Below are 50,970 nucleotides of genomic sequence, written 5' to 3'. Positions count from 1 at the left end.
TTGGATGATGAGCATGCTTCGTTCAACAAAGTATTTATACGATACAAGCAACGTAACGTATAAATACTAAGACGTTATGCGCCTTTCCTACTATTGAGTTTTAAATGAATATTACCGTTACGACTGACAATTGCGCTTTTGACAAACACTATCTAATTAGGGAGTCTGCCAGCGCAGAAATATCTATTGAATTAGAATTTGAAAAGATTGTGAGTATGCAGTCTCAGAATCAAAGGCAAAAAGATCTTATTACTCTAATACATGCTGAATTAAAGAAATTCGAATGGGTCATTTCTGAAACAGTGAATATAGAGTTCACTTGGTATTTGGATGCAGTAGAAAGACAAGAGACAGATAAGGTAGGGGATTTAGATAATATAACTAAACCAATCCTAGACGCATTTACAGGCGAAAATGGGGTGTTAATTGATGATGCACAAATAGGCTCTATCCATACATATTGGCAATCAAGAAATGAGCTTAAAGCAGATAATATAGTTAAAATTAAATTATCATTTAATAACGATTATTGCTTTAATAAAAGTGACCTCATTTTTATTCAGTATGAAGGTGCCATTTGTACTCCAATGAATGTCGATTTTAATTCTCATAAATCAATGTATGGAGCTTTAGCGGTAATTAAAGCGAGAAAAAATCATAGGGCAGCAGCTAAAAAGATTAAAAGCTTAGGTAGTAATGCCGACAGATTTTTAGTCGTATCATCTTATGATATTCACCGCACTCGTTTAAGTGGTTTTGATAAATCGAATATTTATACTTTAAAAAACTTTAAAAATAAATGTGAAGCACAAGGCTTTACTTTTAAAGCATTAATTAAGTTATTGAAGTGTTTGCGTTTAAGCGCCTAACAACACGCCCTGAGATGCACGACTAGTAAAATTTGGCTATTAATTGCAAATTTTAAAACTTGTGAATCTTTTGCTTCTGATAACTCAGCTTTTACAATTGAATTTGAAACTAGCAGTGGGCAAGAGTTGAAGATACTTTCCCTGTAGTATCTAATTCTTATATAGGTTTATTACCCATACAAGAGATTAATGTTGCACCGTCTGAAAATAGCACTTTCCAGCCATTCGATACTATAAAATGCTGATAATAATTGCCAAGACATTTTACTGTGTCGGATGGCGCTTCGCTTATCCGACCTACATTTGCTAATCGATAATACATAACGCTAATGTTAATTGAGGTTGCCTTTTTTCGTTGGGTTTCGCTGCGCTCAAACCAACCCAAGTAAAAACACCTTAAAATAATAAAATAAGGTGTTTTTACTTTGTGATTTTGACTGTTTACTTGCTACTTTTTACTTGCTAATAGCGAGCTAACTTAGTTTGTACTTAGCTTTGCGGTGGCTCGGGCGTGGGTACTATTTTTGATACCAGTAACTGCTCAACCCGAATGCCTTCAACATCGACCACTTCAAATTTAAAGCCGGCGTATTGAATATACTCTGCACGTTTTGGAATACGCTTCATGGTATAAATTAAATATCCGGCCACGGTTTCGTAATGACTTTGATGAGGAAACTCATCAATATCAAGTACTTTAGCCAACTCAACTATGGGGGTTAAACCATCAACTAACCAGGAGTTTTGGTCGCGCTCAACAATTAACTCATCATCGCTGTGAGTAATTAAGTCGCCCATAAAGCCTTTCATTAAATCTTTTACCGTTACTATGCCTACCACTAATGCGTATTCGTTAACTACCACAGCAAAAGGCTGTACGGCTGTTTTAAACGCATTTAATGCCTCTGATAAACTGAGGGTTTCGGGCAGATAAAAAATATCTTTTTCGAGCATTTCGCTATTAATATTCGCTGCATCGCCTTTAAGTACTTGGCGTAAAATATCTTTTGATTCAACAGAGCCGATTAATTTATCTAAATTATCGTTACACACTAAAAAGTGATTATGTGGATGCTCTATTATTTTGTTAGCAATATCATGGCTCGACTCATTAATATCAAAATAAACTATTTGGTCGCGCGGCGACATCACACTCGATATAAAGCGCGCTTCTAGGTCAAATACGTTACCGATTAAATCGTATTCTTGTTGCTGTAGGCTGCCGTATTCTGCACCAGCATCCATCATGGCAACAATGTCTTCTGTGGTTACAATATCTTCGCGCTCGCTTGGTACTTTAAAAATACGCAAAATAATATTTGTTAAACCATTAAAAAATAATACCAAGGGCGTTAAGGCATAGGTAACCCAGCGCATTATTGTTACCACGCGCACAGCAACGGCCTCTGGCAAAATCATTGCCAAACGTTTAGGTAGTAAATCTGCAAATAAAATAAACAGTGAAGTAATGGTTAAAAACGACAGTAAAAAACTAATTTGTGCCAGTAATGGGCCTTGATAAAAAAACTGCAAAACATTTTGCACATAAGGCGAAAGTGCTTGCTCACCCACAATGCCGCCTAATATAGCAATAGCATTAAGGGTTATTTGGATCATGGCAAAAAATGCCCCAGGTTGTTCTTGTAGCTTTAATACTGCAGCTGCTTGAACATTGCCCTCATCAGCCATTACTCTTAATTTTATTTTACGCGATGCTGCAATCGCAATTTCCGACATTGCAAACAACGCACTGATCAAGATTAATAAGCCAATCCCGACTAAATCACCCATTTATAGCTCCAATAAAATACGCTTTTATAGCAAAAGCAGCTGGATTATAGTCGCTTTTTTAAACGGGGCAATTTAAATTTAATATTTATTAAAAGGCTTTTATTATCAATACAATAAGCAGGCCTTTCGACCTGCTTTAAGATTACTTGTTCATCGCACTAATCAAAAACGCCGAAATTTTAGCGCCTTCTCGTAAGGTGGTTTCTGAACTTGACTGCCCTACTAGCGAGCTGTCGGTAAAAGGCGCAATTTCCATCATATCGGCACCGGTGATCGGAAATTCATCGGCTATGGCTGATAAAATATCCAGTGCGTGCTGCGGCGTTAAGCCGTTTGCCTCTGGTGTGCCTGTTGCAGAGGCATATTTTTCATCAAGGGCGTCAATATCAAAGCTAACATACACTTCGTCAACGTTGTCGGCTTTAAGCTGGGCAATGGCATCTGCGGCAACGGCTGCTGCACCGCGCTCTATAATTTCATGCGCCCAATGTTGTTTAACACCAAAGGTGCTTTCCCAATGCTCTTTCGGTTTACCGCTTGAACGAATACCAAATTGAATTAAATGATGTGGCGCAGGTAAAAACTCTAAAATATGCGTACACCAAGAGCCAAAACATAAATCAATACCTAAGCGCTCAACCAATAAGTCGGTATGGGCATCAAAGTGAATAATTGCGGTACGCTTGCCTTGTGCGCGCTTAGCTTTTAAATACGCTTTTGTTAATGGGTAACTAATTGAATGATCGCCGCCAATACCAAAAATGCCTTTATTTTCAAATGTTGCATAAAAGCTGTCGCACACATCTTCAGTGATCGACAGTGGGCTAACGTAATAGTCGTTATTTTCGTTGCCGTATAATGCTTTTTGGCAATTGGTTATAGTGGCTTTGTTTAAGTATTTATCATGTAATAAATGAGGAATAACGCGTACGTCGCCTAAATCGAATGAGCGGCACTGAGGTTGCTGATCGAGTAACGCTGAGCGTAAAAATAACGGCCCCCAGTTTGCGCCACGTAAAATACCGCCGCCACAATCTGAGCTAATACCTAGCATAACCGCTTTATGCGGCGAATTGGGTAATTCGTTAAGCGACTCACGCCATAATGGGCCAATATTTTCGGTTTGCCCATAAAGCTTATTTCTTAATGCAGCTTTGCGCTCTTTTGCAGTGTTAACTGTATATACACCATCACCTGGTGCGCACAAACAATGCTCAATTTTGCTTTTAAATTCCTGAAATTCGGTGCTCATGGTAAACCCTTATAAATCTATATGTTTTGCGTGGTACTGATTAGTTATGCAAAATTGCTAATATTTAAATACTAACAATAACATTAGTACTGCTTGCTAAAAGCAAACTAACGTTAAATTAGCCTTGCTTCACTAATGTATATACCATCCAAAAAATAACAACTAACCATATGAATAAAAACAACTTAGTGTAAATGTGCCTGTTGTTTATGATAATTTACTCATTACTTTAGACGATCAATATAATGTCTGCCTATACAAGTCAACCGCCTCATTTTACGGGTAATTTTAATATATGCTTGAATATTCAATGTGGGTGAATAAATCAAAACAAATCAACACGGACATACGTCCTGTACTAAACAAACAATTATAGTAATGATGCTAAATTGATAGTAATTTTATAAAGGCTTAGTTATGGAAAAGGTATTTCACTTAGGGTTATGTATTGACGATCTTAAAGGTGCAAAACTGGCTATTGTTCCGGGCGATCCGGATCGTGCTGCACGTATTTCGCAATTTTTAGATAACCCAACTTGCCTGGCTAAAACGCGTGAATTTCATGTTTATTTAGGTGAGCTTAATGGCCATTCTGTGGTTATATGCTCTACCGGTATTGGCGGTCCATCGACGTCGATTGCCGTTGAAGAATTAGCCCAACTTGGCGTGCACAGCTTTTTGCGTATTGGTACTACTGGTGCAATTCAACCACACATTAACGAAGGCGATATTTTAATTAGCCAAGCCTCTGTGCGTTTAGATGGTGCAAGCCAGCATTTTGCGCCGCTTAGCTACCCTGCGGTATCTGACTTTTTTGCTACCCAAGCTATGGTTAAAGCCTGTGAAAACCTTAATATCGATTTTCATATTGGTATTACTGCATCAAGCGACACATTTTACCCAGGGCAAGAGCGTTACGATACGCACTCTGGTTATGTACCAAAGTCGTTACAAGGCAGCTGTGAAGAGTGGCAAAAATTGGGTGTGATGAACTACGAAATGGAATCGGCAACCTTATTTACTATGTGTGCGGCACTTGGTTTACAAGCAGCGTGCGTAGCCGGTGTATTAGTTAATCGTACTCGCCAAGAAATTCCTAATGTTGACCACGGCGAAATTGAAAGAAAATCAGTTGCGGTAGTATTAGAAGCCGCTAAAGTACTGCTCGCTAAGTAACAGTACTTTTTAGTGTGTCAGTTTGCCAAGTTACTCACTTAATGGCGCACTAATTAGCTCAAGTGGTGGCAAGTTTACAAAGCTTGCTAGCACTGCTTGAGCCACTCCTGCTTGGTTTTCATGACCAGCGGTTTCTAACAGTGTTATTCCCTTTACGGTATGTTGATCAAAACTCAAACCGGCTAAAAACAACTGACTTAATGCACTTTGCAATGGCGATAAGCTAGGGCTGTATGCAGCGTTTTCTGCGTAACTGCCATAAAAGTCACCGTTGTTAAACGTAGTGATTTTTACTGCGCTGTAGTTTTGGCTATACGGTACATAAGCTGCTAACGCATAGGCTGCCAGCTGTTGCTCTACTTCTGTATTGTTAAATGAGCGAGCCTGCGGGGCTGGATTAAATAAGCTGTACTGATTGCCTAAATCGGTGGGGCCAAACGAATGCGGTAACAAGTCTGCAAGTTTAAATTGCTGCTCGGGCAGTAAAATATCAAATTCACGCGCATCAGCTAATTCGTTCATAAATTGGCGGCAATAACCACAAGGTGCGTCACTAATCGCTATTTTTAGTATTTTTTTCGCGCCATTTAACCAAGCATTATTAATTGCAGACTGCTCTGCGTGCACCACTAAACTAAGTGCTTGGCGGTTAAACTCGGCATTAGCACCAAAGTAAAAATTAACCTCGCCGCTTTCATCAAGTGCTTTAACGATTGCACCCACATGAAAGTTCGATACGGGTGCTACCGCAAACTCAGACGCTAAAGGCACTAAACCTTGTAATAAGGCGTCGTTTGTTACATTAAGTTGCGCGCATAGTTGGTTAATATTATTTGCGTTTAAAATACCGCGCTGGGTTTTTAATTGGCTACGTAAAGCCTGTGTTTGCGCTACGCTTAAAGAGATGTGGGTATTACTAAGTGCGGTGTTTGCTTGTACTAAAAAGGTTGCAGAAGCCATAATATAATTTTTGTTATTCAATGGCTAAGTAGTTTAAAAGGTTAGCGCATAAAATGCCAGCGCATATGCACAAAATAAGGGGTTACGGCGCTGCGCAACCCCCTTGTTTTTATTTAGCTATTAACCAGTATTGCGCATACCTGCTGCTATGCCGGTCATGGTGATCATTAACGCGTTATCTATATCGCCTTCACTGCCGTTGTCGCTTGAGCGCGCACGGCGAAGTAACTCTACCTGCAACACATTAAGCGGATCGGTATAAGGGTTACGCAGCGCAATTGACTCTTTGATCCATGGCTGATCGGCCAATAAGCTTTTTTGCGGGCTAAGCGACTGTACTAAACTAATCGCTTCAGCGAGCTCTTTGCGCAAGGTAACACCAAGTGGTTTGTACATATCTTCCACCAGCGCATTATCGTAATGCTCACTTAACCAGCTGTCGGCCTTACTAAATACCATTTCGAGCATTTCTAGGCGCGATCTAAAAAATGGCCATTGTAAGCTCATTTCTTGCAAGGTTTCAACGCCGTATTTTGCCAAGGCCGCTTGTAATCCTGTTAATGCGCCTAACCATGCTGGCAGCATTAAACGGTTTTGGCTCCATGCAAAAATCCACGGTATTGCCCGCAAGCTTTCGACCCCACCTGTAGGGTTGCGTTTTGCAGGGCGCGAGCCAAGCGGCAGTTTAGAAAGCTCAAGTTCTGGGGTTGCCATTCTAAAGTAAGGTACAAAATTTTCATCGTGGCGTACCACGTTACGATAATGCTCGCACGACTCTTCGCTGATCAAAGCCATTACTTCGCGCCATTGTGGTTTAGGCTCTGGCGGTGGTAATAAATTACTTTGCAGTACAGCGCCGGCGTAAATATTTAAGCTTTGTAGCGCAACATCGGGTAAACCAAATTTAAAGCGGATCATCTCGCCTTGCTCGGTTACTCGCAGTCCGCCTTTTAATGACCCCGGTGGTTGTGAATGTAGGGCTTGTGCAGCGGGTGCGCCGCCTCGCCCTACCGTACCTCCACGGCCATGAAATAACACCAGCTCTATGCCGCGTTTGTCGGCTAATTGTACTAGCTTATCCATTGCTTCGTACTGCGCCCAACCAGCTGCCATCATACCGGCGTCTTTTGCTGAGTCTGAGTAACCTATCATAACGTTTTGGGTGTTGTTAATTTGGCCTCTGTACCAGTCATTATCCAACAAAGTAGTAATAACATTGTGGCCATCATTTAAATCATCTAAGGTTTCAAATAACGGCGCAACCGGTAATTTAAAGCTACAACCACTTTCTTTTAACAGCAATTGTACCGCTAAAATATCGGAGGCTGTGCGCGCCATCGAAATAATATATAAGCCAAATGTTTGCTCGTCTTGCTGTGCAATCACGTCAAAGGTGTCGAGTACTTCTTGCACCTCTGGGCTTGGCTGCCAACGCTTAGGTATTAGCGGCCTGCGAGAGTTAAGCTCAGTGAGTAAAAAGGCTTGTTTGTCTTGCTCTTGCCATTGGTTGTAATCGCCTAAACCTAAGTAACGCGTAAGCTCTGAAAACACATCACCATGGCGCGATGAATCTTGGCGTACATCTAATTTAGCTAACCGCAAACCAAAACTATTAAGACGATGTAATACATCCAGTAATAGGCCATCAGCAACTACTTTCATATTGCATTTTAATAGCGAGCGATAGCACACCTCAATTGGATGTTTTATTTGGTTTATATCGGTAATTAAGTCTTGGGCTTCGCTGCGCTGATTTTTTATTTTTGCGCCTAAATGCATTACGGTTTCTAACACTTGGTTTTTAAGTGTTTTAATCACGCAGCGATAAGGTTCAAATTCTTGCCCCGCAAGGGCTATTAGCTCATCACTGGCATCAGACATCGACAGCTCTGTACTTAGCGTTTCTAGATCGCGGCCATATAAGTCCAGTGCCATCCAACGACCATGATCAAGCACCTCTTTGGTTACTTGTGCGGTTACATAAGGGTTGCCGTCACGATCTCCGCCCATCCACGAGGTAAACTCTATTGGGCTGTAGTTTATTGGTAACTCTAAGCTTAAATGCTCTTTTACATGCTGGCTAAACTCACGTAAAAAACGCGGCACTGCATGCCACAAGCTATTTTCAATCACCGCGTAGCCCCACTTTGCTTCATCAACAGGGGTGGGTCGCGAGCGACGAATATCGTCGGTGTGCCATGCTTGGCTAATTAACTGCGCAATACGGTTTAAAATAGCCTCGCGCTCTTGTGCTAAGTTATCAGTTCGCTCCAATGAAGCTAAGCAATCACTTAACTCAACGTGCTTATTAATAATTGTGCGGCGTGTTACTTCTGTAGGGTGCGCGGTTAGCACCAAGTTTATGTGGAGTTTTGAGAGTGTGTCGGCCAAATGATTGTGATTAAGTTGGCCATTATTTGCTTTTGTTGCTAACGTTTTTAATGTTTGAGTGAGAGGATTTAGCTGGCAAAAACCAACATCATTAAAACGCGAAACGGTATGAAACTGCTCGGCAACATTGGCAAGGTTTAAAAAATGATTAAATGAACGGGCAACCGGTAACAGCTCTTCATCGCTGAGCGCATGTAATACTTTTATTAGTGTTTTACGGTCGTTTTCGTTGCCACTGCGAGATGACTTTGATAAAGCTCTTATTTCTTCTACTTTATCTAAAATTGCTTGGCCTTGGGCATCTTTAATTGTTTGCCCTAATAATTGGCCTAGTAAATTTACATTGCCTCGCAAGGCGGCATATTGTTCACTCATTTCTCAGTCTCCTTTGTTTCATGGAGCACTATTAATATCACTATGCGCGGTTATTTAATAGATCCATTTGCAATGGTGTGTCGTAAAAAAGCATATGTAAAATAATTACAAAGCAATAACATGATCATTTTTTACGATGCTAACTGCCCATTGTGTAACGCCGAAATGCAACATTTAAAGCGTGCTGACATTAATAATAAAATAATATTAGAGGACCTCAATGCCACTGACTTTAATACGCGTTTTCCTAAGGTAGATAAAAGTATAGCTATGGCGTTATTACACGCAAGAATGCCATCAGGAATAATGATCTATGGCCTTGATGTAACCTACCAAGCATGGAAAACAGTAGGTAAATATCCTTGGTTGAAGATTATTCGCTTGCCCATAATTCGATTTTTTGCTGATTGCACATACACTTTTTTTGCTAAGTATCGCCAGCCTATAAGTCGTTTCTTAATGCCAAACTCACAGTGTAAAAATAATCAATGTAAAACCAAAAGTGCAGGTGATAAATGAAAACTATTGTTTTATTTGGCGCAAGTAGCGCAATTGCACAAGCTTATATAGCGCATTTAAATAACCAAGTAACCCAGTACCATATTGTTTGCGTAAGCGCGGGCTCGCGCAATGCACAGTACAATAACCTAAATAATATAACGCAACTGCAAAGCGATTATTCAAAGCAAAGCTTAAACAATGTTACCACTACACTACAAAACCAGCAGGCTGATTTACATCAGGTAATTATTTTTAATGGCCTTTTACATAATCAGCAACACATGCCAGAAAAAAAACTAGAGGACATTAACAGCGATTATTTTAATCAACTATTGCAAGTTAATGCGCTTACACCCCTGCTATGCCTGCAAAGTGTATTACCATTATTAACACCTAAAACCCACTGCACTATTACCGCATTAAGCGCCCGGGTTGGCAGCATAAACGACAATAAACTTGGCGGCTGGTATACCTATCGTGCATCAAAAGCGGCGCTTAATATGTTATTTAAAACTGCCGCCGTGGAGCTGGCAAGGCGCGCTAAAAACACTAAGCTCATTTTATTTCATCCCGGTACTACCGACACTGAGCTGTCTAAGCCTTTTCAAAAAAATGTACCACCAAACAAGCTTTTTACTCCTGCGTTTGTAGCGCAGCAATTATTTGAACTGACTAACAATAACCCTAATTTAGAACTTAACGGTGAACCCGCCTACCTAGATTGGCAAGGCATCACTATTTCATGGTAGGTATTTCATGGGAGGTATTCCATGGTAAGTATTTCATAGTAAGGATTTTTTAATGCATTTTACTAAAGCGCGCATTGCAGCACTTGAAAAACACACGCGTACCCACTTTATAAACTCGTTGTCGGGCTTTAAAAGCGCTAACTTAATTGGCACTCAAGACAGCCAAGGCAATACTAACTTATCGATTGTTAGCTCTGTTATTCATTTAGGTGCGCACCCGCCATTAATTGGTATGATAATGCGCCCCCATAGCGTACCCCGTCACACTTTCGAAAATATTTTAGCAACCGGTGTTTATACTATTAATCATGTTAATAGTGCTATTTATCAGCAAGCACATCAAACCTCGGCGCGTTATGATAAAAACGAATCAGAGTTTGCTGCCACTGGTTTAACAGCTGAGTATTTAAATGAATTTACTGCCCCATTTGTACAACAAAGCCGCTTAAAATATGCGGTAAAATACATTGAACATCAGCATTTAGCAGTCAATGGTACTGAGCTTGTGATTGGCGAAATAATGGACGTATATTTAGATGAAGCGGCACTGCAAAGCGATGGCTTTTTAGACTTACAGGCCATAGATACGGTAGCCATAAGCGGGCTCGATAGCTACCACAGCACTAACAAACTAATGCGCCTGCCTTATGCTAAAAAGTAACCAGGCTGCAAATACATTATTTGCAGCTTTTAATCCACTGCAGAGTAATCATGATTGATAAACTGCAATTAATCCCAATATACTCATTATATTCGCTTTACCGCTTTGCCCTAAGGGAAAATAATGAAAACGCTTAAAATTGATATTGTATCGGATGTAATGTGCCCATGGTGCATTATTGGTTATAAAAACCTTGAAAAAGCACTCAGTGAATTACACGGTGAAATAAACGCAGAAATTAGCTGGAAACCGTTTGAGCTTAACCCAAATATGCCGCCTGAAGGCCAAGATCTAAATGAACATTTAACGCAAAAGTACGGCTTAACACCAGAGCAAAGCAAAGATAACCGCCAACGTTTAATAGACGCCGGAAAAGACGCCGACTTCACGTTTAACTTTGACGATAAGCGAATGATAATAAATAGCTTCGATTGCCATCGTTTATTAGCATGGGCTGCCACTTCAAATAAGCAGACCGAGCTAAAACTGGCTTTATTTAAAGCCCACTTTTCTGACTTAGTGAATTTAAACGAGCAACCCGCTTTGCTTGATATTGTTGCAAGTGTTGGCCTTGATACAGACCGTGCTCAAGAAATTTTAGCCGGTGGTGAGTTTTTTCAAGAAGTACGCAGCCAGCAAAGTGACATACAGCAAATGGGTATTACCACAGTGCCTACTTTTATCATAAATGAGCAATACGCCCTTACCGGCGGACAACCTAGCGCTGCATTTGTGCAAGCCTTTAAGCAAATAACTGAAGAAGAAGCACAGCAAAACGCTGAGTAATTAAACTCTGAATTAAAGAATTTAAAAAGGCTGCAATGTGCAGCCTTTTCTTTTAATTTAATTTAATTTAATTTAATTTAATTTAATTTAAAGTATTAAGCCTGTTAAACTGCATTTAATACATGCACTTAATACATGCACTTAATACATGCACTTAATACATGCACTTAAAGAATATTAAGTACGGTAAAGCACTTTGATCACATGCCAGCCAAATTTAGTTTTAACTAAATGCGGCTCTAAAATAGCGCCATTAAACGCAATTTTGTCGAACTGTGGCACCATTTGTCCACGTCTAAATTCACCTAAATCGCCACCTTTTTTACCCGACGGACACGACGAATACTTTTTAGCTAAGGTTTGAAATTTTGCACCTTTACCTAATTGCGTAATAATATCTTCTGCAATTTCTTTATGTTTTACCAGTATATGCAGTGCGTGCGCTGTATTTGCCATGTGAAAGCCTTGTAATATCGGTTAAATTTAAACGCCGCGATTTTAGCACAGCTAATTATATTCAACATAAATAATACTAACCATCGTTTAGCAGATTAGCCGCAGCCATACTTTTTACGCATAACCAGCCCATAGACCCACGGATAACATCATTGACGTTAAATATTAGCTGCATTTTAGTATAACGAGAGCCTGTAAACTTTGTACTGTACAGTTAAAAATAATAACCAAAATTAATATTTATACGCTTATTTGTTGCATCACTATCACCACCCATACTGCCGCCAAGGAAAGGCTGATTTTTCCCAACAGCATAATCAATGAGCGTATACAAATTTCCTGATGTAACCATTACACCGGTTACGTTCATCATTGTATCTTCTTTTAAATCACCCGATTTATCGGTCATTAAATTATAATCGTTGTAAAAAGTTAGATTGCTAATTGGGCCAAAATCCACTGGTAATGAATAGGAAAGGTTTAAATTATAAATTGTAGCTGATGCTGGGATCGTATCGTAAAAGGCGTAGGCACCCACAGCAACAAAATCTGCCTGTTCATTTAAATCATATTCATAATCTGTGTATTGAAACATTATACCCAAATTATCCACATTCCCTTTTGCATGGAATGCATACGCATTGTGCTCACCCGCATTCCCCTCCTCACCTTCAATCCCCCCTAATAATAATGATGCGCCGAGCTCAAAGTTATCAAATTTGTAGGCATAACGCAGGTTTAAGGTGCTGTCATCGGCAAGACCTTGTTGAGGAGTATCATAAAGGCCCTCTCCTGGGGGGCGTGTCCCCACAATATCGTAAGAATAACGGTCGGTTCTATCACTTACATAACCATCAATTCCCCCTAGCTCATCGGTTTTAAAAAATGCGATACGAATATCATGTTTATCATAATTACCTATAAAAGATAAACCCGCATCGTAATCGTCTTCAAGTCCAACATAGAAATTGCTGCTAAAAAAGAAGCTGTTGGAATTGTAGGTAAGATTTCCAAAAGGCACCTGTGTAATACCCACCTGCCCTTGCCAGTTTTCATTAAACTGATAAGCAACATAGGCGTGATGTACTGCCTCCATATATTGATACCACCGGTATTGCGCTGATAACGTTACATCACCAATTGTGCCATTAAAATCTAAACGAAAAACATCAAAATCGAAGTCGCCCCCGCGCTCTTTATCATCAGTATCATAATCTTTAACGCCATATTGAAAGCGGACCGCGCCACCTATTTTAATTGCACTATCTTTAGCTTCGCGGTCTTTTTCCAATTGTTGTTTAATTTCTTTAAGTTCTTGTTTAACCTCAGCCAACTCAGCTGATTCAGCTGCGTTCCCCATAAACGGCAATGCAGTAGAGGCTAAAATAGCCATCGCAATCGATGAAATTTTCATATTATTATCCTGTGATTTTATATTTTTATTTTAAGGTATCAGGTAACTTTAGAGATGGTGTATCGACGACACAATCGTCGTCGATACTGTTGATTATTATTGCAGTTGTTAATACGTTAGCTAGGCAGGAACTCTTTACCCCACCCGGTGCCCGCTTCTTTATTGTCAATCATTGATTGAATTTTTTCGTCGCTATAACCAACACTGGCTAGTACTGCTTGCGTTGAATTACCATAGCGTTCAGTTTCAGGCTGTGCGAAAATAGACGCTTCCGTCGGGCGAATTGAATAATGATCAATCAAGGTAACACGATGACCACTCGGGTGATTACTATACGTTGAGAAAGCATAACTGCCGCGATCTATACCCATAGTTCCATCAGCCTCTCGTGAGTATTGAGCACGTAACTCTTCAATACTCATTGGTTGTACTGCAGCAATCCCCGCCTGACGTAATTTTTTTGCCCAGCTCTCAGCCGAATCATTATTAAACGCCTCACTAAGGAAATCACTGACGCTGTCAGCTTGAGTGATCCCTGATAAGCCATTGACTGTTTCAAGTACTGATAATTCATTACTGTCAGAATCAAGGAACAGCCAACCGTCATTCGCCTTATAAAAATGTGATAACGGATGGTTACCGAGCACTTCACGACCTGATGCTTCATTAAATGGCCCTCGATTTTTATAATCAAATGCAAATTTAATTTGCGCCAGATTTGTCACGGCTGAAAGTGAGGTTCTTGATCTTGATGCTTGCCCCGTTTTTTGTCTGTGATAGAGCGATAGCGCCATACCTAAGCCACCAGCAAAACCACAGTTAACGTCTAATGTCCCTAGGTGAGCGTGCTCTTCTGGTGTTTCATTGCCACCAAAACGACTCATAATCCCGCTATTTGCCTGAATAATATCGTCGTAGCCTATATAGTCAGTTTTCGGGCCTCTCTTCGGGCCACCTAAGCAATCTAAACGGCAAAATAAAACACCAGGATTAATCGCTTGCAAACTGTCATGGTCTAAACCAAGTGGCTTCATTTGACGCTCCGGTGCATTAATAACAACAATATCAACGGATTTAACTAAACGTTCAAAAGCGTGCCGCCCTTCGTCAGTATTAATATTAACTAATGCGCTTTTTTTACCAATATTGGTTTGAAAGGTAAAGAGTGTACCAATCAAGGGATCATAAAGTGGAGTAACAGGGTCAAGCTTTATCACTTCGGCACCAAAGCGGCCTAAAAATGCAGTAGCATGCGGCCCGGCAATAACATTGGTTAAATCTAAAATTTTCACACCATCTAACCAACCGTGTTGAGATACCGGAGCAATATTTTTCCCGGTAGGCCTCACTACCACTTCATCATTGGCAACAGCAGCTAACTGCGACATTGCTTGATCAAAATCAACGTCCTGACGCGGTTTTGGCGTTAACATTTGGCTCACCGACTCTTCAAGCCACGCAATTGGCCCAGGTTGTTTCATTACACCATATTGCGAGTCTGTTACTTCTACAATCAGACCCGATGCATTGCAATGCTCGCTGTTAACCCACTCTTGTGTAGTTCGATGCGGAGCACCTGGAATTTGTCCTTCTCCGAATACAACCCCCCATTCTTCTGATGTTTTAGTTAAAAATACTTTTTTCATTTTGGCTGATATTATATCAGCCCACTTTTTAGGCAGTGGGTAAACACCAATTGATGTTTCACCATCCCACTCGTTTATTGGCAAATGCAGGTCTGCAACCTCTGGTAAGCCCTCAGCTCTAAGCTCATCATAAATACCCATTGCTTTTAAACAGCGGCTAGCATGGTTACGGTGCGACGGACATACCACATAAAAGAATCGGCCATCGCTACATTGGTAGGTACGATAAAATGGGTCTAAGTATTCTTGTAATTGTTGATAACTCAGATCCATCGCAATGTTATTTTCTTTACGATAAGCAATTTCATGCTCACGCATTGTTAGATAACGATCTGGCATATTCTCAATAACGACCGAGTTGTACGACAACCCTTCCATTAAGGCCGCCACAATCGGTACTTCAATGCTATCTCCTCGCCCTGATTTTTCACGTGACAGCAAGGCCATAATCACCGAACTGGCTGCTAAAGTGGTTGCATAAGATGAACCCAGTGCTAAAGGTGAAAAGCTCGGATTTAAACCCATTAGTACGCGATTGAATCCCATATCGGTAAACGCACCCGATGATGCAGCAACGATTGCTTCGGTTGCTTTCCATTCGCTGCGAAGCTGATCGTTACTAGCAAAACCAGGTAATGATAAGGTAATTAACTCGGGACGATTTTCACGTAACTTTTTAAAGTTGATACCTAAGCGATTCATTACATTTGGAGTAAAACTTTCAAGTACAACATCCGCATTTTCAATTAACATTAACGCTTTATCAAGCCCGCTTTGTGATTTCAAATCCAATCGTAAACAGCTTTTATTACGATTTAAAATAGCATTAGCGGGATGGTCCCATTGCGGACCCTCTGGTGGATCGATATGGATAACGGTTGCACCTAAATCGGCGAGGATCATCGCGACAGCGGGCCCAGCGATTTGTTGGCCAAAATCAATTACACGCACTCCGACTAACGGTAAATTCTGTTTCATATTAAATTGTCCTTAGGCTATTTTCACTAATTAACACCCATACTATTGGACTTGACATTTTTCCAATCTGTTACGGGATATCATTTAACCAACTCCAAGTTAAAACTTAGAATATTATTATTTATTAAAGCGTTAACTGAAAATACATGGCAGCTATAGCGCGTCACGTGGTTCAGTGAGTTGATAATAGGGGGTCTTTAGAAAGTGAACCAGCAATAAAAAACACCCCAAAGGTATAAGTTTATTTATGCTTAAATCAGGTGCTGTCAATACGCAACAGTACAACAGTCGAGTGAGAATATATTCGCCGTGGGGAATTTTAAATATGTGAGTGAACTAGCAAAAGAGGCAATACATCCATGTATTGCTTGCTAAAATGGTAGAAGTTATTGTTGCGCCACCTCCGCTAATAACCAGTTTCTAAAGATTTCGGCGTGCGGATGCTTTGCCTGTGAACGGGTATAAACCAAATAAAATGCTTCATCAGTTACTATTTTTTGCTCAAATGGCACAACTAAGTGACCCGCTTTTATCATATCTTCTACTAAGCTGGTGCGTCCAAGTGCCAGTCCTTGTCCAAGTGCTGCCATTTCTAATGCGGTAACTAAAGTATCAAATTGAAAGCCTTGACTCGGCTTTATATGCTCATGATTGGTTTGTTTTAACCAATGTCCCCAGCCTTCTTCATAGCCAATTACATGTAACAAACTATGCTGAGACAAATCTTCAGGGGTTTTTAATGATTTGTTTTTTATCAAAAAATCGGGACTGCAAACCGGAAACAACTCATCCCATGTAAGGCGGTCTGATTTTAATGATTGCCACTTTCCTTTGCCATAACGGATCTCAAAATCGTTATCGGCAGACGTTTCTCTTTCATCAATCCAGATGTTACTCGTGAGCTGTAAATTTATATGGGGATGTAGCTCCCTAAAACCACTTATTTTTGGCGCAAGCCATTTTAAAAAAAACACCAAGTTAACTTTAACATTAAGCAAATCTGTCCGGCTATGGCCAAAAATTTCTTCGGTGGCAATACTCAATCGTTCAACCGATTCGTGTACGGCAGGCAAATAAGCGGATCCCGCACTAGTAAGCTCTAATCCCCGGGGTAAGCGCTTGAATAATACCGCCCCTACTTGACTTTCAAGACCTTTAATTTGTTGGCTAACCGCTGCTTGAGTGAGATTTAATTCGAGGGCAGCATGCGTGAAACTTAAATGCCGCGCGGCAGCCTCAAATGAGCGGATCCAATTAAGGGGGGGTAATCTTCTTTTCATGCTTTGTTCTCATTATTGTTATTGTCTATAAATTTTCAGCAAGGCACATCTGCTGTGGCTATTCCCTTACATGGGCTTGGCCAAGATGCGGCTCGTTGCTCGTATTTTTACTATTTCTACATGGAGCAAGAACAGTAGACTAATGCCGCAGTCGTAATCAAAAATGATTATGCTACAGTCCTCGCGTCGCAAATTAAAGCGGATTTGTTTGCGTAAATTACAATCCAAAAGGATCGACAGCCCTAGCTGCAGTCATCTTGGCCTTAATTGCGAATAATATTTCATAAATACTGAATTATATTCATAAATATTTTTATACCTTTGGGGTCGTTTTTATTGGTTGTGAATATTTCGACTCTTCCACAGAATGAGGCTCGTGTCACTTTCGGTCATATTTATATGCGGTATCTATATACAATCATTAAATCACTGATACTTCATAGCGAACCGATGAATATAACTAAAACTAGAACAGCATATTTAAGACACTTAACTTTGTACATGATAATTCATGGCAAAACAAACCGACAATACTGGTGATTAATGCCAACCAGTAGTTAATACAGGAGACACTGCATGAATAATATTTCAACAATGATTAAAACCGAAGGGCTGCTGTCAGGGGCTAACCCCATTATGGCGATTGGCTCTGCGATACTCGTCGCTTTTTTTGTGCTGTTTACCATCCTTACCCCGGAATACGCTGGCTTAATTTATGCCTCTGCTAAACACTTTATAGCCTCTAATTTTGCCTGGTACTACATTGCCTTAGCTAGTTTTTTCTTATTTTTAGCTGTTTATACTGCATTTAGTCGCTACGGGAGTATTCGCCTAGGTCGTGATGATGAAAAACCCGAGTATAACTTTTTTTCCTGGTTTGCGATGCTTTTTGGTGCCGGCATTGGTATTGGTATCCTCTTTTGGAGTATCGCCGAGCCCATTTACCATTTCCAAAATAATCCCTTTTTAGCACAAGGGCAGGCATTAACAGCTGAAGCTGCACAAGTCGCTATGCGGATTAGTATTTTTCATTGGGGATTACATGGATGGGGAATATTCGCGATGGCAGGTTTGTCACTAGCTTACTTCACATACCGAAAAGGGATGCCCTTGTCCGTTCGCTCTGGCCTGTATCCTATTTTTGGTGAACGTGTATATGGCCCTATTGGTCATGCGGCTGATTTACTAGCGGTATTCGGTACGGTATTTGGTATTGCAACCTCATTAGGGCTGGGTGCTCAGCAAATGAATGCCGGTCTGAGTCATTTATTTGATATCGAAGTATCCACGATTAATCAGGTACTGCTGATCACGGTTATTTCTGTATTAGCGACATTATCTGCATTAAGTGGTGTCAATAAAGGAATTAAGATCCTCAGTGAATACAATATGCATTTAACCACAGTAATATTGACCTTTTTCTTAGTATTGGGTCCTACGGCTTATCTGTTAGGTGCATTTGCCACCAACATAGGCGATTACCTCGTTAACGCTGTATCTCTTGGCCTTTGGATAGATCCTGACCCTAAAGGACAATGGCAAGGCGCGTGGACTCTTTTCTACTGGGGCTGGTGGATTGCTTGGGCTCCGTTTGTAGGCATGTTTATAGCGCGAATATCTAAAGGTCGTACCATTAAAGAGTTTGTATTAGGTGTATTACTTGCCCCCACTATTTTAGCCGCCTTCTGGATCACTATATTTGGTAATACCGCAATATTTATCGAATTATTTGGCGTTGGTGGGATTACTGAAGCGGTTAATAAAGATATCACTATGGCACTCTTTACTACGCTCGAACTGATGGAACTCGGTCCTTTACTCACGCTAATTGGGGCATCAATCTGTGTCGCTATGTTAGTGACCTACTTTGTGACCTCAGCAGACTCTGCCACCTTAGTCATCTGCACACTTATATCAATGGGCGATACCAATCCACCGGCACGTTTCAGAGTATTCTGGGGACTTTCAATTGGCGCCGTTGCTGGGGTACTACTACTTGCGGGTGGACTGAAAGCATTGCAAACAGCGTCTATTGTGGCCGCGCTACCCTACTCAATAGTACTTATATTAACCACCTGGGCGCTATTCAAATCGCTCCGTCAAGAGCTGTCGCCCAATGAGACGACTCTCGATTATAACAAGATAAACGATGTAAATGTTGACCCTATTGAGCACAACAAGAAGTTAAAAGCCGCACAATCCATTTCTTAATTATTTATTTTCGCTGTAAGTGTATGACACCACCTACAGCTAAACGTATTTATTACTGTAATGATTAATTATCGAGATGTTTATACCAACATCTTAAATTGTAGAATTTTAATAAGGAACTATTTCTATGTCTTCACAAACAATATTGCCACGTATTTTACAAGTTGGTGGCGGCGCAAGCCTTGAAGTACCGAATGTGTTAGCTAGTCTCAATTGTAATCGCGCTTTAATTGTTACCGACAAGATGATGGTTAAGTTAGGTTATGCCCAGACGATCCAAACAGTTTTACAACAGCATGATATTGCTTGTGATGTTTTTGATAATACGGTACCCGAACCAACGGTCGCCTCTATTCAAGCAGGCGTTATCAAAGCCAAAAATGGTGATTATGACTGCATTATTGCTTTAGGTGGAGGCAGCCCTATTGACAGTGCTAAAGCCATTGCGATTTTGGCTAAACATGGGGGGGTAATGCAAGATTACCGTTTTCCTCGACTGGTTACAGAGCAAGGCTTACCGGTTATCGCTATACCCACCACAGCGGGTACAGGCTCTGAAGTCACTAAAGTGACTATTATCACCGATGAGGAAAATGATGAAAAAATGCTCTGTGTCGGTATCGGCTTTATGCCCGTTGCTGCCTTAGTAGACTATCAATTAACTATGAGCGTACCGCCTAGAACAACGGCCGACACTGGTATTGATGCATTAACACATGCCATGGAAGCCTATGTAAGTAAGAAGGCCAATAGCTATAGCGATTGCCAAGCCATTGCTGCTATTAAGCTAATAGCTCCTAATTTACGCAAAGTATATAACGACGGCAGTGATGAACAAGCTCGTGAAGCGATGATGCTCGGGTCAACCCTTGCCGGTGTTGCATTCTCTAGCGCATCGGTGGCACTAGTGCATGGCATGAGCCGCCCGATTGGTGCATTTTTCCATGTTCCCCATGGCCTATCTAATGCGATGTTGTTACCCAGCGTTACTGCATTTTCAATAGCGGCTGCTCCGGCACGTTACGCTGATTGCGCACGGGCAATGGGTATAGCAACCACTCAGGACAGCAATGATCAGGCTAATCAGAAATTATTAATCGAACTTCGCGCGCTGAATGACGAATTAGCGGTACCCACCCCAGCAGAATTTGGGATTAAACGCGATGAGTTTTTCGAGGTGTGTCAAACAATGGCCGAGCAAGCATTAGCTTCTGGTTCACCAGGCAATAATCCTATTGAACCGTCAATCAACGAGATGATCACAATTTATCAAGGGTTATGGGATTAACCTTTACCACTAATATTATTTTTTAACCATTTTAGGAATTATTTATGAATACTATCGGACATTTAATTAACGGTGAAATCTGTACTGACGCTGCTCGTACTCAAGATGTGTTTAACCCTGCCACTGGTGAAGTCATTCGCCAAGTCGCACTTGCTTCTGTAGAAACAGTAGAGCAAGCAATAGCGAGTGCTCAAGCGGCATTTCCACAATGGCGTAATACTCCACCGATAAAACGTGCACGAGTGATGTTTCGTTTTAAAGAATTGCTTGAAGCGAATGCAGATAGAATATGCCAAATGATAGGCGAAGAGCATGGCAAAATATCTCATGATGCAGCCGGCGAGCTTCAACGTGGGATCGAGAACGTTGAATATGCATGTGGCGCGCCAGAGCTATTAAAAGGTGAGCACAGTAAAAATGTTGGGCCTAACATTGATTCATGGAGCGAATTTCAGCCTTTAGGTGTCGTTGCCGGTATTACACCATTTAACTTCCCTGCAATGGTGCCGTTGTGGATGTTTCCAATGGCGATTGTATGTGGTAATTGCTTCATTTTAAAACCGTCGGAGCGCGATCCAAGTGCTACGCTCTTTATTGCCCAATTATTAAAAGAAGCTGGCCTGCCTGATGGTGTAATGAGCGTAGTTAATGGCGACAAAGTGGCCGTTGATGTGTTGTTATCTGACCAACGAATAAAAGCAGTTAGTTTTGTTGGTTCGACGCCGATTGCAGAATATATTTATGCTACAGCAAATGCCAATGGCAAGCGCTGCCAAGCATTAGGTGGAGCAAAAAATCACGCTATCGTGATGCCAGATGCTGACATGGACAATGCGGTAAATCAGTTATTGGGCGCTGCATTTGGTTCATCTGGTGAGCGCTGCATGGCGTTATCTGTGGCTGTCGCTGTTGGTGATGTTGCTGGTGATGCGTTAGTGGCCAAAATGACTGCGGCGATGAGTAATCTAAAAGTAGGAGCATACAGTGATAACAGTAATGATTTTGGCCCTGTAATTACCCGCCAGCATCGCGATAAAGTAGTTGGCTATATTAATCATGCCCAAGAGCAAGGAGCAACCATAGTGGTTGATGGCCGTCACCCTGAAGTGGCCGGTTATAGCGATGGTTTTTTTGTCGGCGGCACATTAATTGATAATGTCACTTCAGAAATGGTGAGCTATAAAGAAGAAATTTTTGGTCCAGTACTGCAAGTTGTACGTGTGCAAACAATGCAACAAGCCATGAATTTAATTAACGACCATGAATACGGTAATGGTACCTGTATCTTCACTCGTGATGGTGAGGCGGCTCGCTACTTCTCTGACAACATTGAAGTCGGTATGGTCGGTATTAACGTACCATTACCAGTGCCTGTCGCTTATCATAGCTTTGGTGGCTGGAAGCGTTCGCTGTTTGGTGATCTTCATGCTTACGGTCCAGATGCAGTCCGGTTCTACACTAAACGTAAAACGATTACCCAACGTTGGCCTTCTGCCGGTATTCGCGAAGGGGCTGAGTTCTCAATGCCAACCTTGAAATAAGCGATACTTTAATTTTACTGAGTTTTTATATTAATGGTTTAGCGATACCTTCTTGTGCATAAGGTATCGCTTTTTTATGCGCTTTGAGCGTGGTCAACTTGTCAATTTTTATCCGGAGTTAATCTATGCATTCGACTTTTAAAGCACAGTTCACTCTGTTTATTAGTTGTTTCATTTTACTATTAGCGAATGGCTTAATTAATCTATTATTGCCTGTACGTATGAGCTTAGACGGTGCGGGTATTGATACTATTGGCATGGTGTTGTCGCTTTATTTTGTGGGTATGTTATTGGGTGCCTTGCTCAGTATTAATCTAATAAAACGTGCCGGGCATATTCGAGTTTTCGCCGGTTGTGTTGCTTTAGCCGCCATTGCTATTCTGATCTGTAGCCTCTATACAGAGCCATTCGTATGGGGCGCGATGCGCCTAGTGACAGGCTTCTGTAATGCGTGTGCATTTACCGCAATGGAAAGTTGGCTCAGTTCAAGTTCTACAAAAGAAACGCGGGGGAAAACCCTAGGTGTCTACAACGCGGTGTTGTTAGGTGGACTGTTTAGCGGTCAGTTCTTTATGAACCTAGCCGATCCTACAGATACGACCTTATTTGTGGTTGCAGGAATTTTGCTTTGTGCTGCAGTGATCCCTTTAGTATTGAGTCGTAACCCTGGGCCTATTATCGAGGAAGTTAGCTCGATGTCACTGCGGGCGCTCTATAAAATATCCCCCTTGGGCGTGGTCTGCTGTTTCGTCTCTGGAATGATTTATTCAGCATCATTTAATTTACTGCCTATTTTTGCTGGCCAATATAATATCGTTGATTTTGAACTTTCTCTCTATGTAGGCACGGCAATCTTAGGTGCTTTCATCCTCCAGTTCCCTGTAGGCTACTTGTCAGATCGTTATGATCGTCGCACCGTATTATTTGGTTTACTAATCATTTCAGCACTGGCTGATTTGGCTATCCCGCAGTTTGCCAAAGTCGATAACCTATTAGGTGTGTTTACTGCAACCGCAATCACTTGTGGTATTATTGCCTGTACATATCCTTTGAGTATATCAGAAGCGTTTGATAGGTTACGCCAAAATCAGATGGTTGCAGCTATGGGAGCAATGATTTTTACCTTCGCTGCTGGCGGCGTGATCGGCCCATATGCTGCGTCCGTGGTAATGAATACGTTTGGCAGTGTTTTTCTATTCTATTTTTTAGCACTCATCCAATTACTTTTAGCAGGGTTTGTTATTTACCGCATGACAGTACGTAAAGCCTTACCGATAGAAGATCAGGAAAGCTTTGTTATGCAAGGGGCGGAGTTTTTTTCTGGAGTTGATCTCGACCCCAGAACTGAGTTTATAGAGCCAGAAAAAAAACTGAGTGTTGAAGAAGAGATTACCCTGTCAATTGCTGAGTCAGATCCTGCATCAGCTGTAAAAATGACTCAAGTCATTACGAAACATAACCCGACCATAGGTTTGAATATCGCTAAAGCTGTCGCCGCGACTGAAAGCGTCAATGTCTTACGTCTTCATGAAGTATTGAAAGATACTATACCAGAGAAAATAATTGATGTTACCCGTGCACTTATCACGGCTCAACCTGAACTGGCTGATGAATTAATTCAACAACTGGCACAGTGGTATCCCGAACAAATGGTTCAAATGGTCATTGCTATTGCTCACTCATTACCAGAACTGCGGGCAGAAATAATATCTGTGCTGCTCAAACTAGCACCCGAAGCAGTGACTAAAATAAAAACCGATTACGCTGCAATGTTGGTCGAAGAACGTCAAACAATACGCCCTGCAGATAGAACCCCAGCGGTCATCTTACGTTGAGTTTTTAGTCTCTGTTTTATAAATCGTATTTATATCATTGCTGATGAACAAGCAATGATTAACTAGTAATTGCCGATTATTGCTACATTTACGCTACAAAAACCCTTTTAATAAGCTATCATTTTTTATCTCCTTGGGTATTTACTAGTGTTAAAAGCCATTTTTTGGTATAACTTATTCATTAGTAATACATGTCAGACCACTTTTTAAGAGAACACACTATGCCTTACGCACACATCACTGGTTGGGGTAAATGCATTCCACCAGCAAGCATTAGTAACGACGAAATTAGCAAAATAGTGGATACCACAGACGAGTGGATAACATCACGAACAGGTATTAAATCTCGCAGAGTTAGCCATGTAAGTACTGCAGAGCTTGCTACTGTTGCGGCTAAGCATGCGATTGCTTGTGCCGGTATTGACGCTAAAGATATTGATTTAGTTATTTTAGCCACCTGTACGCCATCAACTATGGTGGCAAATACTGCGTCGTTAGTGCAAAAGAATATTGGCGCTGTGGGCGCTGCCGCTATGGACACTAACGCAGCTTGTTCAGGGTTTTTATATGCTCTACAAGCAGCAACAGCGCAAATACAAGCCGGTATGATTAAAAAGGCTGTGGTTATTGCTGCAGAGCGCATGACTTGGTATGTAAACTGGTCGCGCCGTGACAGTGCGGTATTATTTGGCGATGGCGCGGGTGCCGTAGTACTTGAAGCTGCCGATACACCTGCAGGTTTACTTGCGACTAAAACCGGTTGTGACAGTACAGATCGTGATATTTTACATATCGAAAACTTTGGTAGTGACTTAAATAAATATGAGCCGATTGGCCCATCTAATTTACTATTTGAAGGACGTGAAATATTTAAGCGCGCTGTAAAAGGCATGAGTGAAGCATGCGACGACGTACTAGCTCAAGCAAATTTAAATCTAGACGATATAAACGTATTAGTGCCGCATCAAGCTAACTTACGTATTATTCAAGCCATTCAGCACCGTTTAAAAGTGCCAGATGAAAAAGTAATGGTTAATATTGGCCAGTACGGTAATACATCGGCAGCGACAATTGCCATTGCACTTTGCGAGGCGGTGGAGCAAGGTTTAATTAAACCACACTCAAATATTATGTCGGCAGCCTTTGGCGCTGGCCTTACGTGGGCTGCTAGTTATATTAAATGGGGCGAGCGTGTAACACCTATTAGTGTAAGTGATGCACAACTTCCTCCTTGCGATAAAACCGGCTTAGAGTTAGTTGCTCCAGCGGTAAAAGCATGTAAAGAAGCAGAGCCAACCTAAATAGGCAGCTACTTATTGAAACGCACTTAATTGTGCGTTTTTTGTTTTTAGTGTTTGTATTTAATTACACAATTTAGAGAGCGCGTTATGAAACTACTTGGCATTCATCATGCCGCTATTATTTGCAGCGACTACCCTCGCGCTAAGCATTTTTATAGCAAAATATTAAAGCTTAAAATTATTAATGAGCACTTTAGGGCCGCACGAAATTCTTATAAATTAGACTTAGCTTTACCTGATGGCAGTCAAATTGAGTTATTTTCGTTTGCTGGCGCACCAGAGCGCCCAAGTTACCCTGAAGCACAAGGGTTAAGGCATTTGGCATTTAAAGTAAGTGATGTGCACGTGGCTAAAGCGTATTTAGAGTCGCAAGGGGTTAGTGTAGAGGACATAAGAGAAGATGAAATAACCGGCAAAAAGTTTACTTTTTTTGCCGATCCAGATAATTTACCGCTTGAGTTGTATGAGGTTTAACACCTCATACTAAATACTCGATTATTAGGGTCTTATATGGACTCCCTATTAATGTCAAAAATAAAATTGAAATAAATTAGATGCTAGCTTATATACGGGCTCAAATTGAGGAGCTACCCCTGGCCTCAAATGTATTCGCACCTTCATGACTTTTCTGTTGAGCAGTTTTTCAAACTTCAGACCCTAACAGTCTATTGAAGGTCGGTCTTACCTATTTCAATCGATCTTTCTGACAAGTTTTTAAGCCACAAGTAATTGTGGCTGATAATCTTTGTTATGCTTTTGCATTGCAAAAGCCGTTCTGATTGTTTTATTTGCTAACGCTATTGCGGCTACTTTTTTGCCTCGACGTACACTTAATTCTTTTAACCATATATCTTTTTGGCTACGAACTTCTCTTTTTTCTAGTTGTGAAACAACAGCTAATGCGCCTTTATACAAAGCACTACGCAGCTTCTTATTTCCTATTACTTTAGATATCGAGCCTATCTTTTGTTTTCCCCCGCTACTATGCTGTACTGGTGTTAGACCAAAGCAGGCCGCAGCTTCTCGACCATTTTTAAAATGGGTTGTATTACCTAGTGCTATTTTAATCAGTATTGCACAGACCGGTCCCACGCCTTCTAATGCTTGCAAGCGTATACAGGTTTGATCTTCTTTAATTACTTCATGCAATTGCTTTTCAATCAGCTTCACCTCTTCGACCGCCTCAGTAAAACGCTGATAAACTCGGTTAATTGTGAAGCGAAAAGCGCCTGTTAGGCTGTTTTCAGCATCTTCTAATATCTCAGGTATCGCTTGGGTCAACTTCGTATCCCCTTGAGCAATTGGGTAACCAAACTCTAACAATAAAGCTCTTAGTTGATTACCTAAGCTGACTTTTTGTTTGACTAATAAATCACGCATACATTCAATGCCTTGTAAGCATTGCTCTTGCACTGAAAGTAAACGACTTCCTTTTATATGAGGCTGTCTCGCTGCAACTGAAATAGCCAGCGCATCATTTGCATCGGTTTTCTGCCCTTGACGAAACGCTTTTACCTGTCGCGCGTTGATCGCTTTGATCTGGTGCCCTGCCTGTTTAGCAAATTGCGCCCAATAATGCGTACCACCACATGATTCCATAGCAACTAAAGATTGCTGTTCTTTAATTAATAACTCTTTAAGCTTGGCTCTGCTTATTGTTTTGTTATAAATAACTTTGCCATTGCTTTGCGTTTTGCAAACTTGAAATAAATTTTTTGCTAAATCAATCGCTATCACATTACAATTCAACATGTATGGGCTCCTTAGTAAAAGTTTGAACACTTATTACGTTACTTCTGATGGAAGTGGGAGTCCATACATCTGTTTATCTTTCAAGGTTAAATTTGCAGCAGTGTGTTTGGTATTTAGGCAAGGCAGAGCCTATGTGATGTGGTTATTCCCCATAAATAGGCGATAACGTAGCATCAATGCCAAACATGCGCTGCCCGAAGGGTTCTGCCTAGGGGCGATTGACTCTTTGTTGCTCGGTTTTTACTTAGCCCACTAGGTTACAAACCTCGCGCCGTGATTAAATCGCCCCTAGTTTGAACAAATTTTAATCCGCAAAGGTCAACAGACCCTAGTTAAAACGGTTTTGCAGGTAATTAAATACAGCACGAATACCTAACGCTTCTCCGCCTACTGGGCGACCTGGTAGAGCACGTAAGTTCCATGCCATTACATCAAAATGTACCCAAGGCGTAGTTGGCTCAATAAATTCTTTTAAATACAGTGCAGCGGTAATTGCACCGCCAAATGGGGTGCTTGCACAGTTTGCCATATCGGCAACATCACTGTTTAAAAATGACTTATATTGATCAAATAACGGCAGTTGCCATACCGGATCGCTTACACTCAACCCTGCGTCCATAATACTATTAGCAATAGTACGCTCAGTACAGAAAAACCCTGGTAGTTCAGTGCCCAAAGCAACTCGACACGCACCTGTTAAGGTAGCAAAGTCAATTATAAGCTCAGGCTCGTCGTTTTGGGCTTCGCTAAGCGCGTCACATAATACTAAACGTCCTTCGGCATCGGTATTGTCAATTTCAACCATAATGCCTTTACGGGTTTTTACTACATCGCCAGGGCGAAATGCGTTACGCGAAACCGCGTTTTCAACCGCAGGTACTAACACGCGTAATCTAATTGGTAAATTAGCAGCCATTATAAGCTGAGCAAGCGCAATAACATGCGCTGCGCCGCCCATGTCTTTTTTCATGTTACGCATACCGGCACTCGGTTTTAAGTCAAGCCCGCCTGAGTCAAAACATACACCTTTACCAACCAAAGTAATTAATGGTGCGTCTTTTGCGCCCCATTTTAAGTCGAGTAAACGCGGCTTATTTTCACTCGCACGACCAACCATATGAATTGTTGGGTAGTTTTGCTCTAACAGCTCATCTCCAATCCACTGAGTAAAGTCTCCATCAAAGGTGTCGGCTAAATCACTCATGACTTGTGCTAAATGTTGCGGCATCATATCGGCAGCCGGGGTATTAACTAAATCGCGGGCTAAACCAATTGCGTCGGCTTGTTGTTTTATTTGCTCGTAAAGTGTTTTGTCAGCAATACCTAACTGCGCTTTTGCGGTGACTTTTTCTTTGTACTCACTAAATTCATAACCACCCAATACAAAGCCTAAAGCAAGCTGCTCTATTAGGTGTTTTTCACCTTGAATTTGATAACAACCTACCGGTAACTTGGTGGCTAAGTCGCCTGCAGCCCAAAAGTCATCACTGCTGCGCATTATGCAATAAACATGGTTAAGCTCACCCGTTTCAGGGTTTGGTACTAATGCTAGCCCTTGCTTTTCAAAACCACTATTTGCTAACCAGTTTTGTACAAATGTAGGTTGCTGCGTAAGCCAATCGGTTAATTCGTTTTTAAGGATAAAAGATAAAGGAATTCCAGAAGAAGTATGACGAAGTAATGCACTCATTAAATGACTCACAAAATATAAATGGTCACTAAGCATAACAATAAGGAGACGCAAAAGGTATCGCTAATTTTGCCAATTATAGATTACTTTTTTAATGAGTTTTGTGGGTCTTGCTTTTGATTTTCTTGAGCTATTTCACGATCAAGCTCTTTAACTGAACGATTCATATTGAAGGAGCTAGGCAAAACATCAACGCCAACTAAGCGGCCCAGTTTAACCACCAAGGGAATAGTTAAAGGCGCAAACGGTAATATGGCAAATACCCCTAAACCCAAACCCTTTAAAATATCTACAAATTGCTCGTTTGCACGCTTTAATTCGGCTTTATTTGTTTGCCCTTGTGTGTAGCGTTTATAAATTGAAAGCATTTCTTTTGTTTCTTGTCTTTCTTGCGCAAGCGCAATTTTAAGCGCAACCATAGCACGACGAAAACGCAATTGCTGGCGCTTGGAACTAATTTTAACAACCCGCCATGGTGCGCGGTGTATGACTTTATATAATCGCATTGGCGTATTCTCACACAGGGATTCAAGTTCACAAAGAATAATTTACATGCCAAGGTCAATACTTTATTATTTACAGCCTTTTTAGTATTTAAAAAACCTTAATATGCAATTAAATGTACTACCTGCAGTCGCAAAACCAGAAAAACCTAAGCCAGACGAGTGCTGTGGTGGTGGAAGTTGTTGCCCATGCGTATGGGATGAATATAAAGAGCAGCTCGCTATTTGGAAGCGCGAAAACGAGCAACACAAAACAACAATAAAGTAACAAAAACATTTACCCCCCTTATTTAAACCGCCCTTAATTTAACCTTTTCCTTAATCAAACTGCGCATTACAGGCTGTACACGCTGTATTGTTGCAATTTAATAAAAAACGCCCTTTTTGTTAAGTAATGGTTAACCACCTGTTGCTATGTTTGTTTTTTATCTATAATCTATAAGCTGGACTCACAGGAAGTGGGCTTAATTTATTAAGCTTTAAGGAGTCAGCAAGTATTACCTTTCTCCCCGTGAAATGTGACTAGTCCGCTACAAAAATAACTCGTGTTACACAAACATGATTAACAAAACTATTCTAACTGGGGATATTTAGAATGAAATTAAAAAGCAATGTGCTAAACCAGGCAGTTAAATTTGCCTTAGCCACCACGACAGCCGGATTGTTTATATCTGGCTCCGCTATTGCAGCCGACGCGCAAACAACAGCTAAAGTTAATAAGAACCTAGAAAAAATTGCTGTTGTTGGTACACGCTCAGCACCTCGCTCTATTGGTGATTCACCGGTTCCTATCGATATTATTGGTGGTGAAGAGCTAAGCAAGTCAGGTAACACCGACATGCTAGAGCTATTAAAGGGCGCTATACCTTCATTAAACGTACACTCTATGCCAATTAGTGACGCAGCGTCATTAGTGCGCCCAGCTAACCTTCGGGGCTTACCATCAGACAGCACACTTATTTTATTAAATGGTAAACGCCGACACCGCGCTTCTGTTATCGCCTTTTTAGGTGGTGGTATTAACGATGGTGCTCAAGGTGCCGATATTTCGGTTATTCCAAGCATTGCCCTTAAGCAAGTAGAAGTACTGCGTGACGGTGCTGCTGCACAATATGGCTCTGACGCTATTGCAGGAGTTATAAATTTTGTATTAAAAGATGCCTCTGAAGGTGGCTCTCTTGAAGTCCGTAAGGGCGAGTATTACGAAGGTGATGGCGATACCACTCAAGTTTCGGGCAATATTGGCCTTCCTTTTACCGACAATGGCTTTGCAAATTTAAGCTTTCAATATAAAACCGCAGATGCAACCAGCCGCTCAGTACAACGCTTTGATGCTAAAGCACTTAATGATGCCGGCGTACCCGACATAGCACCTATTACTCAAGTATGGGGCGCACCAGAAGTTAACGACGACATTTCAATTTTTGGTAATGTAGGTTTAGAGCTAACCAATAATTCAGAGTTTTACATGTTTGGTAACTACTCTGAGCGTGATGTAAGAGGTGGTTTTTATTACCGTAACCCTCACACTCGCCCCGGTGCTTATTCAAATGACGGTGGCGATACTTTACTCGTTGGCGATTTAACCGGTGATATGAGTGGCAACTGCCCAACCATTGCCATTGATGATAACGTGCTTGATAATCCAGAGTATATTAATGGCGTTGCAAATAACCCTGATTGTTTTGCATTTAATGAAATGCTGCCGGGTGGTTTTACACCAAACTTTGGCGGTAATATTACCGATGCGTCACTCACTATTGGTACTAAAGGTCAGTTTACTGATGGTTTTTTAAAGGATGTGTATTACGACTTAAGCGGCACGGTTGGTTATAACGAATCTCGCTACTTTATTTACGACACGATTAATGCATCTTTAGGCCCAGAAAGCCCACGTGACTTTAGCCCAGGTAAATACGAACAATTAGAGAAAAACTTTAACTTTGATCTATCCAAAGGTTTTGATTTTGGCCTAGCATACGATGTAAACATAGCATCAGGCTTAGAATGGCATGAAGAAACCTTTACTGTGATCTCTGGCGATGAAGCCTCGTTTATTGCAGGACCACTTACCGATCAAGGCTTTGGTATTGGCTCAAATGGCTTCCCGGGGTTTAAACCCTCTGATGCCGGTGAATATAGCCGTCGTAACTACGCCGCTTATGTTGATATAGAAGCCCCCTTTACTGAAGAGTTTTTAATGGGTCTAGCCGTTCGTTTTGAAGATTACGATACCTTTGGCACGACAACTAACTACAAATTAATGGCTCAGTATCACTTAACTGAAGATTTAAATATTCGTGGTTCAATCAGCACAGGCTTTAGAGCGCCAACGGTTGGCCAAGCTAATGTGAGTAACGTACAAACAAACCTTAGCAGCGGTGTATTAGTAGATTCAGCATTATTACCACCTACTAACCCAATTGCAATACAACTTGGCGGGCAAGAACTAGAGCCTGAAGAATCACAAAGCTATACTTTTGGTGCTGTGTACACGCTTGGCGATTTATTTTTAACGGTAGATTATTACAATATTCAAGTTGATGAGCGCATTAGCCAATCAGACAAAATTGAACTTAGCCAAGCAGATAAAGACAAACTTACTGCATCGGGCATTCCTAATGTACAAAACTTAGCACAGGTAAGCTTTTTTACTAATGATTTTGACACCACTACACAAGGTGTTGATTTAGTGGCTAACTACTCTACAGAGTTACTTAACGGCAGCTCAACATTTAGCTTAGCGTACAACTGGAATGAAACCGAAGTTACCCGCTCAACCATTATTACAGGGCCATTTAAAGTAAGCCGCCTTGAAAATGACTTACCTAATCACCGTGCAACTCTAAGCTGGGCACAACAATGGGAAAGCTTCTCAGCGTTTACCCGCGTAAACTACTTTGGTGAATACCAAGGTGTGCATGTAGATTATGACGAAACAGCTAAAATGGCAGATGCTGCGGTTACCTTAGATGCCGAAATTACTTATTTTTTAAACGAATCAATGAGCTTTTCTGTAGGTGCACAAAACTTACTTGACCAAGAAGCTGAAAAACTTGATTTTAGTGGCGCTAGCGACTTTATCCCGAATAATAATTGGGGGGGTCAATACTACGAAACATCACCATTTGGTATTAACGGTGGTTATTATTACGTTAAAGCAACTTATACTTTTTAATCCTTATTGGTCATAAGGTAAAGGCGAAATGTGAAAGACATTTCGCCTTTTTCGCTGTATAGATAGTCAAGACAGAATCAACAGGAATGTTAAAGTTACAATGCTACTTAAAAAAGCGAATCAGTTACTGGCAGAAAACAAACTTAAAGATGCTGAGTTTTACTACAAAACAATACTTAAAGCCGATGCTGATAACGGCGAAGCCCTGTTTGGTTTAGGCCGAATTGCACTGCGCTTAGAGCGTAATGATGATGCTGTATATTTATTACAAAAAGCCTGTGAACGCCTGCCTTATATGCTTGAACCTCTACACGCACTGGCTGATGCATTTAATAATGTAAATTCACCAAATGATGCGCTAAAAGTGCTTGAGTACGCAAAAAACTTAGCCAGTAATAACCCCGACCCACATTACTATTTAGCCCAGCACTATTTAACGTATGGTGAGCTAGATAAAGCCCATACTACTTTTTCGCATGCACTGAGCTTAGGCGTTTACCCCGTTACAGCGTATATTTTATTAGAATTGGTACAATTGGGGCGTTTTGACAAAGAACATAACTACCTCAGTAACTTGCATCACTTGCTAACGCAAACTAATAATTTACGCCTTAAAATGGTGTGCTATTACGCTTTGGCAAAAAGTTACGACAAACTAGATGATACAGAGCAGGCATTTAACTACTTTGTGTTAGCTAACAAATTACAACGAAAACTAAGCGAATTTGATACCCAAGATCTTACTACTTTTTACGACGACATAATAAAGTACAATACAGCTGCTCTTTTAAGTTCAGCAAATAAAAGTGTGAAAGGTGGCATTACTCCTCTATTCATCATTGGCATGCCACGCAGCGGCTCAACTCTACTTGAACAAATGCTGGTAAACCATAGCCAATGTTCAAGCATGGGTGAAAGTATGAGTATAAGTAGTGATGTGATGGCGTTTTTAGAACAAAAAACCGGTTTTGGTTACCCACTGTGTTTAAATCATTTAACACATGGGTTAATTAATAAAGCCCGCGACCTTTATATAGCAAAATTAAAAACAGCAAGCCCCTCTCGCCCCTTCGTTATTAATAAACTGCCGAGCAACTATCAGGCTATTGGGCTTATTTATATGCTATTTCCACATGCCAAATTTATTAATTTAAGCCGCGATTTTAATGCCACGGCATTTTCGGTATTTACTAATTATTTTGCCGAAAACGAGCCTTACTTTTGCTCGTTAACCGAGTTTAAGCAATATCATAGCTTGTACGAAAAATTAATGGCGCATTGGCAAACATTTCCGGCACTGCAAATATATAATCTAAGTTATGAGCAATTAGTAACGGATCCCAAAGGCCAACTCACTGCACTACTTAGGTATATAGGTTTCTCGTTTGAAGAAAATTGCTTGGCATTTTATAAACAAAAAATCGCGGTTACCACACTCAGCAAGCACGCTATACGTGAACCGGTTAATCAGCATAATGTTGATAAATGGCAACGTTACAAAACGCCATTACTTAAGCTTTTGGCGCAGTCGCAAACCAATTAAGTACATCTTTAAACTGCTCTTTGCGCGCATGCGGATGGGTTAACATATTAATATGGTCGTAATCTACTTTATGGCCATAACGACGCCCATAAATTTGCATTTTTTGTACCCCAGGACCCGACTCTTCTATAAACTTTTGAATATCTATTGGTTGTGCGAGGGCTTTATCTTTTGCGCCTGCAATATGCAGCGTTGGCGGCAAGGTTAATTGTGCAACGGCCTTAGCGTAATCAAAGTTATCGTCACTGTCTATCCATGGTGTTTTTTTAGCCCACTGCATACTTTGCCAATGCGACTTTTGTGTTTCATCGTCACTGCCCCACTTTAAGCGTTTAGCCGGTAAGTACCCATGCTTTTTAGCCATTAACGGCGCCATAAAATACCAAATGAAATTAGCTTGAAGTAACTTTTTAGGGTGATTATTAAATAACGAGCGCTTAGTGCCAAAGTAAGCACAGGCTTTTACGTCGTTAATATAATTTGGGAATCGTGCAAATGCGCTATTCATTAACACTCCACCCCAAGAGTGAGCCAGCCAATAATCTGGTTTTTTCCCCTCTAACTGCTCTATTTTATCTATAAATGCAGGAATATCTTCTAAAATAGCTTCGGTTTGACCATAACGAGCATGCTTGTCTATAACCGGTTTACTTTCACCACGACCACGTAAATCAGCCACATAACACACAAACCCTTGCTCGGCTAAAAAAGGCGCTAAGCCTTTGTTGCTATGGGTATAAAATATTTTACCGTTTTCTACCGCGCCATGCATAAAAAACGCCACTGCGCCATTTGGCTTATCGCTACTAATACGACGTAAATGCAGTGTTTGCTGATCGGCTAATGTTATAAATACTGATTGCTGAGTGATTGCCACAGTGAGTCCTTTTTAATTGCTAACAGCTCATCCTACCAGTAACAACCTCGTAGCCATAGGGAAAATTATCACGTTTTTATCTCGGTATTTGTTACAATTAACTTTTATTCCTGTTGTAAAAATAATCATCATGAAAGCAAGCACCTCACGCGCAAAACTACACCCTCGTAATCAACATTTAAATGGCTACGATCTTGACCTATTAACTGAGCAGCATCCTGCACTTTCTGCTTTTATTATTACAACACCTGCAGGTACAAAAAGTATTGATTTTAGCGATAACAAAGCGGTAAAAACCCTTAATCAAGCCCTTTTAAAAGCCCATTACAATGTAGATTTTTGGGATATTCCACAGCATAACTTATGCCCACCTATTCCGGGACGAGTAGATTATATTCATTATTTGGCCGACTTATTAGCCGACGATAACCAAACGCAAATTCCCACTGGCCGTCAAGTTAAAGTATTAGATATTGGCACCGGCGCTAATTTGGTTTACCCGCTCACAGGTGGGCATGAATATAACTGGCATTTTACTGGCACCGATATTGACCCTGCAGCCATTAAAGTAGCAAAACAAATTGCGCAATTTAATAATTTAAAAATAACCTTAAAACAGCAAAAAAATGCCGCAAATATATTCAAAGGAGTTATAAACAGTAAAGATCTGTACCACTTAACGCTGTGTAACCCGCCGTTTCATGCCAGCAGCGAAGACGCTGTTAAAGGTAGCGAACGTAAATGGAAAAACCTTGGCAAAGCACCTAGCAGCACACTTAACTTTGGTGGCCAAAATAACGAGCTATGGTGCGAAGGCGGTGAAGTGCAATTTATCTCTAATATGATTAAAGAAAGTGCAGCCGTTGCAGAGCAAGTAATGTGGTTTACCTCTTTGGTGTCGAAAAAAGATAATATTGCGGCTTTAGAGCAAGAATTAAAACAGCACCCTATAGCCCAATATAAAATAGTTGATATGGCACAAGGGCAAAAAGTTAGTCGTTTTATTGCTTGGAGTTATTTTGATAAAGCCACGCGTGAGCAAATTTGCGAAGAACTCGAATAATAATATAGTAAGGATTAACCCTATGATAGATTTTCGCTCAGATACGGTAACTAAACCCTCTAAAGCTATGCGCGATATAATGTATAACGCCCCTGTAGGCGATGACGTATATGGCGATGATGAAAGTGTTAACCAACTAGAAGCATATGCATGTGAGCGCTTTGAATTTGCGGAGGCACTTTTTTGTAGCTCAGGTACTCAAGCTAACTTATTGGCGTTAATGGCACATTGTGAGCGCGGAGACGAATACATTTGCGGTCAAAGCGCCCATAACTATAAATTTGAAGGCGGCGGCGCAGCCGTTTTAGGCTCAATACAACCCCAGCCAATTGAAAACGAAGCAGACGGTACACTTTGCTTTAATAAAATAGCGGCGGCAATAAAGCCTGATGATAATCATTTTGCCAACACTCGCTTATTAAGCCTTGAAAACACCATAGGCGGTAAAGTACTTGCACTTGACTATCTTGCTGCAGCGCGCAAGTTTGTAAACCAGCACAGCTTATCGCTACACCTAGATGGTGCGCGTGCGTTTAATGCAGCAGCCGATCTTAATGTGGATATAACTGCCATTACTCAGCACTTTGATTCTGTTTCGATTTGTTTATCTAAAGGGTTAGGTGCGCCAGTTGGATCGTTATTGCTAGGTTCAAAAGCGCTGATTAGCAAGGCAAGACGCTGGCGAAAAGTACTTGGCGGCGGTATGCGCCAAGCAGGAATGTTAGCAGCAGCAGGGCAATACGCACTTGAGCATAATGTAAAACGCTTAAGCGATGATCATGCTAATGCGCGCTACCTAGCGCAGCAATTAAGTACACTTAATGGCTTTAACGTTAACATGAAAAACACCACCAACATGGTTTATGCCAGCTGCGAGCCTAATATAAATATACAGCAGCTAGCAGCTAATTTAAAAGCGCAAGGAATACTGTTTAGTCCAAGTAAGCAACTTAGGTTAGTAACTCACTTAGACATAACTAAAGCAGATATAGACACCTTTATAAAGGCATTAGCGGCCCATATTTAACGCGGCTTTATAATGTTTGCGGCACACCGATTCATACCGGTTGTTGCCGCCTATTTCTACTTGGTTACCATCGGCTATTGCATCGCCATTTTCATCGGTACGCAATACGTGGTTGGCTTTGCGGCCACAATGACACACAGTTTTAAGCTCTACTAGCTTATCAGCCCAAGCAAGTAAATACTGCGACCCGGTAAATAGCTCACCTCTAAAGTCGTTACGTAGGCCATAACATAGTACCGGAATACCCAGTTCATCAACCACATCGGTTAACTGCATCACTTGCTCTTTAGATAAAAACTGGCATTCGTCAACTAGTACACAATGGCGTTTTTTATCTTGATTTAGTGACTGTATAAGCGCAAACACATCTTTGTTTTCATCAAAAATATGCGCATCGGCTTGCAGCCCAATTCGCGAAGATACCTTGCCTACTCCCGCTCTATCATCAATTGCAGCTGTGAGGATCACCGGCTCCATACCACGCTCTTGGTAATTAAATGCAGATTGTAATAAAGTGGTTGATTTACCCGCATTCATTGCAGAATAATAAAAGTATAATTGCGCCATTGCTGTGCCTTCAGATAAAAAGTGCGCTTATGCTACCTCAAACGAACGTTAATACCAATTTGGTTTATGCATTTTATGCATTAAGAACTGATCATCCGGTTTCGTGCTGCAATAACCATTGTTTTCTTGCAAGTCCACCCGCATAACCTGTTAATTTTGCGTTTGCGCCAATAATACGGTGGCACGGTACAATAATACTTATTGGGTTTTTGCCATTAGCAGCGCCAACAGCGCGCACCGCTTTGGGGTTGTTTAATACCTTAGCAATATCGCCATACGTTTTAAGTTCCCCATAGGGAACGTTAAGTAATGCCTGCCATACACTTTGTTGAAACACGGTTCCTTGGGTATCTAAAGGTACTGTAAAGGTAGTGCGCTGCTTAGCAAAATACTCATTAAGCTGCGCTGCGGCGCATAAAATAGCGGCATTAGTCACTTCGCTAAGCGCTGTAATGGGGTAATTTTTAGGAGGATAAAAACCCACATAGCTCACGCCGTTTTCGCTGCCTTGAATAATAATATCGTCGATAGAACTCGGTAGTAAGGTTTGAATTATCATCAGTTTACGGCAAGGATACTCGGTACTTTAGTGCCGAGAGGAATTGCCGCCTCCATTAGTTGAGTTAACGTAGTGGTTCGAGCAGAAATCCGAACCGTGTTTTTCTTAATGTTAGCGCTGGCGTGAACCTTATCACCTAAAATAGTTTCTAGGGCAAAGTAGCCTGAGCTACGCTTGCCTTTAACAAAACCAGTACCTTGTGGTGTTTGTACAAAGTCGTGTTTTTTTAGGCCAAATAGCTTGCCGACTGGTATCCGCTTTTCGGAGCGGATACCCTTTGTCTGTTGGTAGTCACCAGAAGCCACATGACGTTTACGTAAAACATGTTTGCCTTGTTGTACAAGCTCGCCATCTTCACAACAAATTGACACGGCATCATAGTAATGAGTTTTCGGCAAGCCCAATACTTGTTCGCGCTTAAATTTGGTCACGTAGCCAAACGTTTCTTCAAAATCCCAGCACTGTTTTAACTGGGCTTTGAGTATACCTATTTCAGTCGCATGTTTAGTATTTGAGCGCTTCACTTTCAGCTCAAACTTTCCTGCATGTAAATCATTATGGCACGTCTCGCATAGCGCTATTAGGTTACTGGGTGCATCAGTGCCGCCCTGAGAACGAAATACTTTGTGGTGTACGTGCAGCTTGGCGTTGTGCTTCGTTTTACGTCCACTTTGACATTTATAATTGTCACGCTGCAATACGTAGGCTTTAACGTTGTAGTAGCCCAGCAGTGCGCCTTGCTGGTAGCCGGCACTAGTCACAATTGGGTTAGTTATCTTGTGTATATCGAAGCTAGCAGTTTCAACCTTCCAATGTGAAATTGGTAATTTAGATACGTCAGTGCGCAAAGCCACCTCGCTTTGATAAATCACTTTACCATTTGCGATAGCTGCACAGCCAACGTGTTTACTGCCAGTGTCCATGCCAGCAACTACGTGCTGAGTATGGCCGCTCGACCCATGCAATAATTTGATTGTGAACGGGGTACGTTTGACTACCTTAGCTTCGCCAGCTTTAAGCAGCTTACGTGCTTTAGCGGCCTTGCAAGGCATCAAAGGCTTCCCGTGCTTGTTAAGTACATACGCTAACATAGCGCGTATCTCCTTCGAGTAGTGCGTATGGCTGTGCTTGAAGCACACAGCAAATTCGACTTCCTCTCGACCAGATAATTTAGCTTCGCAACGTGGTTGACTGTCCCTAACTCAATAGGACTGTTTACAGTGCCACGAAAGAGCTTGGAACTGAGGCGGCATTCCAAGGTTTCTACATCTAAATTATCGTTTACTAACATTTCTAATCCTCAGTTAGTGGTCTGGTCAACAAGCGCTTTTACAAGCTCATCCCTTTAGGGGTGAGTAGTTGACTATAATTGCTGCCATAGTTGAAAAGTTAAATATGATCGAAATGGCGCGCAGTTATCGCTGCTAAACACGGCCACAGCGGCTTGCGCTTTTTTAACACCTAAATCACCATCGAGTAAAATATCGGGCTGACTTTGGCCACGTAACTTTGCATAGTTTACCGTCCACGGGCCTATGCCCTTTAAATTTAGCCATAAATCTAAATCGTCACATTGTGGGTTTAACGTGCAAAACTGCGCCAAATTATACAATGCATTTTTACGCGCTTGAGGCACTTTAAAAAACGCAAAATCACTGTTTACCAATTGCTGTGGGGTTGGAAAATAAACAGCCCCGTTGCACTGCTCCCCCAACTCACTAACGAGTTTAGTTACTAAATTATGCGCAGCAGTAACACTTACTTGCTGCCCAAGTACCGCGCGAATGCCCGCTTCAAAACTCGACCAAATTCCTGGTAGGCGCAGCCCTTCGCTCACCGCAAATGCATTATTAATATTATCTTGTATATGCATTGTGATTAAATTTATATCGGCGTCTAAATCAAGTACTCGCCGAATATTGGTAATAACTTGCTGTAAGCAATGCGTATTATTAATCGTTATTGCCACTTTAAAGTGATTTTTTTTAGCTATAAACTCGGCATTAAAACTGCCTTTGCAGTGCTCGTCTGAAAATGTACGCCCATAACTTGTCGCTGTTATCCACTCCATAGGCGCAATTAAGCGTTTTGCTAAAAACTGCTGCATAGCAGGCCAATTATATGGCGGCCTAAAGGGAAGAGTTAAATTGAGAGTTGAGTTTACAATAGAGCTAGGTGCTTTATCGCTGCTGCGTAATTTTGAAGGGGCAATATTTAGTTGCTGTAAAAATGCGTCGTTAAAACGTCTAATGCTATTAAATCCCGCTGCAAAAGCAATGTGCGTTAGCGGTAGAGTGGTTTCTTGGATCAGTTTTTTAGCAAAATGACACTGATTGAAAAGACGGTATTGCGTGATCGAAATACCAAAGTGCTGAGTAAATAAACGCCTTAAATAACGGCTACTTACCCCTAACCTTGCCGCGAGTTTTTCGCAATCATAACAAGCACCTTGATCAATTAACTGTTTTGCTCGCAGTGCCGTGGTTTTAACTCCTTGCCAAGCAAAGCTCCCCGGCGCACTATCGGGCCTACACCGCATGCAGGGTCTAAACCCCGCTTTAGCAGCATTATGTGCATACTGATAATAGGTAACGTTTATTTCATTAGCCGTGGGGGCTGGGCATATTGGCCGACAATATATACCGGTACTTTTAACCGCCACATAAAAAAGCCCATCAAAACGAGGATCGCGACTCTGCCGTGCTTTTTGCCAGTGTTTATCATTCATAAACGCACACACTAATTACTAATAAGAAGCTTAAGCTTAAAGTATACGCCACACTTTACTAGCCAATTTCGGACCTTAACCATATAAGTTAACCAAAGGCAGGAGTTATATGGTTAAGTTACTGTTTATTATGTAACGTGTTAAAAGGCACTCTGCCTTATTTGGCAAAGTCGATTAACTCTTGCCCTGTTAAGCGATAAATAATCCATTCATTTTGCGGCTTAGCGCCCATACTATCGTAAAAGTCTATTGCGGGTTTATTCCAATCTAATACCACCCATTCAAAACGCCCACAATTTTTATTCAGCGCTTGATTTGCTAAGTGCTTCATTATTGCTTTACCTGCCCCTTTACCGCGGCTATCAGGGCTTACATATAAATCCTCTAGGTAGAGGCCGTTTTTACCAAGCCAGGTAGAGTAATTATAAAAATAAACAGCAAAGCCAATGGGCTCGTCGCCATCAAAGCATATAATGCTATGCGCTGTTGCGCCTTCACTAAAAAGGGTATCTAAAATGGCTTGTTCATTAGTTTTAACTGCTTGTGGCTCTTTTTCATAAATAGCGAGCTCATTAATAAAGTGCAAAATGGTTTTTGCATCACTTGCTTGCGCATCACGAATGTCGATTGTGTTTGTCATACTGCTTTAACCTTAAAAATATTGCTCTAATTTATCTTTTAAAATATCAAGTTCAATTGGCTTGCTTAAATAATCATTCATGCCAGCTGCAATACATCGCTCTTTGTCTGAATCCATGGCATTGGCTGTTAATGCTATAATTTTAATTGCTTTATGCTGCTCGCCAGCCTCACCTTTACGTATTGCAATAGTGGCATCATAACCATCCATAACCGGCATTTGGCAATCCATTAGTACAACTTGAAAGTAATCTGCTTCATGTTTTGCGAGCTCCTCTAAAGCACGTTGACCATTTTCGGCTAAGACTGTTTCGCAATTGAGCTTTTTAAGCATTAAAGTAGATACTTTCTGGTTTATTGGATTATCTTCAACCAATAATATTTTAGCAGGCTCAATGGTTTTGGCTTTGCGCAACGATGAAATATACCCAGATGTTACCAATGGCAGTGCTTCGTGCTGCTCGCTATTAGTAATAACCGAAAGCGCAGAAATTAAATCGGCGGTTGTTACTGGCTTTGGAAAATAAGCCTGAAAGCCTGCGTCAGAATAGCGCTGAGCCCCCTCTAAGCCTGCAATACTGGTCATCATTACTAATGGCATATGTTTGTAGTCTGCATGCGCTTTTAATACTTTACATAACTCTATGCCATCCATGCCGGGCATTTGCATATCTAATACAGCTATGTCATACATGCCCTGATTGTTTTTAACTCTATTTTCACAAATTAGCAGCGCATGTTCGGCATTATTTGCCAGCTCAACATTAGCCCCCCAGTGCTTGAGCTGCTCTGAAATAACCAAACGATTTGTTTCGTTATCATCAACCACCAATATACTTAACCCATTAATATTAGCCTTTGGCATATAGCGCTCTTGTTGATCGCCCTTTAGCACCTCCATGGTGACGATAAACTCACTCCCTTGGCCAGCATTACTTTTAATTGCAATAGCGCCTCCCATTAGTTCACATAACTGCTTACTAATAGCAAGACCAAGGCCAGTGCCTCCATATTCTCGAGTAGTAGACGCATCTACTTGCATAAAGGGTGCAAATAACTGTTGTTGTTTTTCTTTGCTAATACCAATACCAGAATCTTTTACGCTAACTTTCAGTATTAGCTGGGCCTCAATACGCTCAATAGATGCGCTAACCACCACTTCGCCTTCGTTTGTAAACTTAACGGCATTACTTAGTATATTAGTTAATACTTGGCGTATTCGCCCTGGATCGCCACTTAACTGCGATGGCTCTAAGGCAACCAAATCTAAGATTATTTCTATGCCTTTATTTTGAGCTGTTAATGCTTGCGCTGCGGCTACTTCACCAATTAAATCGCGGGCATTAAAGTTAATACTCTCTAGCTCAATTTTACCTGCTTCTGCTTTTGAAAAATCTAAAATGTCGTTTATTACACCCAGTAATGAATGCGCACTGGTTTTAGCAATTGCTACTTTAGTTTCAATTGGCTTGGGCAGTTGCTCTAACTGAATAAGCTCAAGCATGCCTAAAACACCATTCATTGGCGTACGTATTTCATGGCTCATAGTTGCTAAGAACTGACTTTTAGCAACACCGGCTTCTTTTGCCAAAACCAAGGCTATTTTTAATTCCTCAGCGGTTTGTTTACGGCGTTGTGACACCAAGGTACTGCCTACTAAAGTTGCTAAAGAGCGTAAGTAGGTTTCTTCACTTTGCGTCCATTGGCGAAACTCCCCAACGGTTTCTGCGCATAAAATACCTAAATTTCCGTCACCGGTTGTAATAACGGCATCTAGCATAGATTTTATATTATTAGGTTTTGCATAGTGCTCAATAAAATCAACGGTAGCGGGATGATTATAAACATCGTCAATGGCTATTAAGTTTTGTTTATAAATAGCTTCGTAGTAGGCAGGGTAATCCTCTGCACTGAGCTGTGCATTACAGCAATCAACACCTTGCCCTTGTATATTTAAACTATGGCAAATCATTAAATCGCGTTGTTCGTTAAAAATCCAAATAGAAGCGCGCTGTACATCAAGCACTTCACACATAGACTTAACGGCTAATTTTTTCACCTCTGCCACATCACTGCTTTGCACTTCAGGTGCAACAGTAAGCATGGCTAAGCTTTTGTTGTAACGATTGGCTTTTTCGCTTTCAAGCTCAAGTCGCTTATGCGCATCAATACTTTGAAAAGAGCCAAAAACACGAATACACTGGCCGTTTTCAAACTCACTTTGCCCTATTGACTTAACCCAACGTTCTTGGCCAGTGTAAGTAACAATAATAAGCTCAATATTCCAGCTTTTCCCACTACTTATTGCACTTTCAAAAAGGGCATTAATTTTATCTCTGTGATAGCCTTCTTTATAATGATTTATTGCAGTGGCTATATTTGGAGAGTAACTCTGTGGCACTTCGTGAATTGCGCGTACTTCGTCTGACCAATAAAGCGTTTGCGTTTTTAAGTCTATTTCCCACGCACCTATTTGCCCCTGTTTACTCATAGATTCAAGCAGGCTTTGCTGACGTGTTATTTTTAATTGCGCCTGATAACGCTCTGTAATATCGAGTATAAAACCATCTAAATATAATACGTTTCCGTCAGTGTCATAAATGGCTTGGCCTTTTTCATTTACCCAACGTACTTCATTACCTTGCGTTATGATCCGGTATTCAACAGACCAAGGCGTGTGCTCGTCAATGCACTTAATAATCGTTTTTTCAATATCGTCACGATCGTCCGAGTAAATTATTTCTAAATAACTTAACTGCTTATTCTCTAATATTGCCTCAGCGTCATAACCCGTAAGCTCTTTAGTTTGTTTACTCATATAAAGCATATCCCACACTTTATCGTACTTACAACGATAAATAATGCCTGGAATATTGCCTACTAACGAGGCAAATTGGTCACGACTATTTTGTAATTCTAGCTCTGTTGCTTTTTGTTCCGTAATATCCAAATGGGTACCTATCATCCGCTTTGGTGAGCCATCATCATTCCATTCAACCACTTTTGCAGTGTCTAGTATCCATACCCAATGACCTTGTTTATGTTTCATACGTGCTTCATTGACGTAATAGTTTGTTTCACCAGAAAAATGAGCGTTTAATTTTTGCTCCGAAACTATTAAATCGTCTGGGTGGGCATACTTATACCAAGTGCCTATTACTGCTGGGCCTAACTCATCTAAGGTATAGCCAATTATTTCAGCCCAACGGTGATTAAAAGTGACTTTACCTGTGTCAATGTACCAATCCCAAATTCCCACAGCGGTAGTGTCTATTACCAACTGTAGTTGTGCTTTATGCTCTTCTAGCTCTATTTCTTGTAACTTTAATGCGGTTAAATCTGTTCGAATGGCTATATAGCTCTGTGGCTTAGCATTTTCATCTAAAAATGGCGCTATGGTTGTATCTACCCAATATAAATTACCTTGCTTGGCTTTATTACATATTTTCCCATGCCATACTTTTCCCTGTTTTAGGGTTTGGTACATTTCTTTAAAAAACTGTTTTGGGTGAGTGCCCGAATTAAGAATACGGTGATTTTTACCTATTAACTCGTGTTCGTCATAACCACTTATTTCACAAAACTTTTTATTAACAAAAGTGATAGTGCCTTTTAAATCTGTTGCAGCCACAATCGCGTGCTCATCAAGTGCACTTTTTTGCTCTGCTAAGTGCCTTAGCACAACCTGTAGTTCAGCCCCTTGTTTATAAAACTCTGTTAGTTGTTGCTGTTTATTTTCGGCCAATTTACACAGCTTACTCGATAACAAATTAAACTCTTGGCTGTCGGGTAAAATAGGTACTTGGGTGCTTTTCCCCTTGGTAATTTTATCAACAAGAGCTGTTAAGCGCCTTAATGGATGAAACAATACTCGACCAAACCACCAAGAGCACGCTAAAACAGCCAACAACATAAGCAGTGTTGCCAAAGCAAAATACTTAATAGAATAAGTATTTGTTAGCTCCTGAACATTCGGCTTAGACACTAATAGCTGCCAGCTTTGATCACCCAAAAAATTCAGCTGACTAACAAAGCCATACATTACATCATTATTTTCGTTGTTATAGGTAAATGTTTTTTGCATTAATTGTGTTTTATTTAATAATGTTTGCTCTGTTGATGGCTGTTGGTTTAATAAAGGCAAACTATTACTTGGCAATAAACTAAAACTAAGCTCGCTGTTTTTAGCATACATTGCATTTAATTTATTCATTAGCCACTGGGGGTTTATATCGGCTAAAAGAATACGGCTTAATTGTTGCTCCGTATTATATATACCAAGCGCAATAATAAAATGTGGTTGTTTTTCAATTAAAAATGATTGAAATGAAGGCGTTGCATGCTCACTCAAGCTAGTATGGATATTAATTAACGATTGAGGAGCTATTTTGCTAATAAAAGAAGATGTAGGTGCAGCAAGCAAAGCTGCGCTATCTATTAGCTCTACATTATTTACAAATTCGTATACGTTAACAAACTCAGTTATTGCACTTTGTTGTTGCACAGAGTTAGTCGTTAACTGGTTTTTAAGTAATTTAAAATCTTTAATATAATCAGCCAGCCAAAAGCGACTAAACTGCTGAGCAATATTTGTTACCTGTTGTAATTCAGTTTGGGCGTGTTGTTCTAATGTATTATTTATTCGCTTAAAGCTCAGCCAAGAAAACAAACACAAAGGTATTAATGCAATAACTACAAAGGCTATAGTTAGCTTACTTTGTACAGACTGTCCTTTACCTGCTAGCTTTGTGAAGCTCAAACCTTTATTCATACCTGAATTACCTAGTAATTTTACCCATTTTAATACTATGTATTAATGCATTAAAAAGCCTAAGACGCAAGTTTTGCGCTAATAAGCCCATGAATTTTTTATGTGTTTTACAAACAGTACTGCTACCTGGCTTTTAACTAGATATACGCCTAAGTATACACAATGAGTTAGCTAAGTTTCATCAAGCCCCGTGTAGCTGTTTTTAGCTGCTCGTGATATAACAATCTTAATATAAGTAGTTACTTGGGGATATTATGGGTCATGACCATGCACACAGCCATGTAGACGACAGCCAAAGTAACAAGCAACTCGCGCTAGCTGTTGCCATTAATGTTCTGCTTACTGTTGCGCAAGTTATTGGCGGAATATTTTCTGGCAGTTTGTCACTCATGGCAGACGCACTGCATAATCTTAGTGATGCAGCCGCTATATTTATTGCCCTTGTTGCGCGTAAAATTGGTAACAAACCTGCCGATAACACACATCACTTTGGCTACAAGCGCGCCGAAATTTTAGCTACTTTGTTCAATAGCAGTACATTAATACTGATAGGTGTGTATTTAATTTTTGAAGCTATGAGCAGTTATTTAAACCCGCAGCCAATTGATGGTTGGATCATAGTGTGGGTGGCTGCATTTGCCCTGCTAATAGATTTAATCACTGCACTTTTAACTTACCGAGCTGGCGCAAATAGCAGTATGAATATAAGAGCAGCTTTTATTCATAATGTATCTGATGCGATGGCGTCTGTTGTGGTTATTGTTGCAGGTACTTTAATTATTTTGTACCAGTGGTATATAGTTGATTTAATTGCGACAATTTTAATTTCTATTTATGTTATTTACCATGGCGTGTTACTGCTTAAACAAAGCTGTCGCATTTTAATGCAAGCTGCACCTAATAACTTTGATACCCAAGCTGTTACATGCGCTCTCACCAAAAACTTTAATATAGAGCAAGTAATAGCTATAAAAGTATGGCAATTAGATGATAAAACCAGCCATTGCGAACTGCTGATTAACGCTCATAACTCACTTGATTTAGCAGCCGTTAAACACTTTTTACAGCATAATTTTAATATTGAAAACTGCATAATAGAAAAGCACAATAATTTATAATAAAAATAGCTTTATAAACAAACTTTCAATTGAAAACTGCTCTCATTATCATTTACAATTAGGGTTCTTAGCTCACAATTGAGATGCCGTTTTTGAAACTTTGGTTACGTAAAATTCATTTGACACTTGCCCTACTCAGCGGGTCGTTTTTATTAATAGTGAGCCTCAGCGGAGCGGTGTTAATTTACGCAAAAGATCTACAACACCTTATCCAGCCCGAAAAATGGCTAGTAACGCCTGCAGAAAAACCGCTAAATTTCGACACTTTAATAAACAGTGTGCAAACTCAAACCCAACAAAAAACTGTTTTTTTAATGCCTGAACAAAACCCTACTATGGCATGGCAGTTTAGATTAGCTAATAATCACTACGCGAGCGTAAACCCCTACACCAGCAATGTTATTTATACTTACCAAAGTACAGATACAATTTATGGTTTTACGCTTGCTTTGCATCGCTGGTTATTATTTGAGAGCAGTGACGGTAATAAACCATTTAAAAATTGGATGTCGGTATGTGCATTACTGCTGTTAATAAACGTATTAATAGGCTTTTATTTATGGGTAAAACCTAAAAACCGGATAAAACGTTTAGCTATAAAACCTAAAGCAAAACTAAGAGTACTGCTGTATCAGCTGCATACTGTGTTGGGAGTTTACTTTTTTGTGCCATTAATACTGATTGCCTTTACGGGTATGGCGTTTAATTGGAAAACGCAAACGCAGTCTGTTTTAGAACTGGTAACACAAAATAAAGTAACAAACAGACCTGCGCCTCCCAAAATACCTGTGCTTAAAAATACCGAATTACAATACAATTTAGCAATTAATAATGCTCAAGCCATATTTCCTAAAGGTGAGCTATATAGGGTATACCTGCCTAAAAAAGCGAATGACGCGATTGCTTTAAGAATACAAAATCCCGGCGAAAGCCACGCTTACAGCTGGGTTTGGACTAATCCATTTACTGGTAAAGTATTAAACTCATTTGACGCCAGTAAAACCAATTTCACCACACAAGCATGGAACTTTAAATATGCCTTTCATATTGGTAATTTTGCTGGGCCAGTTGTACAGTTTTTATGGCTACTAATAACCCTATCACTGAGCTTTTTTATTGTAACGGGTGTTTACTTTTGGTTAAAAAGACGCAATCGAAAATAATTGTCATTAACACTTGTGGTCGTTATTGTTAATAGTTATCATTACCAAAATTAATTATTTATCTGAGTTACCATGTTAAAAACCTCGCTTTGCTTACTTAGCGTCGCTGTTAGTGCTTGCGCAATTGCCGATGAAAATAATAAAAACAAATATTCTGTTGATCAGTTAGAACACGTTATTGTGTCGGGTAGTCGTATATTTGAAAGTATTGATGAAGTTCCTGCTTCAATTACTGTTATAAATCAGCAGCAAATTCAACAACACTTAAAAGTAAACCCAGAACTAAGCAGCTTACTCGCACAAATGGTACCAGGATTGGCTCCTAGCACCGGCAGCTCCAGTAACTCAGGCCAAACACTGCGTGGTCGCGCACCTTTAGTTATGATTGACGGCGTACCACAGTCAACTCCACTGCGTAACGGTTCATTAGGCATAAAAACGCTAGATGCCAGTGCCATTGCACGCATAGAGGTTATTAAAGGAGCAACCTCTATTTATGGTAATGGCGCTGCTGGCGGCATAATTAACTACATAACAAAACAAGCGAAAAGTGACGGCCAGCCTGAGGGCGAAATTAGTATTTCTAGCCGCTTTAGTGCTGTTAAGCTTGATGAAAGTGCCGGTGCAAGAATATCGGCAGCTATAAATGGTGGCTTAGATAAGTTTAGCTATTTAATAAGCGCCAGTTACGAGCAAAACGGTGTACAACGTGATTCAGAGGGTGATATTTTAGGCTTGCAATATGGTTTGTCAGACTCAGAAACACAAAACTACTTTACTAAACTAAGCTACGATTTTGATGATGATAAGCAACTAGAGTTTAGTTATAACTTTTATAGCTCACAGCAAAAAACTGATTTAGGGGATGTTACTGGCGACGGTAACATAGGTGAAAAAACCTATGCGATTCACGTACCCAAAGAGCTGCAAAAACCAGGTAAACCGCAAGGCCCCGAAGGCAATGTAAATATTACTCTTAGATACCTAGATTACGCCTTATTCGATAACACCCAAATGACCTTAGATCTGTACAAGCAAAATATAGAAAATGTATTTTTCTTTTCAACTAATTTAGCCAATCTTGATGATGGTTATAGCGGTGGTCAATCTGTTATAAAGTCAGATAAACTAGGCGCAAGAGCCACATTTAATAGCCAATTTGACTTTGATAATCTAACAACCACCTTAATATATGGTATTGATGCCCTAAACGATAAAACTTCACAACCTTTAGTTGATGGCCGTATATGGGTTCCTGAAATGGACATGGATAGTGTTGCTGGTTTTTTACAAACAAAGTGGGTAATTAACGACGATATTATTTTAAAAGCCGGTGTAAGAAAAGAAAGCATAGATTTAACGGTAGCCGACTATCAAACATTAAAGCTATGTAGAACCGCTACGCAATGTTCAGTACCACTAAGTGTTCGCGGCGATACCATAAATTACGATGCAACAACTTACAATGCTGGCATTAAATATAATTTAAGCCCTGCCTTTAGCCCATTTTTTAGTTACTCGCAGGGCTCTGATATATCAGACATAGGCATACTATTGCGCGCAGCTACTGTAAACGATATAGCGCTTATTCAAACACAAGCATCAATTATAGATAACTACGAAGTAGGTTTTACCTCACAATTTGATGACCTGCGCTTTGAAGTAGCAGCATATAAAAGCACGTCTGAGCTAGGAACCAGCAATAAATTTAACGATGTAACAGGCGTTTATGAGCCAATACGCGCGCCGCAAAAAATATGGGGCTTTGAAGGCTTAGTAAATTATGCCATTACCCCACAACTTAAATTAGTTGCCACATATAGCTACGTTGAAGGTAAAGATACCCAAGCCGATGAATACTTAGGTGCTAAACAAATTAGCCCACCAAAAGCGACAGCCAATTTAGCGTGGCAGGCCAGCGACGACATAGCTCTTACATTTAGCTATTTATACGTTGGCGATAGAAAGCGCTTTGATAAAAACGAACAAGGCCAATACGTTGGCGATCAAGGTCCTGTAAGTAGTTACGATATAGTTAATTTGAGTGGTCAATATCAAATTACTCCACAATGGAGCAGCTATTTTGGGGTCGAAAATTTATTTAACAGCGACTACTACCCTGCTCGTGCGCAATCATATACTTATGGTGGCTACAATATTAAAGGGCTAGGCACTACGGCAACTCTCGGTGCTAAATATCAATTCTAACTGATTTAAGTAACTTTAAAGGCATGTTAAGCATGCCTTTTTAAATTCTCGAATTCAAGTATTAAGTGCAATCATTATGCAGCCACCAGTATTTCTGATTGCCCCGTAAATAATTCATGAGGG

Annotated in this window: 38 protein-coding genes; 20 read left to right on the top strand and 18 right to left on the bottom strand. The window is 40.6% G+C overall.

Annotation, left to right across the window (positions count from 1 at the left end):
- The first annotated feature begins 104 nt into the window (after positions 1-104).
- Complete coding sequence (locus J5X91_RS12940) at positions 105-869, top strand: RusA family crossover junction endodeoxyribonuclease (protein ID WP_208834973.1); 765 nt, start codon at positions 105-107, stop codon at positions 867-869.
- Between the two features lie 489 nt (positions 870-1,358).
- Here the strand turns inward: J5X91_RS12940 and J5X91_RS12935 are convergent, their stop codons facing one another.
- A complete protein-coding gene (locus J5X91_RS12935; protein ID WP_011329947.1) occupies positions 1,359-2,660 on the bottom strand; it encodes a hemolysin family protein in 1,302 nt (433 codons plus the stop codon).
- Between the two features lie 142 nt (positions 2,661-2,802).
- A complete protein-coding gene (locus J5X91_RS12930; RefSeq protein WP_179807156.1) occupies positions 2,803-3,912 on the bottom strand; it encodes an arginase family protein in 1,110 nt (369 codons plus the stop codon).
- 417 nt (positions 3,913-4,329) lie between these two features.
- Between J5X91_RS12930 and udp the strand changes: the two genes are divergently transcribed.
- On the top strand, positions 4,330-5,088 hold the full coding sequence (gene udp, locus J5X91_RS12925; RefSeq protein WP_011329945.1) for a uridine phosphorylase: 759 nt from the start codon (positions 4,330-4,332) through the stop codon (positions 5,086-5,088).
- A 30-nt stretch (positions 5,089-5,118) separates the two neighbouring features.
- Here udp and cdd read toward each other — a convergent pair whose 3' ends face one another.
- Complete coding sequence (gene cdd / locus J5X91_RS12920) at positions 5,119-6,048, bottom strand: cytidine deaminase (RefSeq protein WP_011329944.1); 930 nt, start codon at positions 6,046-6,048, stop codon at positions 5,119-5,121.
- Between the two features lie 120 nt (positions 6,049-6,168).
- Complete coding sequence (gene ppc / locus J5X91_RS12915) at positions 6,169-8,814, bottom strand: phosphoenolpyruvate carboxylase (protein ID WP_011329943.1); 2,646 nt, start codon at positions 8,812-8,814, stop codon at positions 6,169-6,171.
- A 120-nt stretch (positions 8,815-8,934) separates the two neighbouring features.
- On the opposite strand from ppc, the gene J5X91_RS12910 reads away from it, so the two are divergent.
- From J5X91_RS12910 to J5X91_RS12895, 4 genes are all read left to right on the top strand, one after another.
- Positions 8,935-9,333 (top strand): DUF393 domain-containing protein, encoded by a 399-nt coding sequence (locus J5X91_RS12910; protein WP_011329941.1) that lies wholly within the window; start codon positions 8,935-8,937, stop codon positions 9,331-9,333.
- On the top strand, positions 9,330-10,064 hold the full coding sequence (locus J5X91_RS12905) for an SDR family oxidoreductase (protein ID WP_208834972.1): 735 nt from the start codon (positions 9,330-9,332) through the stop codon (positions 10,062-10,064). Before J5X91_RS12910 ends, J5X91_RS12905 begins: the two co-directional genes overlap by 4 nt.
- Before the next feature lie 52 nt (positions 10,065-10,116).
- Positions 10,117-10,725, top strand: a complete 609-nt coding sequence (locus tag J5X91_RS12900) for a flavin reductase (protein WP_208834971.1) — start codon at positions 10,117-10,119, stop codon at positions 10,723-10,725.
- 123 nt (positions 10,726-10,848) lie between these two features.
- Positions 10,849-11,511, top strand: a complete 663-nt coding sequence (locus J5X91_RS12895) for a DsbA family oxidoreductase (protein WP_086995654.1) — start codon at positions 10,849-10,851, stop codon at positions 11,509-11,511.
- Between the two features lie 177 nt (positions 11,512-11,688).
- On the opposite strand, the gene J5X91_RS12890 is transcribed toward J5X91_RS12895, so the two are convergent.
- The 4 genes from J5X91_RS12890 to gcvA form a co-directional block, all read right to left on the bottom strand.
- Positions 11,689-11,967 (bottom strand): peptidylprolyl isomerase, encoded by a 279-nt coding sequence (locus J5X91_RS12890; RefSeq protein ID WP_011329937.1) that lies wholly within the window; start codon positions 11,965-11,967, stop codon positions 11,689-11,691.
- A gap of 214 nt (positions 11,968-12,181) precedes the next feature.
- A complete protein-coding gene (locus J5X91_RS12885; protein ID WP_208834970.1) occupies positions 12,182-13,381 on the bottom strand; it encodes a porin in 1,200 nt (399 codons plus the stop codon).
- A gap of 116 nt (positions 13,382-13,497) precedes the next feature.
- Complete coding sequence (locus tag J5X91_RS12880; RefSeq protein WP_208834969.1) at positions 13,498-16,005, bottom strand: CoA transferase; 2,508 nt, start codon at positions 16,003-16,005, stop codon at positions 13,498-13,500.
- A gap of 386 nt (positions 16,006-16,391) precedes the next feature.
- Positions 16,392-17,285: a transcriptional regulator GcvA gene (gene gcvA / locus J5X91_RS12875; RefSeq protein WP_208834968.1), complete on the bottom strand. Its 894-nt coding sequence runs from the start codon at positions 17,283-17,285 to the stop codon at positions 16,392-16,394.
- A 636-nt stretch (positions 17,286-17,921) separates the two neighbouring features.
- Between gcvA and J5X91_RS12870 the strand changes: the two genes are divergently transcribed.
- The 6 genes from J5X91_RS12870 to J5X91_RS12845 all read left to right on the top strand — a co-directional run bounded on the left by J5X91_RS12870 (position 17,922) and on the right by J5X91_RS12845 (position 25,935).
- Positions 17,922-19,496 carry a BCCT family transporter gene (locus tag J5X91_RS12870; protein WP_244363856.1) on the top strand — a complete coding sequence of 525 codons (1,575 nt, stop codon included), beginning with the start codon at positions 17,922-17,924 and terminating at the stop codon, positions 19,494-19,496.
- A gap of 127 nt (positions 19,497-19,623) precedes the next feature.
- Positions 19,624-20,784, top strand: coding sequence for an iron-containing alcohol dehydrogenase (locus tag J5X91_RS12865; RefSeq protein WP_208834966.1), 1,161 nt, complete (start codon positions 19,624-19,626; stop codon positions 20,782-20,784).
- Positions 20,785-20,828: 44 nt separating this feature from the next.
- Positions 20,829-22,325, top strand: coding sequence for a CoA-acylating methylmalonate-semialdehyde dehydrogenase (locus J5X91_RS12860; protein WP_208834965.1), 1,497 nt, complete (start codon positions 20,829-20,831; stop codon positions 22,323-22,325).
- Between the two features lie 125 nt (positions 22,326-22,450).
- On the top strand, positions 22,451-24,160 hold the full coding sequence (locus J5X91_RS12855) for an MFS transporter (RefSeq protein WP_208834964.1): 1,710 nt from the start codon (positions 22,451-22,453) through the stop codon (positions 24,158-24,160).
- 221 nt (positions 24,161-24,381) lie between these two features.
- Positions 24,382-25,461: a ketoacyl-ACP synthase III gene (locus J5X91_RS12850; RefSeq protein WP_197182877.1), complete on the top strand. Its 1,080-nt coding sequence runs from the start codon at positions 24,382-24,384 to the stop codon at positions 25,459-25,461.
- An 87-nt stretch (positions 25,462-25,548) separates the two neighbouring features.
- On the top strand, positions 25,549-25,935 hold the full coding sequence (locus J5X91_RS12845; protein WP_179807158.1) for a VOC family protein: 387 nt from the start codon (positions 25,549-25,551) through the stop codon (positions 25,933-25,935).
- A 240-nt stretch (positions 25,936-26,175) separates the two neighbouring features.
- Here the strand turns inward: J5X91_RS12845 and J5X91_RS12840 are convergent, their stop codons facing one another.
- The 3 genes from J5X91_RS12840 to J5X91_RS12830 form a co-directional block, all read right to left on the bottom strand.
- Complete coding sequence (locus J5X91_RS12840) at positions 26,176-27,213, bottom strand: IS110 family transposase (RefSeq protein ID WP_096317089.1); 1,038 nt, start codon at positions 27,211-27,213, stop codon at positions 26,176-26,178.
- A 328-nt stretch (positions 27,214-27,541) separates the two neighbouring features.
- A complete protein-coding gene (locus J5X91_RS12835; protein WP_011329931.1) occupies positions 27,542-28,903 on the bottom strand; it encodes a leucyl aminopeptidase family protein in 1,362 nt (453 codons plus the stop codon).
- An 83-nt stretch (positions 28,904-28,986) separates the two neighbouring features.
- Positions 28,987-29,409 carry a hypothetical protein gene (locus tag J5X91_RS12830; RefSeq protein ID WP_041454912.1) on the bottom strand — a complete coding sequence of 141 codons (423 nt, stop codon included), beginning with the start codon at positions 29,407-29,409 and terminating at the stop codon, positions 28,987-28,989.
- Positions 29,410-29,512: 103 nt separating this feature from the next.
- On the opposite strand from J5X91_RS12830, the gene J5X91_RS12825 reads away from it, so the two are divergent.
- From J5X91_RS12825 to J5X91_RS12815, 3 genes are all read left to right on the top strand, one after another.
- Complete coding sequence (locus J5X91_RS12825; protein WP_208834963.1) at positions 29,513-29,674, top strand: oxidoreductase-like domain-containing protein; 162 nt, start codon at positions 29,513-29,515, stop codon at positions 29,672-29,674.
- Positions 29,675-30,001: 327 nt separating this feature from the next.
- Positions 30,002-32,584 carry a TonB-dependent receptor gene (locus J5X91_RS12820; protein ID WP_208834962.1) on the top strand — a complete coding sequence of 861 codons (2,583 nt, stop codon included), beginning with the start codon at positions 30,002-30,004 and terminating at the stop codon, positions 32,582-32,584.
- A gap of 100 nt (positions 32,585-32,684) precedes the next feature.
- Positions 32,685-34,127, top strand: coding sequence for a sulfotransferase (locus J5X91_RS12815; RefSeq protein ID WP_208834961.1), 1,443 nt, complete (start codon positions 32,685-32,687; stop codon positions 34,125-34,127).
- On the opposite strand, the gene J5X91_RS12810 is transcribed toward J5X91_RS12815, so the two are convergent.
- The gene (locus J5X91_RS12810) at positions 34,096-35,004 is read right to left on the bottom strand and encodes an alpha/beta fold hydrolase (RefSeq protein WP_208834960.1); all 909 of its coding nucleotides are present in this window, start codon (positions 35,002-35,004) and stop codon (positions 34,096-34,098) included. The genes J5X91_RS12815 and J5X91_RS12810 overlap by 32 nt on opposite strands.
- Positions 35,005-35,134: 130 nt before the next feature.
- On the opposite strand from J5X91_RS12810, the gene rlmF reads away from it, so the two are divergent.
- The gene (rlmF, locus tag J5X91_RS12805) at positions 35,135-36,067 is read left to right on the top strand and encodes a 23S rRNA (adenine(1618)-N(6))-methyltransferase RlmF (RefSeq protein ID WP_041454980.1); all 933 of its coding nucleotides are present in this window, start codon (positions 35,135-35,137) and stop codon (positions 36,065-36,067) included.
- Between the two features lie 22 nt (positions 36,068-36,089).
- Complete coding sequence (ltaE, locus tag J5X91_RS12800) at positions 36,090-37,094, top strand: low-specificity L-threonine aldolase (RefSeq protein WP_086994525.1); 1,005 nt, start codon at positions 36,090-36,092, stop codon at positions 37,092-37,094.
- Here the strand turns inward: ltaE and J5X91_RS12795 are convergent.
- From J5X91_RS12795 to J5X91_RS12770, 6 genes are all read right to left on the bottom strand, one after another.
- Positions 37,077-37,661: a thymidine kinase gene (locus tag J5X91_RS12795; RefSeq protein ID WP_011329924.1), complete on the bottom strand. Its 585-nt coding sequence runs from the start codon at positions 37,659-37,661 to the stop codon at positions 37,077-37,079. The genes ltaE and J5X91_RS12795 overlap by 18 nt on opposite strands.
- Positions 37,662-37,752: 91 nt before the next feature.
- Complete coding sequence (locus J5X91_RS12790) at positions 37,753-38,220, bottom strand: methylated-DNA--[protein]-cysteine S-methyltransferase (protein ID WP_208834959.1); 468 nt, start codon at positions 38,218-38,220, stop codon at positions 37,753-37,755.
- Positions 38,220-39,311: an RRXRR domain-containing protein gene (locus J5X91_RS12785; protein WP_208834958.1), complete on the bottom strand. Its 1,092-nt coding sequence runs from the start codon at positions 39,309-39,311 to the stop codon at positions 38,220-38,222. The genes J5X91_RS12790 and J5X91_RS12785 overlap by 1 nt, the downstream gene beginning before the upstream one ends.
- Before the next feature lie 272 nt (positions 39,312-39,583).
- Complete coding sequence (locus tag J5X91_RS12780; RefSeq protein ID WP_208834957.1) at positions 39,584-40,948, bottom strand: AlkA N-terminal domain-containing protein; 1,365 nt, start codon at positions 40,946-40,948, stop codon at positions 39,584-39,586.
- Between the two features lie 157 nt (positions 40,949-41,105).
- Positions 41,106-41,588: a GNAT family N-acetyltransferase gene (locus J5X91_RS12775; RefSeq protein WP_011329920.1), complete on the bottom strand. Its 483-nt coding sequence runs from the start codon at positions 41,586-41,588 to the stop codon at positions 41,106-41,108.
- 12 nt (positions 41,589-41,600) lie between these two features.
- Positions 41,601-46,358, bottom strand: a complete 4,758-nt coding sequence (locus tag J5X91_RS12770; protein WP_208834956.1) for a PAS domain-containing protein — start codon at positions 46,356-46,358, stop codon at positions 41,601-41,603.
- A gap of 254 nt (positions 46,359-46,612) precedes the next feature.
- Here J5X91_RS12770 and J5X91_RS12765 point away from each other — a divergent pair, with 254 nt between their 5' ends.
- The 3 genes from J5X91_RS12765 to J5X91_RS12755 all read left to right on the top strand — a co-directional run bounded on the left by J5X91_RS12765 (position 46,613) and on the right by J5X91_RS12755 (position 50,847).
- Positions 46,613-47,476: a cation diffusion facilitator family transporter gene (locus J5X91_RS12765; RefSeq protein ID WP_179808292.1), complete on the top strand. Its 864-nt coding sequence runs from the start codon at positions 46,613-46,615 to the stop codon at positions 47,474-47,476.
- A gap of 92 nt (positions 47,477-47,568) precedes the next feature.
- A complete protein-coding gene (locus tag J5X91_RS12760) occupies positions 47,569-48,639 on the top strand; it encodes a PepSY-associated TM helix domain-containing protein (RefSeq protein ID WP_208834955.1) in 1,071 nt (356 codons plus the stop codon).
- Positions 48,640-48,711: 72 nt separating this feature from the next.
- On the top strand, positions 48,712-50,847 hold the full coding sequence (locus J5X91_RS12755) for a TonB-dependent receptor (RefSeq protein WP_208834954.1): 2,136 nt from the start codon (positions 48,712-48,714) through the stop codon (positions 50,845-50,847).
- Positions 50,848-50,970 lie beyond the last annotated feature (123 nt).

It is taken from the genome of Pseudoalteromonas sp. K222D (genome assembly GCF_017653575.1).
GTDB lineage: Bacteria > Pseudomonadota > Gammaproteobacteria > Enterobacterales > Alteromonadaceae > Pseudoalteromonas > Pseudoalteromonas nigrifaciens.
The sequence above is the reverse complement of the archived record's forward strand: the minus strand, read 5'-3'. Positions and strand labels throughout refer to the sequence as shown.

Bases quoted from the DNA above. Each gene is read 5' to 3' on its own strand.
- J5X91_RS12940 (WP_208834973.1), top strand. From the start codon at position 105: ATGAATATTACCGTTACGACTGACAATTGCGCTTTTGACAAACACTAT.
- J5X91_RS12935 (WP_011329947.1), bottom strand. From the start codon at position 2,660: ATGGGTGATTTAGTCGGGATTGGCTTATTAATCTTGATCAGTGCGTTG.
- J5X91_RS12930 (WP_179807156.1), bottom strand. From the start codon at position 3,912: ATGAGCACCGAATTTCAGGAATTTAAAAGCAAAATTGAGCATTGTTTG.
- udp (WP_011329945.1), top strand. From the start codon at position 4,330: ATGGAAAAGGTATTTCACTTAGGGTTATGTATTGACGATCTTAAAGGT.
- cdd (WP_011329944.1), bottom strand. From the start codon at position 6,048: ATGGCTTCTGCAACCTTTTTAGTACAAGCAAACACCGCACTTAGTAAT.
- ppc (WP_011329943.1), bottom strand. From the start codon at position 8,814: ATGAGTGAACAATATGCCGCCTTGCGAGGCAATGTAAATTTACTAGGC.
- J5X91_RS12910 (WP_011329941.1), top strand. From the start codon at position 8,935: ATGATCATTTTTTACGATGCTAACTGCCCATTGTGTAACGCCGAAATG.
- J5X91_RS12905 (WP_208834972.1), top strand. From the start codon at position 9,330: ATGAAAACTATTGTTTTATTTGGCGCAAGTAGCGCAATTGCACAAGCT.
- J5X91_RS12900 (WP_208834971.1), top strand. From the start codon at position 10,117: ATGCATTTTACTAAAGCGCGCATTGCAGCACTTGAAAAACACACGCGT.
- J5X91_RS12895 (WP_086995654.1), top strand. From the start codon at position 10,849: ATGAAAACGCTTAAAATTGATATTGTATCGGATGTAATGTGCCCATGG.
- J5X91_RS12890 (WP_011329937.1), bottom strand. From the start codon at position 11,967: ATGGCAAATACAGCGCACGCACTGCATATACTGGTAAAACATAAAGAA.
- J5X91_RS12885 (WP_208834970.1), bottom strand. From the start codon at position 13,381: ATGAAAATTTCATCGATTGCGATGGCTATTTTAGCCTCTACTGCATTG.
- J5X91_RS12880 (WP_208834969.1), bottom strand. From the start codon at position 16,005: ATGAAACAGAATTTACCGTTAGTCGGAGTGCGTGTAATTGATTTTGGC.
- gcvA (WP_208834968.1), bottom strand. From the start codon at position 17,285: ATGAAAAGAAGATTACCCCCCCTTAATTGGATCCGCTCATTTGAGGCT.
- J5X91_RS12870 (WP_244363856.1), top strand. From the start codon at position 17,922: ATGGCGATTGGCTCTGCGATACTCGTCGCTTTTTTTGTGCTGTTTACC.
- J5X91_RS12865 (WP_208834966.1), top strand. From the start codon at position 19,624: ATGTCTTCACAAACAATATTGCCACGTATTTTACAAGTTGGTGGCGGC.
- J5X91_RS12860 (WP_208834965.1), top strand. From the start codon at position 20,829: ATGAATACTATCGGACATTTAATTAACGGTGAAATCTGTACTGACGCT.
- J5X91_RS12855 (WP_208834964.1), top strand. From the start codon at position 22,451: ATGCATTCGACTTTTAAAGCACAGTTCACTCTGTTTATTAGTTGTTTC.
- J5X91_RS12850 (WP_197182877.1), top strand. From the start codon at position 24,382: ATGCCTTACGCACACATCACTGGTTGGGGTAAATGCATTCCACCAGCA.
- J5X91_RS12845 (WP_179807158.1), top strand. From the start codon at position 25,549: ATGAAACTACTTGGCATTCATCATGCCGCTATTATTTGCAGCGACTAC.
- J5X91_RS12840 (WP_096317089.1), bottom strand. From the start codon at position 27,213: ATGTTGAATTGTAATGTGATAGCGATTGATTTAGCAAAAAATTTATTT.
- J5X91_RS12835 (WP_011329931.1), bottom strand. From the start codon at position 28,903: ATGAGTGCATTACTTCGTCATACTTCTTCTGGAATTCCTTTATCTTTT.
- J5X91_RS12830 (WP_041454912.1), bottom strand. From the start codon at position 29,409: ATGCGATTATATAAAGTCATACACCGCGCACCATGGCGGGTTGTTAAA.
- J5X91_RS12825 (WP_208834963.1), top strand. From the start codon at position 29,513: ATGCAATTAAATGTACTACCTGCAGTCGCAAAACCAGAAAAACCTAAG.
- J5X91_RS12820 (WP_208834962.1), top strand. From the start codon at position 30,002: ATGAAATTAAAAAGCAATGTGCTAAACCAGGCAGTTAAATTTGCCTTA.
- J5X91_RS12815 (WP_208834961.1), top strand. From the start codon at position 32,685: ATGCTACTTAAAAAAGCGAATCAGTTACTGGCAGAAAACAAACTTAAA.
- rlmF (WP_041454980.1), top strand. From the start codon at position 35,135: ATGAAAGCAAGCACCTCACGCGCAAAACTACACCCTCGTAATCAACAT.
- ltaE (WP_086994525.1), top strand. From the start codon at position 36,090: ATGATAGATTTTCGCTCAGATACGGTAACTAAACCCTCTAAAGCTATG.
- J5X91_RS12795 (WP_011329924.1), bottom strand. From the start codon at position 37,661: ATGGCGCAATTATACTTTTATTATTCTGCAATGAATGCGGGTAAATCA.
- J5X91_RS12790 (WP_208834959.1), bottom strand. From the start codon at position 38,220: ATGATAATTCAAACCTTACTACCGAGTTCTATCGACGATATTATTATT.
- J5X91_RS12785 (WP_208834958.1), bottom strand. From the start codon at position 39,311: ATGTTAGCGTATGTACTTAACAAGCACGGGAAGCCTTTGATGCCTTGC.
- J5X91_RS12780 (WP_208834957.1), bottom strand. From the start codon at position 40,948: ATGAATGATAAACACTGGCAAAAAGCACGGCAGAGTCGCGATCCTCGT.
- J5X91_RS12775 (WP_011329920.1), bottom strand. From the start codon at position 41,588: ATGACAAACACAATCGACATTCGTGATGCGCAAGCAAGTGATGCAAAA.
- J5X91_RS12770 (WP_208834956.1), bottom strand. From the start codon at position 46,358: ATGAATAAAGGTTTGAGCTTCACAAAGCTAGCAGGTAAAGGACAGTCT.
- J5X91_RS12765 (WP_179808292.1), top strand. From the start codon at position 46,613: ATGGGTCATGACCATGCACACAGCCATGTAGACGACAGCCAAAGTAAC.
- J5X91_RS12755 (WP_208834954.1), top strand. From the start codon at position 48,712: ATGTTAAAAACCTCGCTTTGCTTACTTAGCGTCGCTGTTAGTGCTTGC.